At 70.4% G+C, this 54,307-nt stretch carries 59 protein-coding genes (2 of these 59 only partly in view); 30 read left to right on the forward strand and 29 right to left on the reverse strand.

Annotation, left to right across the window (positions count from 1 at the left end; genetic code table 11):
* Positions 1–623 carry the final stretch of a helix-turn-helix domain-containing protein gene (locus ACWEFB_RS10185; RefSeq protein ID WP_452284148.1) on the forward strand. The gene continues 991 nt to the left of window position 1, outside the view, so 623 of the gene's 1,614 nt are visible here — the last part of the coding sequence; the start codon falls outside the window, past its left edge; the stop codon is at positions 621–623.
* Between the two features lie 315 nt (positions 624–938).
* Entirely contained in the window at positions 939–1,961 is a 1,023-nt protein-coding gene (locus ACWEFB_RS10190; protein WP_452284150.1) for a DUF4331 family protein, read from the forward strand.
* Positions 1,962–1,981: 20 nt separating this feature from the next.
* Here ACWEFB_RS10190 and ACWEFB_RS10195 read toward each other — a convergent pair whose 3' ends face one another.
* Entirely contained in the window at positions 1,982–3,016 is a 1,035-nt protein-coding gene (locus ACWEFB_RS10195; protein ID WP_452284152.1) for a LacI family DNA-binding transcriptional regulator, read from the reverse strand.
* 132 nt (positions 3,017–3,148) lie between these two features.
* Between ACWEFB_RS10195 and ACWEFB_RS10200 the strand changes: the two genes are divergently transcribed.
* Genes ACWEFB_RS10200 through ACWEFB_RS10220 form a run of 5 tightly spaced genes read left to right on the forward strand, consistent with a single transcriptional unit; the run spans position 3,149 to position 8,481 of the window.
* Entirely contained in the window at positions 3,149–4,477 is a 1,329-nt protein-coding gene (locus tag ACWEFB_RS10200; RefSeq protein WP_452284154.1) for a sugar ABC transporter substrate-binding protein, read from the forward strand.
* Between the two features lie 29 nt (positions 4,478–4,506).
* Complete coding sequence (locus ACWEFB_RS10205; protein ID WP_452284156.1) at positions 4,507–5,493, forward strand: carbohydrate ABC transporter permease; 987 nt, start codon at positions 4,507–4,509, stop codon at positions 5,491–5,493.
* Positions 5,490–6,371, forward strand: a complete 882-nt coding sequence (locus tag ACWEFB_RS10210; protein WP_326557820.1) for a carbohydrate ABC transporter permease — start codon at positions 5,490–5,492, stop codon at positions 6,369–6,371. The genes ACWEFB_RS10205 and ACWEFB_RS10210 overlap by 4 nt, the downstream gene beginning before the upstream one ends.
* A 50-nt stretch (positions 6,372–6,421) precedes the next feature.
* Positions 6,422–7,618 carry a Gfo/Idh/MocA family protein gene (locus tag ACWEFB_RS10215; RefSeq protein WP_452284159.1) on the forward strand — a complete coding sequence of 399 codons (1,197 nt, stop codon included), beginning with the start codon at positions 6,422–6,424 and terminating at the stop codon, positions 7,616–7,618.
* Positions 7,615–8,481, forward strand: coding sequence for a sugar phosphate isomerase/epimerase family protein (locus tag ACWEFB_RS10220; protein WP_452284161.1), 867 nt, complete (start codon positions 7,615–7,617; stop codon positions 8,479–8,481). The genes ACWEFB_RS10215 and ACWEFB_RS10220 overlap by 4 nt, the downstream gene beginning before the upstream one ends.
* Before the next feature lie 15 nt (positions 8,482–8,496).
* On the opposite strand, the gene ACWEFB_RS10225 is transcribed toward ACWEFB_RS10220, so the two are convergent.
* Positions 8,497–10,086: a glycosyltransferase 87 family protein gene (locus tag ACWEFB_RS10225; RefSeq protein ID WP_452284163.1), complete on the reverse strand. Its 1,590-nt coding sequence runs from the start codon at positions 10,084–10,086 to the stop codon at positions 8,497–8,499.
* A gap of 132 nt (positions 10,087–10,218) precedes the next feature.
* Here ACWEFB_RS10225 and ACWEFB_RS10230 point away from each other — a divergent pair, with 132 nt between their 5' ends.
* Together ACWEFB_RS10230 and ACWEFB_RS10235 are read left to right on the forward strand one after the other, a co-directional pair.
* Positions 10,219–11,085, forward strand: a complete 867-nt coding sequence (locus ACWEFB_RS10230) for a maleylpyruvate isomerase family mycothiol-dependent enzyme (protein WP_452284165.1) — start codon at positions 10,219–10,221, stop codon at positions 11,083–11,085.
* Between the two features lie 103 nt (positions 11,086–11,188).
* On the forward strand, positions 11,189–12,166 hold the full coding sequence (locus tag ACWEFB_RS10235; protein ID WP_452284167.1) for a DNA topoisomerase IB: 978 nt from the start codon (positions 11,189–11,191) through the stop codon (positions 12,164–12,166).
* A gap of 49 nt (positions 12,167–12,215) precedes the next feature.
* On the opposite strand, the gene ACWEFB_RS10240 is transcribed toward ACWEFB_RS10235, so the two are convergent.
* The gene (locus ACWEFB_RS10240; protein WP_452284169.1) at positions 12,216–12,842 is read right to left on the reverse strand and encodes a hypothetical protein; all 627 of its coding nucleotides are present in this window, start codon (positions 12,840–12,842) and stop codon (positions 12,216–12,218) included.
* A 172-nt stretch (positions 12,843–13,014) separates the two neighbouring features.
* Positions 13,015–13,764, reverse strand: coding sequence for a VOC family protein (locus ACWEFB_RS10245; protein WP_452284171.1), 750 nt, complete (start codon positions 13,762–13,764; stop codon positions 13,015–13,017).
* A 277-nt stretch (positions 13,765–14,041) separates the two neighbouring features.
* Between ACWEFB_RS10245 and ACWEFB_RS10250 the strand changes: the two genes are divergently transcribed.
* The gene (locus ACWEFB_RS10250; protein WP_452284173.1) at positions 14,042–14,212 is read left to right on the forward strand and encodes a hypothetical protein; all 171 of its coding nucleotides are present in this window, start codon (positions 14,042–14,044) and stop codon (positions 14,210–14,212) included.
* Positions 14,213–14,242: 30 nt separating this feature from the next.
* Here ACWEFB_RS10250 and ACWEFB_RS10255 read toward each other — a convergent pair whose 3' ends face one another.
* Positions 14,243–14,758, reverse strand: a complete 516-nt coding sequence (locus ACWEFB_RS10255) for an HAD domain-containing protein (RefSeq protein ID WP_452284175.1) — start codon at positions 14,756–14,758, stop codon at positions 14,243–14,245.
* A gap of 88 nt (positions 14,759–14,846) precedes the next feature.
* Between ACWEFB_RS10255 and ACWEFB_RS10260 the strand changes: the two genes are divergently transcribed.
* Positions 14,847–15,686 (forward strand): aldo/keto reductase, encoded by an 840-nt coding sequence (locus ACWEFB_RS10260; RefSeq protein ID WP_452284177.1) that lies wholly within the window; start codon positions 14,847–14,849, stop codon positions 15,684–15,686.
* Between the two features lie 26 nt (positions 15,687–15,712).
* Here ACWEFB_RS10260 and ACWEFB_RS10265 read toward each other — a convergent pair whose 3' ends face one another.
* Positions 15,713–16,318 (reverse strand): hypothetical protein, encoded by a 606-nt coding sequence (locus ACWEFB_RS10265; protein ID WP_452284179.1) that lies wholly within the window; start codon positions 16,316–16,318, stop codon positions 15,713–15,715.
* A gap of 5 nt (positions 16,319–16,323) precedes the next feature.
* A complete protein-coding gene (locus ACWEFB_RS10270; RefSeq protein ID WP_452284181.1) occupies positions 16,324–17,046 on the reverse strand; it encodes a VOC family protein in 723 nt (240 codons plus the stop codon).
* Positions 17,047–17,309: 263 nt separating this feature from the next.
* On the opposite strand from ACWEFB_RS10270, the gene ACWEFB_RS10275 reads away from it, so the two are divergent.
* The gene (locus tag ACWEFB_RS10275; RefSeq protein WP_452284183.1) at positions 17,310–17,831 is read left to right on the forward strand and encodes a nucleoside deaminase; all 522 of its coding nucleotides are present in this window, start codon (positions 17,310–17,312) and stop codon (positions 17,829–17,831) included.
* Between the two features lie 82 nt (positions 17,832–17,913).
* Positions 17,914–18,789: an alpha/beta fold hydrolase gene (locus ACWEFB_RS10280; protein WP_452284185.1), complete on the forward strand. Its 876-nt coding sequence runs from the start codon at positions 17,914–17,916 to the stop codon at positions 18,787–18,789.
* Between the two features lie 26 nt (positions 18,790–18,815).
* On the opposite strand, the gene ACWEFB_RS10285 is transcribed toward ACWEFB_RS10280, so the two are convergent.
* Together ACWEFB_RS10285 and ACWEFB_RS10290 are read right to left on the reverse strand one after the other, a co-directional pair.
* A complete protein-coding gene (locus tag ACWEFB_RS10285) occupies positions 18,816–19,799 on the reverse strand; it encodes a hypothetical protein (RefSeq protein WP_452284187.1) in 984 nt (327 codons plus the stop codon).
* Between the two features lie 57 nt (positions 19,800–19,856).
* Complete coding sequence (locus tag ACWEFB_RS10290) at positions 19,857–20,408, reverse strand: YciI family protein (protein WP_452284189.1); 552 nt, start codon at positions 20,406–20,408, stop codon at positions 19,857–19,859.
* Positions 20,409–20,497: 89 nt separating this feature from the next.
* Between ACWEFB_RS10290 and ACWEFB_RS10295 the strand changes: the two genes are divergently transcribed.
* Positions 20,498–21,052 carry a hypothetical protein gene (locus ACWEFB_RS10295; protein ID WP_452284191.1) on the forward strand — a complete coding sequence of 185 codons (555 nt, stop codon included), beginning with the start codon at positions 20,498–20,500 and terminating at the stop codon, positions 21,050–21,052.
* A 36-nt stretch (positions 21,053–21,088) separates the two neighbouring features.
* Here ACWEFB_RS10295 and ACWEFB_RS10300 read toward each other — a convergent pair whose 3' ends face one another.
* Complete coding sequence (locus ACWEFB_RS10300) at positions 21,089–21,364, reverse strand: hypothetical protein (protein WP_452284193.1); 276 nt, start codon at positions 21,362–21,364, stop codon at positions 21,089–21,091.
* A complete protein-coding gene (locus tag ACWEFB_RS10305) occupies positions 21,357–21,662 on the reverse strand; it encodes a hypothetical protein (protein WP_452284194.1) in 306 nt (101 codons plus the stop codon). Before ACWEFB_RS10305 ends, ACWEFB_RS10300 begins: the two co-directional genes overlap by 8 nt.
* Positions 21,663–21,956: 294 nt before the next feature.
* On the opposite strand from ACWEFB_RS10305, the gene ACWEFB_RS10310 reads away from it, so the two are divergent.
* Together ACWEFB_RS10310 and ACWEFB_RS10315 are read left to right on the forward strand one after the other, a co-directional pair.
* Positions 21,957–22,757: a helix-turn-helix domain-containing protein gene (locus tag ACWEFB_RS10310; RefSeq protein WP_452284196.1), complete on the forward strand. Its 801-nt coding sequence runs from the start codon at positions 21,957–21,959 to the stop codon at positions 22,755–22,757.
* Positions 22,748–22,936 (forward strand): DUF397 domain-containing protein, encoded by a 189-nt coding sequence (locus ACWEFB_RS10315; RefSeq protein ID WP_452284198.1) that lies wholly within the window; start codon positions 22,748–22,750, stop codon positions 22,934–22,936. The genes ACWEFB_RS10310 and ACWEFB_RS10315 overlap by 10 nt, the downstream gene beginning before the upstream one ends.
* 177 nt (positions 22,937–23,113) lie before the next feature.
* Here the strand turns inward: ACWEFB_RS10315 and ACWEFB_RS10320 are convergent, their stop codons facing one another.
* The gene (locus ACWEFB_RS10320; RefSeq protein WP_452284200.1) at positions 23,114–23,452 is read right to left on the reverse strand and encodes a hypothetical protein; all 339 of its coding nucleotides are present in this window, start codon (positions 23,450–23,452) and stop codon (positions 23,114–23,116) included.
* A 169-nt stretch (positions 23,453–23,621) separates the two neighbouring features.
* On the opposite strand from ACWEFB_RS10320, the gene ACWEFB_RS10325 reads away from it, so the two are divergent.
* Positions 23,622–23,843, forward strand: coding sequence for a DUF2188 domain-containing protein (locus ACWEFB_RS10325; RefSeq protein WP_452284202.1), 222 nt, complete (start codon positions 23,622–23,624; stop codon positions 23,841–23,843).
* Positions 23,844–23,925: 82 nt separating this feature from the next.
* On the opposite strand, the gene ACWEFB_RS10330 is transcribed toward ACWEFB_RS10325, so the two are convergent.
* From ACWEFB_RS10330 to ACWEFB_RS10345, 4 genes are all read right to left on the reverse strand, one after another.
* Positions 23,926–24,198, reverse strand: coding sequence for a DUF4235 domain-containing protein (locus ACWEFB_RS10330; protein ID WP_452284204.1), 273 nt, complete (start codon positions 24,196–24,198; stop codon positions 23,926–23,928).
* A gap of 25 nt (positions 24,199–24,223) precedes the next feature.
* Positions 24,224–25,186 (reverse strand): TIGR03557 family F420-dependent LLM class oxidoreductase, encoded by a 963-nt coding sequence (locus ACWEFB_RS10335; protein ID WP_452284206.1) that lies wholly within the window; start codon positions 25,184–25,186, stop codon positions 24,224–24,226.
* Positions 25,187–25,222: 36 nt separating this feature from the next.
* Positions 25,223–25,723, reverse strand: coding sequence for a hemerythrin domain-containing protein (locus ACWEFB_RS10340; RefSeq protein ID WP_452284208.1), 501 nt, complete (start codon positions 25,721–25,723; stop codon positions 25,223–25,225).
* Positions 25,724–25,860: 137 nt separating this feature from the next.
* A complete protein-coding gene (locus ACWEFB_RS10345; RefSeq protein WP_452284210.1) occupies positions 25,861–26,838 on the reverse strand; it encodes a TIGR03557 family F420-dependent LLM class oxidoreductase in 978 nt (325 codons plus the stop codon).
* 177 nt (positions 26,839–27,015) lie between these two features.
* Between ACWEFB_RS10345 and ACWEFB_RS10350 the strand changes: the two genes are divergently transcribed.
* A complete protein-coding gene (locus ACWEFB_RS10350; protein ID WP_452284212.1) occupies positions 27,016–27,861 on the forward strand; it encodes a hypothetical protein in 846 nt (281 codons plus the stop codon).
* Between the two features lie 87 nt (positions 27,862–27,948).
* Here ACWEFB_RS10350 and ACWEFB_RS10355 read toward each other — a convergent pair whose 3' ends face one another.
* Complete coding sequence (locus ACWEFB_RS10355) at positions 27,949–28,347, reverse strand: NUDIX hydrolase (RefSeq protein ID WP_452284214.1); 399 nt, start codon at positions 28,345–28,347, stop codon at positions 27,949–27,951.
* On the reverse strand, positions 28,334–28,969 hold the full coding sequence (locus tag ACWEFB_RS10360) for a TetR/AcrR family transcriptional regulator C-terminal domain-containing protein (RefSeq protein ID WP_452284216.1): 636 nt from the start codon (positions 28,967–28,969) through the stop codon (positions 28,334–28,336). Before ACWEFB_RS10360 ends, ACWEFB_RS10355 begins: the two co-directional genes overlap by 14 nt.
* Before the next feature lie 71 nt (positions 28,970–29,040).
* Between ACWEFB_RS10360 and ACWEFB_RS10365 the strand changes: the two genes are divergently transcribed.
* Positions 29,041–30,273, forward strand: a complete 1,233-nt coding sequence (locus tag ACWEFB_RS10365; protein WP_452284218.1) for a beta-ketoacyl-[acyl-carrier-protein] synthase family protein — start codon at positions 29,041–29,043, stop codon at positions 30,271–30,273.
* A 104-nt stretch (positions 30,274–30,377) separates the two neighbouring features.
* Entirely contained in the window at positions 30,378–30,764 is a 387-nt protein-coding gene (locus tag ACWEFB_RS10370) for a hypothetical protein (protein WP_452284220.1), read from the forward strand.
* 124 nt (positions 30,765–30,888) lie between these two features.
* On the opposite strand, the gene ACWEFB_RS10375 is transcribed toward ACWEFB_RS10370, so the two are convergent.
* A complete protein-coding gene (locus ACWEFB_RS10375; protein WP_452284222.1) occupies positions 30,889–31,263 on the reverse strand; it encodes a hypothetical protein in 375 nt (124 codons plus the stop codon).
* 269 nt (positions 31,264–31,532) lie between these two features.
* Here ACWEFB_RS10375 and ACWEFB_RS10380 point away from each other — a divergent pair, with 269 nt between their 5' ends.
* Positions 31,533–32,858, forward strand: coding sequence for a hypothetical protein (locus ACWEFB_RS10380; RefSeq protein ID WP_452284224.1), 1,326 nt, complete (start codon positions 31,533–31,535; stop codon positions 32,856–32,858).
* A 63-nt stretch (positions 32,859–32,921) separates the two neighbouring features.
* On the opposite strand, the gene ACWEFB_RS10385 is transcribed toward ACWEFB_RS10380, so the two are convergent.
* Together ACWEFB_RS10385 and ACWEFB_RS10390 are read right to left on the reverse strand one after the other, a co-directional pair.
* Positions 32,922–34,157, reverse strand: a complete 1,236-nt coding sequence (locus tag ACWEFB_RS10385) for a Dyp-type peroxidase (RefSeq protein ID WP_452284226.1) — start codon at positions 34,155–34,157, stop codon at positions 32,922–32,924.
* Positions 34,154–34,768, reverse strand: a complete 615-nt coding sequence (locus tag ACWEFB_RS10390) for a copper chaperone PCu(A)C (RefSeq protein WP_452284228.1) — start codon at positions 34,766–34,768, stop codon at positions 34,154–34,156. The genes ACWEFB_RS10385 and ACWEFB_RS10390 overlap by 4 nt, the downstream gene beginning before the upstream one ends.
* Positions 34,769–35,041: 273 nt before the next feature.
* Here ACWEFB_RS10390 and ACWEFB_RS10395 point away from each other — a divergent pair, with 273 nt between their 5' ends.
* The 3 genes from ACWEFB_RS10395 (at position 35,042) to aroQ (ending at position 38,264) form a co-directional block, all read left to right on the forward strand.
* Positions 35,042–35,737: a TetR/AcrR family transcriptional regulator gene (locus ACWEFB_RS10395; RefSeq protein WP_452284230.1), complete on the forward strand. Its 696-nt coding sequence runs from the start codon at positions 35,042–35,044 to the stop codon at positions 35,735–35,737.
* 117 nt (positions 35,738–35,854) lie between these two features.
* Positions 35,855–37,360 (forward strand): MFS transporter, encoded by a 1,506-nt coding sequence (locus ACWEFB_RS10400; RefSeq protein ID WP_452284232.1) that lies wholly within the window; start codon positions 35,855–35,857, stop codon positions 37,358–37,360.
* Positions 37,361–37,646: 286 nt separating this feature from the next.
* Positions 37,647–38,264: a gamma subclass chorismate mutase AroQ gene (gene aroQ, locus ACWEFB_RS10405; RefSeq protein ID WP_452284234.1), complete on the forward strand. Its 618-nt coding sequence runs from the start codon at positions 37,647–37,649 to the stop codon at positions 38,262–38,264.
* A gap of 12 nt (positions 38,265–38,276) precedes the next feature.
* On the opposite strand, the gene ACWEFB_RS10410 is transcribed toward aroQ, so the two are convergent.
* From ACWEFB_RS10410 to ACWEFB_RS10425, 4 genes are read right to left on the reverse strand one after another with little or no spacing between them, the layout of a single operon-like run.
* Positions 38,277–39,131, reverse strand: a complete 855-nt coding sequence (locus tag ACWEFB_RS10410; protein WP_452284236.1) for an ABC transporter permease — start codon at positions 39,129–39,131, stop codon at positions 38,277–38,279.
* Positions 39,131–40,036 carry an ABC transporter permease gene (locus ACWEFB_RS10415; RefSeq protein ID WP_452284238.1) on the reverse strand — a complete coding sequence of 302 codons (906 nt, stop codon included), beginning with the start codon at positions 40,034–40,036 and terminating at the stop codon, positions 39,131–39,133. Before ACWEFB_RS10415 ends, ACWEFB_RS10410 begins: the two co-directional genes overlap by 1 nt.
* Complete coding sequence (locus ACWEFB_RS10420) at positions 40,036–41,109, reverse strand: ABC transporter ATP-binding protein (protein ID WP_452284240.1); 1,074 nt, start codon at positions 41,107–41,109, stop codon at positions 40,036–40,038. The genes ACWEFB_RS10415 and ACWEFB_RS10420 overlap by 1 nt, the downstream gene beginning before the upstream one ends.
* Complete coding sequence (locus ACWEFB_RS10425) at positions 41,106–42,314, reverse strand: ABC transporter substrate-binding protein (protein WP_452284242.1); 1,209 nt, start codon at positions 42,312–42,314, stop codon at positions 41,106–41,108. Before ACWEFB_RS10425 ends, ACWEFB_RS10420 begins: the two co-directional genes overlap by 4 nt.
* Before the next feature lie 254 nt (positions 42,315–42,568).
* On the opposite strand from ACWEFB_RS10425, the gene ACWEFB_RS10430 reads away from it, so the two are divergent.
* Both ACWEFB_RS10430 and ACWEFB_RS10435 read left to right on the forward strand, forming a co-directional pair.
* The gene (locus ACWEFB_RS10430) at positions 42,569–42,934 is read left to right on the forward strand and encodes an ArsR/SmtB family transcription factor (RefSeq protein WP_326557871.1); all 366 of its coding nucleotides are present in this window, start codon (positions 42,569–42,571) and stop codon (positions 42,932–42,934) included.
* Complete coding sequence (locus ACWEFB_RS10435) at positions 42,931–44,640, forward strand: SulP family inorganic anion transporter (RefSeq protein ID WP_452284245.1); 1,710 nt, start codon at positions 42,931–42,933, stop codon at positions 44,638–44,640. The genes ACWEFB_RS10430 and ACWEFB_RS10435 overlap by 4 nt, the downstream gene beginning before the upstream one ends.
* A 42-nt stretch (positions 44,641–44,682) precedes the next feature.
* On the opposite strand, the gene ACWEFB_RS10440 is transcribed toward ACWEFB_RS10435, so the two are convergent.
* On the reverse strand, positions 44,683–45,051 hold the full coding sequence (locus ACWEFB_RS10440) for a winged helix-turn-helix transcriptional regulator (RefSeq protein ID WP_452284247.1): 369 nt from the start codon (positions 45,049–45,051) through the stop codon (positions 44,683–44,685).
* Positions 45,052–45,143: 92 nt separating this feature from the next.
* On the opposite strand from ACWEFB_RS10440, the gene ACWEFB_RS10445 reads away from it, so the two are divergent.
* Positions 45,144–45,827 carry an NAD(P)-dependent oxidoreductase gene (locus ACWEFB_RS10445; RefSeq protein ID WP_452284249.1) on the forward strand — a complete coding sequence of 228 codons (684 nt, stop codon included), beginning with the start codon at positions 45,144–45,146 and terminating at the stop codon, positions 45,825–45,827.
* On the opposite strand, the gene ACWEFB_RS10450 is transcribed toward ACWEFB_RS10445, so the two are convergent.
* A complete protein-coding gene (locus ACWEFB_RS10450) occupies positions 45,820–47,217 on the reverse strand; it encodes a serine hydrolase domain-containing protein (RefSeq protein ID WP_452284251.1) in 1,398 nt (465 codons plus the stop codon). The genes ACWEFB_RS10445 and ACWEFB_RS10450 overlap by 8 nt on opposite strands.
* A 152-nt stretch (positions 47,218–47,369) precedes the next feature.
* Positions 47,370–49,622 carry an NAD-dependent DNA ligase LigA gene (ligA, locus tag ACWEFB_RS10455; protein WP_452284253.1) on the reverse strand — a complete coding sequence of 751 codons (2,253 nt, stop codon included), beginning with the start codon at positions 49,620–49,622 and terminating at the stop codon, positions 47,370–47,372.
* Positions 49,623–49,970: 348 nt separating this feature from the next.
* Here ligA and ACWEFB_RS10460 point away from each other — a divergent pair, with 348 nt between their 5' ends.
* The 3 genes from ACWEFB_RS10460 (at position 49,971) to ACWEFB_RS10470 (ending at position 54,173) form a co-directional block, all read left to right on the forward strand.
* Positions 49,971–51,293: a LysM peptidoglycan-binding domain-containing protein gene (locus ACWEFB_RS10460; RefSeq protein ID WP_452284255.1), complete on the forward strand. Its 1,323-nt coding sequence runs from the start codon at positions 49,971–49,973 to the stop codon at positions 51,291–51,293.
* An 89-nt stretch (positions 51,294–51,382) separates the two neighbouring features.
* Positions 51,383–52,936, forward strand: coding sequence for a S8 family serine peptidase (locus ACWEFB_RS10465; protein ID WP_452284257.1), 1,554 nt, complete (start codon positions 51,383–51,385; stop codon positions 52,934–52,936).
* 25 nt (positions 52,937–52,961) lie between these two features.
* The gene (locus tag ACWEFB_RS10470; protein ID WP_452284259.1) at positions 52,962–54,173 is read left to right on the forward strand and encodes a S8 family serine peptidase; all 1,212 of its coding nucleotides are present in this window, start codon (positions 52,962–52,964) and stop codon (positions 54,171–54,173) included.
* Here ACWEFB_RS10470 and eccCa read toward each other — a convergent pair.
* Positions 54,130–54,307, reverse strand: the end of a protein-coding gene (eccCa, locus tag ACWEFB_RS10475) for a type VII secretion protein EccCa (RefSeq protein ID WP_452284604.1). 3,788 nt of this gene lie beyond the right edge of the window; the window shows 178 of its 3,966 coding nt (coding positions 3,789–3,966); its start codon lies off the right edge, out of view; it ends in the stop codon at positions 54,130–54,132. The genes ACWEFB_RS10470 and eccCa overlap by 44 nt on opposite strands.

Consider the following 54,307-nt stretch of genomic DNA (forward strand, 5'->3'; position numbering starts at 1 on the left):
CGGACAGATCCGGGGACACCGACATGATGGCCTGGGTGCGCGGTCGGGCCGCGTCACGTGGGGTCTACGAGGACTGGACCGTCGATCATGCGCTGAACGTGGCCACCACCGCGTTGGCCGTCACCGCCCGGCCCACGCTCGGTGCGCTGGAGGCACACGCGGCGCAGGTCGGGGCGTACGCCCTGACCGGAGATGCGCGGCTTGGCCGGGCGGCGGTTGAGGCCATGGCTGATGTGGCCGAGCAACTACCCGCGCCGTCGGCCGGGCCGGGGCCGGTGGAGCGGACCGTGTTCCTGTCCGCGTTCCTGGAGGCCCGTGTCGGCACCCCGGACTCGGCTGAGGCTGCGTACGAGCGGGCGGAGTCGGCTCTTGCGGGGCTTCCCACCTGGCTGCTCGAAAGCCGGGTGTACCGAGCGCGGGCGATGGTCGCTGACGGCGATATAGCCGGCGGGTTGGCGTACGCATTGCAGGCGGTCGATGGATTGCGGCACGATGTGAGGGTGATCTCGGTTGCCGTCCGAGACGTGTGCCAAGCGGTACCGGCCTCGTATCGGGGTGATTATCTGCACGAGCTGCACCGGCATGCCAGCCCCATCCCCGGCCCCTGGGAGCGACTCCGATGATCAAGCCACGTAGGTTCATCGCCCATACGCGTGCCGTGTGTCGCGCCTCCGCCGGCATCCTGGCCAGGGCGGGCCACCGGGGCACGATCCGCAACCACGGCAGTTGATGCAGACTTCGCAGGTCGGCCGATCGTGCGGTCGGCATGTCGTCTGCGACTCGCCGTGATCCGCCGAGTGACGTCGGGTTCATGGGTGCCCCATCAACTCGCCTTTGATGTAGGCGATAGTTGACGAAATACCCGAATCATCCGTTTGGTCATAGTCGTTGGGATAGCTTCGGCATTGTCTTATCTCGGCAGCACTTCGGGAGCCACGATGTCGCATCACCTTGACACCCCGCACGCCGCCCAGACGGGCCAGCTCTACCTTGACGACCTGTTCGTTTTTCCCGGCGAACGCGGCACCGTGCTGGTGCTGGACGCGAACAGCTCGGTCACGAACGTGGACCTCCAGCCGGGCTTCCACCACGAGGGCCGGTACGAGTTCAAGATTCACGTCAACGGCTCGGTGATGGAGGAGTTGACCTACCGGGTCGCCTTCGGCGAGTTCGACGGTCAGGGGCAGGACCTCACCGTGTCCGTCCTCACGGGTGCGGATTCTCGTGAGGACGGGGCGACGGGTGCGGTGCTTGCTCAGGGCCGTACCGGTGAAGAGGTGACCGGGCAGGGCCTGCGGGCGTGGGCCGGGAGGATCACCGACCCCTTCTACGTCGACCTGGACCTGCTCGCCACCGTCAACGGCGCGGTGGCGAAGGGTGCGAAGCTGGACCGGTCGGCCTGGAAACCGGAGCAGGCGAAGAACACCTTCGCCGGCACCACCGTCGACTCGATCGTGCTGGAGTTGGTCGACGACGAGTTCTTCTCCGACGGCGCGACCATCGGTGTGTGGGCCGCGTCCAAGCTCGCCACCGACGCCGGCGGCTGGCGTCAGATCAACCGCGCGGGCCACCCGATGATGTGGCCGATCTTCTGGCCCACCGACACCGACTTCTCCAACCCGGCCAACACCCGTCACCCGTGCGAAGACCTGGCGCAGGACGGAGCTGCGATCGCCGGCGCGGTCGCCGGTGCCGTCGCCGCGACCGGTACCTCCCAGGACCCGGAGGCGTACGGCTGGAGCGTGGCGCGCCGGGTCTATCCGGATGTGCTGTCCTACGAGGTGGGCACCCCGGCGAACTTCGGCTTTGCGAAGATCAACGGTCGGACGCTGGCCGACAACGCCCCCGAGGTGATGATGTCGCTGGTGGTCAACACGGCAATCAACTCCGGCCTCACCCCGGACACCACCAAGGACGCCCGCACCGACGCCTTCCCGTACGTGGTCCCTGTCGCGCGGTGAGGGAGGGGGCGCCGGACCCGTCAGACACCGACCGGACGGTCCGGTGCCGGTCCGGTCGACTCGCGTACGGTCAGGGTTGCCGGCAGGATGACGGTCCGCCGGTCCGGTTCGGCGGTGGGTTCGTCCAGTCGGGCCAGCAGCATCGCGACCGCCACCTCACCTGCCTGCTCGATCGGCCCGGTCAGGGTGGTCAGCGGCGGGTGGCAGAAGTCGGCGCCGAAGATGTCGTCGCAGCCGACCACGCTGAGGTCGTCGGGGACCCGTACACCCCGTTCCCGGAGCCGGGGCAGCATGCCGATGGCGAACAGGTCGTTGAAGCAGACGCAGGCGGTCGCCCCGGCGGCGAGCACCGCGTCGGCGGCGGCCGATCCGGAGCTGCGCCCGCGCGGGAACGGCCCCACCTGGCGGAACCGTTGCCCGTACCGTTCACCGGCCGCGCACATCGACCGCCACCGGGCCCGGTTCGACCAGGCGGTGTCCGGGCCGGCGACGTAGACGATGTCGCGGTGTCCCAGGTTGACCAGGTGTTCGACGGCCAGGCCGATCCCGGTCGGGGTGTCGATGACCACGCTCTGCACGCCCCGGACGTTGCGGTTGACCGTTACCAGCGGGATCTCCCCGGCCAGCGTGGTCAGGGCGCCCTCGGGGAGCCGGGAGGCGGCGAGGATGGCGCCGTCGAGGGAGCGGCGCATCTTGTGCAGCATCTCCGCCTCGTGCTCGCCGGAGTCCTCGGTGTCGATCAGCAGTTGGGCGTAGCCGGCGGCCTTCAACCGCTGCTGGGTGCCCCGGATCAGTCCGAAGTAGAACGGGTTCGTCACGTCTGAGATCAGCACCGCGATGGTCCCGGTCCGTCCGGAGATCAGGGCCCGCGCCTGCGAATTGGGTACGTAGTTCAGCTCGCGGGCGGCAGCCTGGATCCGGTCCCGGGTGGCGGCGTTGACCCGGCCGGGTTTGTTCAGTGCCCGGGACACGGTCGACGGTACGACGCCGGTGACCCTGGCGATGTCGGTGATGGTGACCGGGCGGGTGCGGCGACCGCCCTCGCTGCTTCCCATCTCGCCAGGCAACCACGGTTGGCAAAACGATGGCAAACGATTGCCGTCGATCACGGTCGATTGTTACGGTCCCGTGAATTCCCGCCACCGAGGTGCGCCGGTGCGCTGCCTCCCGCCGAGGAGCTGAGGTAGATGAAAGCGCGACGAACTCTGGCCGGGCTGACCGGTCTGATCGTGGTCGGGCTCGGCCTGACCGCCTGCGGCGCCGACGAGAGCGGTTCGGGCGGGGCCGGATCCAGCCTGGACGTCCTGGTCCAGGCGAACTCGATCTACCCCGAGCAGCAGCGGAAGTGGTTCTCCGACGTCTCCGCGAAGTTCGCGGCGGAGACCGGGGTGACCGTACGGTTCGAGACGTTCGCCTCCCCGAACGACGAGCTGACGAAGATTCAGACCTCGGTCCTGTCCGGCCAGGGACCGGACATCTACTCCCTCGGCACCACCTTCACCCCGACCGCGTACGCGACCGGCGCGTTCGTGGAGTTCACCGACGACGACTGGGCGAAGATCGGTGGACGGGACAAGTTCCTCCCCGCCACCCTCGGCATCTCCGGACCCGAGCCGGGCAAGGAGGTCGGCGTACCGTTCGCCAGCCGGCCGTTTGTCATGGCGTACAACAAGGAGTTGCTGGCCGCAGCCGGCATCGACAAGCCCGCCGAGAGCTGGGACGGGCTGCGCGAGCAGGCCAAACGGCTCACCACCAGTGGCCGGTACGGTCTCGCGGTCGCGTACGCCGACTCGTTCGACCCGTGGAAGTTCATCTGGGCGATGGACGTGCAGGCGGGCAACCCCCTGGTCACCGGTGGCACGCTCCGGCTGGACGACCCGACCACGCTCGCCGCGTACCGCAGCTATCTCGGTTGGCTGGCGACTGACAAGGTGGTCGACCCGGCCTCGGTCGGCTGGAAGAACGCGCAGGCCATCGCCGCTTTCGCGGGCGGTAAGGCGGCTTTCCTGCCGATGGTGTCCGCCACCTCGAAGGTGACCCTGGACGCCTCCTCGGTCGCCGGGAAGTACGCGTACGCGATCATGCCGACCGTGCCGCCCGGCGCGTCGGCGGTGGCGGCGTCGGGGCGACCGGCGACGAGCATCCTCTCCGGGGACAACCTGGTGGTGGCGAAGTACAGCAAGAACAAGGACAACGCCCTCAAGCTGATCAAGCTCCTGACCGACCCGGAGATGCAGGGCACCTACTACAGGACGTTCGGTGAGCTGCCGACCAACACCGAGGCGGCGGGCGCCCTCAGCGGTGACCCGGCGCTCGCCGCGCTGGTCGAGTCGTCGTCCAAGGCGGTCGGTACGCCGTTCAGCGGCGCCTGGAGCCAGATCCAGCTCGCACTGGTCAACGTGGTGGTCCAGTCGATCCCCACCCTGTCCGCCGGCCGGATCGACGAGGCCAAGCTGCGGTCGCTGCTCGCCGAGGCGCAGAAGACCGGGCAGGCAGCGCTGGACAAGGCCAAGTGACGCCGGCACCGCTGACCGGCGAAGGTCCGGTGACCACGGCGGCCCCGCCCGGCGCGGAGCAGCCGAGGTCCGCGCCCGGCCCGGTCCGCGCGCCGGCCCCGGTCCACCGCCCGCCGACCCGGGCCCGGCGTACGCGGCAACGCCACCGTCCGCTGTGGATGCTGATCCCCGGTGGGCTGCTGACCCTCGTGGTGATCGTCGTCCCGCTGCTCACCGCCGGTTACATCTCCCTGCTCGACCTCGACCAGTACTCGATCCGGCAGTGGGTGGGTGCGCCGTTCGTCGCGTTCGACAACTACGTCGAGGCGGTCTCCGCCTCCCACCTGCCGCACGCCATCGGCGTCAGCCTCGGTTACGCGCTGCTCGCCACGGTCCTCACCCTGCCGCTGGGTGTCGCCGCCGCACTCGCCACCCACGACCGGTTCCGGGGTCGGGCACTGGTCCGGTCGATCTTCCTGATCCCGTACGTCCTGCCGGCGTTCGTGGTCGGCACGGTGTGGCGGATCATCCTGCAACCCGACGGGGTGGCCAACGCCGCGCTCGGGCAGCTCGGGTTCGCGCCCGGACTCTGGCTCAACGGTCCACGCAGCTTCTGGGCCCTGGTCATCGTGCAGGTCTGGACCGCGTGGCCGCTGGTCTACCTGCTGGCGGTCTCCGGGCTGCACACCGTCGACCCGGTCGTGCACGAGGCCGCCGCGCTCGACGGGGCCGGCTGGTGGGCCAAGCTCCGCTACGTCATCGGGCCCTACCTGCGCGGGCCGGTCTCGTTGGCGCTGGTCATCTCGTTCCTGCACCACGTCAACAACTTCACCCTCCCGTTCGTCCTGTTCGGGGTGCCGGCGCCGCGTGACGTCGAGGTGCTGCCGGTGCTGACGTACGTGGAGAGCTTCCAGAACTTCCGGTTCGGGCTCAGCGCGGCGATGGCGGTCCTGTCTCTGGTGCTGGTCGCCATCCCGATCGCGGTCTACCTGCGAGCCGTCCGACTCGACACCGGAGACGAGGGGCGTACGCCATGACCACCCGTACCCGGGCCACCCGGTCGGCGGAGATCACCCGGCTGCTGCCCGGCCCGCTGCGGGCCCTCGTCCTCGCGGTCCTGTTGCTGCTGGTCGGGGCGCCGCTGCTCTACATGTTCCTCGCCTCGATCAATTCGGACCTCTCCGTCGCCGCCGGTGAGTTCCTGCCGCGCAGCCCGGACTTCGGCAACTACCGGCGGATCTGGTCCACCACCGACCTCGGCCCCGGACTGGTCAACAGCGTGCTGGTGGCCGGCGCCGTCGCGGTGGTCTGCGCCCTGGTCTCGATCGTCAGCGCGTACGTCCTCGTCCGGGTCGCGTTCCGGGGCCGGATCGCCATCCTGCGGGGTCTGCTCGCGTTGCAGACCATCCCCGGCACGCTCATGCTCCTGCCGGTCTTCGTGCTGTTCGCCAGCGCCGCGACGGTCCTCGGGGTCCCGGTGATCGGCACCCGGTGGGCGCTGTGGCTCACGTACCTGACCTTCGGGCTGCCGTTCTCGACCTGGGTCATGGTCACCTACCTGCGCGGCCTGCCCCGCGAGCTGGACGAGGCGGCACGGGTCGACGGGGCCTCGTCGTGGCGGGTGCTGACCCGGATCATCGTGCCGCTGAGCTGGCCCGGACTCGCCGTCTCCGGCATCTTCGCCTTCCTGCTCGGCTGGAACGACGTCCTGTTCGCCTCCGTACTGACCAATCCCGACACCCGTACGGCGGCGGTGTCGCTCCAGATCTTCGGCGCCACCCAGGAGGGCGGTGCGATCCCGGTCTACGGCCAGCTCATGGCGGCGGCGCTGATCTGCGCCGTACCGGTGGTCGTGCTCTACCTCTTCTTCCAGCGCTACCTGATCAGCGGCCTCACCACCGGCGGGGTGAAATGACCCCGGCCCCGCTCGCCGCGAGCCCACCGGACGATCGGAGAACGGACCGTATGAACGGCGGCGCCACCGAACCACCCGCCCCGATCGACGTCGCGATCGTCGGTGCCGGCATCATCGGCGCGAACCACGCGGCGGCCGTCGACCGGCACCCCCGCCTGCGGGTCGCCGCCCTGGTCGACCCGGACGAGGCGGCCAGCCGCGAACTGGCCCGGAGCATTGCCGAGCGCACCGGAACCGGGCCGCCCGGCCGCTACCCGAACCTCGCCGACGCGCTCGCCGACCGCCCGATCGGCCTGGTCGCGATCTGTACGCCGAGCGGCCTGCACGCCCCGATCGCCGAGCAGGCGGTGGCCGGGGGCGCCCACGTGGTGATCGAGAAACCGTTGGACGTGACCCTGCGCCGGGCCAGGAGGCTGGCCGACGCCGCCACCGACGCGCGGGCCCGGGGACTCGTCGTCTCCGTGGTGAGCCAGCACCGCTTCGACCCGGCCAGCGTGGCGGTCGCCGACGCCGTCGCCGCCGGGCAGCTCGGGCCGATCACCTCCGCGGTGGCGTCCGTACCGTGGTGGCGCGACCAGGGCTACTACGACTCGGCCGACTGGCGCGGCACCTGGGCGTACGACGGCGGTGGTGCGCTGATGAACCAGGGCGTGCACACCGTGGACCTGCTCCTCTGGCTGCTCGGGCGACCGGTCGAGGTCTCCGCCCAGACGGCGAGGCTGGCCCACCACGGGATCGAGGTCGAGGACGTGGCGGTCGCCACCATCCGGTTCGCGTCCGGGGCGCTGGCCGTGCTGCACGCGACCACGGCGGCCTACCCCGGTCTGGGGACGCGGCTCCAGGTGCACGGCACCCTCGGCTCCGCGGTCATCCACGACGACCAGCTCGAATATTTCCACGTCGCGGGCGACACCGAAGACCGTCCGCCCCGACGGCCACCCAACCAGGCAGCCGAACGGGTCCCGGTCGGTGACCTGCGCGGCGCACCCAAATCGGAGGACGGTTTCGTGCTCGGTCACCTGCGCCAGTACCAGGATGTCGTCGACGCGATCGACCGGCGGCGACCACCCGGTGTCACGGTCGAGGACGGGCTGCTGTCGCTCGCCGTGGTCGAGGCGGTCTACCGGTCCGCCGCACTGGCCCGCCCGGTCGCGGTCGCCGACGTACTCGCCGGGGCCTTCGACGACCTGCCGTACGTCACCGGCGGCACGGTGCCGGTCCAGGCAGGGGAGGCGGGGCCCCGATGAGGTTCTCCGTCTTCACCGCGTCGACCCCGGAGTGGACACCGACCCAGGCGGCGAACGCCCTGGCGGCACAGGGCTGGGACGGCATCGAGTGGCGGGTCACCGACCAGGAGCCGTCGGCCGAGCCGGGCTTCTGGGCCGGCAACCGGGCCACCTGGCCGCTACAGGGGCTGGAGGACCACCTGGCCGAGATAGCCAGGATCACCCGGTCGGCCGGGCTCGACTACTCCGGCCTCGGTGGGTACGTGCGCTGCGGCGAGCGGGCGGACGTGGAGCGGATGCTGGCCGCCACCGCCGCTCTCGGCGCCGGCCGGGTACGGGTGACGATGCCGGCGCTGGGCACCGGCCGGTATCCGGAGCTGTTCGACGCCACCCGCCGTGACCTGGACTGGGCCGCCGGCCGGGCCGCCGCGTACGGGGTCAGCGTGCTGGTCGAGCTGCACCACCGGACCATCGTGGCGTCGTCGTCGGCCGCGATTCGGCTGGTCGAGGGGCTGGACCCGGCCCGGGTCGGGGTGATCCACGATGTCGGCAACCTGGTCATCGAGGGGCACGAGGACTACCTGGCGGCGTTCGAGATGCTGGGTCCGTACCTCGCCCACGTGCACGTCAAGAACGTCGCCTGGCGGTCGGTGGGCCAGCGGCCGGACGGGGCGACCGTGTGGGCGGAGGACTGGGCGCCGCTGCGGGACGGGCAGGCGGACCTGGACGCGTACTTCGAGGCACTGGCGGCGATCGGGTACGACGGGTGGGTGACGGTCGAGGACTTCTCCACCGCCCAGCCGCTCGCCGAACGTACCCGTGACAACCTGGCGTACCTGCGGGAGGTTGCCGAACGGGCACGCTCCGGCCACTCCTCGGCCTGAGATCCGGTACCGCCGCTACGGGTTGAGTTCGTCGGTGAAGCTCGCCAGCTCCCGCCCGTCGGCCCCGTACGCGACCAACCGCCCGTGGGCCATGTTCGCGCTGCGGAACGAGAACTCCCGCTGCCCCGGATGGAGGTCGAGCAGCGGGATCACCCGGGGCGCACCGCCGGGCGCGGACCGGTATTCGAGCCGGGTGACGGATCCGTCAACGACGCCGTTCACCCGTACCTTCGTCTTCTCCCGGACGACGCCGAAGCGGACCGCGGCCCCGGCCGACGGGGCAGCGCATCCCGCGACGTCCCGGCAGTAGTAGAAGTAGCGCGGGTTGTCCGCGTCCGTCACGGTGTACGCCTTGAACGTCGGGTCGGCCCCCGCTGGCAGCGGCAGTACGGCGAAACACGCCAGCGTGGCCGTGACCGCGGTGACCGCCCGCAGCCAGCCGCGACGCTGACCGGCAGGCCGACGGGCGGTGCCGACCGCGACCACGGCGATCCCGCCGAAGCCGGCCAGGCAGACGGTGACCGCACCGAGGGCGCGGGCGTTCTCCAGCAGGAACTGGAGGCCGGGGAAGGTCGACACGTCGTCCAGCAGCGCACCGAGACTGAACACCGTCACCACCAGCAGGGCTGCCCCGGCGACCCGGCGCAGCACGCCCCGGGCGGCGACCAGGAGCATCGCCGCGAGCACCGTCCAGACCTGGTGGTGGGTCCACGACACCGGGGAGGCGACCACCGTGGCGCAGCCGACCAGGACCGCGGCGCGTACCGGCTGGTCGTCCAACTGGAGACTCCGGGCCCGCAGCAGGGCGGTGCCGCAGACCAGGGCAACCAGCGCGGCCCAGAGCAGCGGCAGCGTCTCTGGGGACACCCCGACCCGCATCAGCATGCCGTGCACGGACTGGTTGCCCAGTGAGGCGAGGTTGCCGATCCGGGACGTCTCCAACATCATCCCGGTCCAGTACGTCCAACTGTCGGTGGGCAGCACGACCGCCGCGAGGACGGCGCAGCCCACGAACGCACCGAGCGCGCGGGCGGCGTCCCGGTGCCGGCGCGAGACCAGGAAGAAGATCACGAACAGCAGCGGGGTCAGTTTGATCGCGGCGGCGACGCCGACCAGCACGCCCCGGTAACGCGCCGGGGTGAGCCCCACCGCGTCGACCAGGGCGAGCAGCACGATGAACATGCTGACCTGGCCGAACCGCAGGTTGCTCTGCGCCGGTGCGGAGACCAGCACCGCGCAGGCGATGGCGGCGACGACGAGCTGACGGTGCCGGGGCGCGACGGGGAACGCGCCACGCACCGTCGCGGCGATGGCGGCCACCGCCGCGATCGTCCCGACCAACCAGATCACCTGTACGGCGGACTCCGGCAACGCCACCATCGGGCGCAGCAGCAGCATCGCGAACGGCGGGTACGTGAACGGCCCACCGTTGGCCGCGGCGTACTCGTACAGCGGGCGGGCGGCTTCGACGGTCTGCGCCGCTCCGTAGTAGATGTGCAGGTCGGACAGACGGTCCCAGTCCGGCCGGCGGAGCACCAGCACCGACGACACGACGGCGATCACGCCGAAGAGCGACCACATCGAAGCAGCCCTACGCCATGGCATCGGACCAACGTACCCAACATGCGCGTCGGAGGGCACACAGCGTGTGGGATCGATGCTAGGTTGACGTCCCGGTCCCGGCAGCGGTGAGTGGCGGGGCGATGACCAACCGTTGGAGAGATCGTGTCCGGAACGGTGACGCAAGACCAGTGGCAGGCCGCCCGGGGCGCGTTGCGTGATGCCGGAGACCGGTTCGTCGACCTGATCTCCGGGGCGCGGGGCGAGACACCGGTGACCCCGCACTGGACGGTCGCGCAGATGACGGCCCACGTCGCGGCGACCGCCCGGCTCTACGCCTCGATGGTCGAGACCGATCCCGTCCCGCTGCCGGTCCCCGGACTCCACGAGCGGCTACAGAGCACCACCGTGGACACCGTCGCAGACCTCAACGAGGTGTTCCTCGCGCACTACCCCGAGCGCGACCTGACCGTGCTCGGCGAGCAGCTACGGGCCGACATCGACCACATCCTGCGGGTGACCGCCGACCGGGACCACGCGGCCGGGATCGACTGGCTCGGCGGATCGTACCCACCCCTGGCCGGGATCCTCGCCCACCTGGTCAACGAGCTGATGATCCACGGCTGGGACATCGCCCGCCTCCTGCGGGTGCCGTGGGAGATCCCGCCCGCGTACGCCGGTCTGTACCTCGACCTGTTCGTCATGGGCATGCTCGGCGACGGTTATGACCACGGACGGCTGCTGGACAACGACGAGCCGCCACGGGAGCGTCGGATCGCGGTCGAGTTCCGCTCCCGGTACACCTCACCGGTCACGGTCGTGCTGCACAAGGGTTTGGTGACCTCCGAACCGCCCGGATCCGCTCCGGACATACGGCTGTCGTTCAACCCGGTCACCCTCAACCTGCTGATGTTCGGCCGGGTCGGAACGGCGCGGGCACTGCTCAGCAGGGGAGTGGCCGTCACCGGTCCCCGCCCCTGGCTGCTGCCGACCTTCCTGCGTACGCTGCGTGCACCCGGCCCCCTGCGCGCACCCGCCGCCTGAACGACGCCGGCCACGTCACCACGCCCACGGTTTACCGCATTTCCGGTACGGGTACCGCACCCGGAAGATCGACCGGTGAACCGTCGGCGAGGAGTGGGGAGCAGTGCGGCTGCGGCGTACGGATCTGACGAAACCCGGCTACGGCCGGCGCGTACGGGGCCGTGGGGTCAGCTTCCTCGACCGCGACGGACGCCCGCTGCGCGACCCGGACGAGGTGCAACGCCTCCGTGAGCTGGTGATCCCACCGGCCTGGCGGGACGTCTGGATCTGCCCCGATCCCCACGGCCACATCCAGGCCACCGGAACCGACGCGGCCGGACGGAAGCAGTACCTCTACCACCCGCGCTGGCGGGCGAACCGGGACCGGGACAAGTTCGCGCACGTCCTGACGGTCGCCCGGCGGCTACCGGCGTTGCGCCGGAGAATCAACCGTGATCTTGCCGGCCGGGGGCTGAACCGTGCCCGAGTGCTCGCCGCCGTCGTCAAACTGCTCGACCTGGGCATGTTCCGCATCGGTGGCGACCAGTACGCCACCGGCGACGACCCGACGTACGGCGTGTCGACCCTGCGCCCGGAACACGTACGCCCCGGGCGCGGCTGCGTGGTCCTGGAGTTCGCCGCGAAGGGTGGGATCGAACAGGCACGGCAGGTCACCGACCCGGAGGTCTGCCGGGTCCTGCGGGACCTGCGCCGCAGGCGCCGCGACTCCGACCGGTTGTTCGGATACTGGGCGGGGCGGCGCTGGCACGACGTGCACGCCGACGACGTCAACAACTACCTGCGCGAGTTGAGCGGGATGCCGATGTCGGCGAAGGACTTCCGTACCTGGAAGGCGACGGTGCGTACGTCCCGGGTGCTGGCCGAGGCGGCGCCGCAGCGGTCGAAGACCGGCCGTCGCAGGGTCGTCGCCGAGGCGATGCGGGACGTGTCCGACCTGCTCGGCAACACCCCCGCCGTCGCGCGGACGTCGTACGTGGACCCGACCCTGCTCGACCGGTACGACAACGGCCAGACACCCGACATCCAACCCGGTACGTCCGACGAGGCGGCCGAACGCGCCGTGCTCAGATTCCTTGGCTAGTGCCGTGACCGGATAGGTTCGCCGGGTTGCCGGTGAAGCCGATCTCCTCCTAGGACCGCGGTGTGCTGACCCAGCGCCACGTGGTGAGACGAGGGTGCCCCGGCAGTTCGGTGCGGCCGGTGGCCCACAGCAGGGTGAGCCAGGGATCCGTACCGCTCGGAGCCTCTGGAAACAGACGGGCGAGCACCCGCGAGCAGAGAGCGGAGGGCGGGGTCCAGGCAAGCCCGAAGCCTTCCGCCAGATCGTGCATGTGTACCAGCGTCTCTACCACCCCCATCGCCGCAAAGCCTTCGGGGTCCGACACCCCGGCGCCGTGGTGGGCGCGGACCCGGGGCGGCGTCGTGCGCACCATGGCGACCAGCAGCGCACCACACGCCTCCAGCACCTGCACCAGGCCGGCCGGACCCGCGTCACGGTCCGCGAAGAGGAAGTTCGCGGGCCCGTCCGGCCTCTTCCGGCTCAACACGAAAGGGACATGGGTGTCCAGCGGCGGGCTCTGCGGCCCCAACTGCACGGCGTAGTAGAACAGGTCATCGGCGAGATGCTCGGCGGTCTCCCAGCAGTCCCACTCCAGCGAACCGGCCCTACCGGCCCACCCCTGTGGGGGTGCCTCCCGAAGGACGCCCACGGCGAGCCGCACGGCAAGGTCGACGTCGTCCGCGGTGACGGGAGACAAGACTGATCCGGTTTCGGCTGATCGAGACATGGCAGCACCGTATCGCGAGGGAAGAGGGCAACCTGATTCAGTCCGCGAGAACCGGAGCCGGATGTTCGCCACTTCGGCGCCACCTCGGCTTCCGGTCCCCACGGATGTTCGTCAGAACGAGCGGCTACGTCACCCTGCGTACCTACACCTCCACTGCACCCCGAACTCCTCGCAGCGCCGCTGCGAGGTCGGCAGCGATCTCGAAGGTCGGTGCCGCCCTCCCGGTCTCGTCTGCGTCCAGCGCGATGTGCTCGACGCGGGCCAGCATCTCCGTTGCGGTTTCCCGGTCATGGAGCGCCATCGCCAGTTCTGCGCGGTACACCAGTACCTCTACGTGTGTGACGGGGTCATCGTCGGCCTGCGGGCGAGCCAACGCGCTGTCGAGGATGCGGACTGCCTGGCCGGCGTCACCTTTGGAGTCGGCCAGCACGACGGCGTTCGCCAGCGCTTTGGCGAGTCGTCCGGCGGGTGCGGGTGCGGGGGCTGGCGTGGGCATCGTGGCGGGGTTCTGGAAGACGCGGATCCAGTTGCCGCCCGGGTCGATGACGCTGAATCCGCCCAGCCCGTCGGCGTTCTTTCGAGCCCTGGGCCGGGTCATCCGCGGCATTCCGGACACCAGGACTTTGCCGTACGCGGCCCGCATGCCGGTAGCGAAAGCCCGGTGCAGTTCCGCGATGTCCGGGGTGATCACGAGACAGGAGCCGTAGGAATGCTCTGGGTCGAACCCGGCGATCTCGAAGAATTGCAGGTGCAGGTCTTCACGTTGCAGTGCCACGCAGGGGTTGGGTTTGCGCTGCTTATACGTGGTGCTGAAGCCGAGAACCCGGTAGAAGGTTTCGATGTCGTCAATCGACGCGCAGGGCAGCAGGGGAACGGTCACCTCGTTGGTCATGGCTCTTTCCTAGGCGTCACGGAGGGTCCGTCGCACATGGAAATAGCCGATCATCGCCCGAGCCCATCCGATCGGCCGATGCGACCGCAGTCGGCGTGCGACCGACGAGCCTCCAAAGTGACGAGATCTCGCTGGCGCCCGAACTCACTGACATCTGGCGCTCGCGAGCATCGGCGGAGCGGCAGGCGCCTGGTACAGCTCACGGCGGCGCGTACCCGGCGCCGACGATGATCCGTGTATCGACCTGCGGCGCGAGTTCCAGGAGGCAGGGCTGCGCGTGTTTCTCGCCAACGACGACCTGCGCGTCCGCTGCCGCATCATCTCGCTGCTGAACCTCCGCGTCGACGAGAACTCGCCGGAGCTGCACCCGCTGATCGCCGAGGTGATCCGGATCGCCCACGCCCACCCCGACGACGCCATCGTCAGTCGCATCCGCGCAGGAACCTGATGGTTCGCGGCGGACACTCTATGCGGCTGATCAAGTCGTGTCGTCACCCCGGACGAGCCATCGACGGATCGTCGACAGGTCCGCCTCGGTCAGGCCGGTGTACGGGTCGACACGGTGCAGCAGCGCCCTTGCCAGGTGATGCGCCTTGACCCATCGCCGGTCGGCGTCGGTTGTCTCGTCGTCGAGCCAGACGAACGGACGTCCGGCTGCCCACCGGGTCAGGAACACGGTTTTCCAGTGCAGGCCGCGCTCCGGATCCTCGTCGCCGTCCGGCCATTCCACGACCGGGAGGTCCGGAAGCCCGAGCCGTGGCGAGATGACCTCGTTCGCCTCCGTCATCCACGTCGTTGCCCAGACCAACTGGCATCCCAGGGACATCAGTCTGCGCCCGTCATCCGGGTCGAGCCGATCGAGCAGGGGGCTGCCCGTACCGTCCGATGGTCGAGCCGGGGAAGGTCCTCGATCAGCCGGCCGGGCCTTGAACGGGATCAGCGGTCCGTCCACGTCGAGGAAGAGTAGGGGGCGGGTGGTGAGGCCGAGCGTCACGCCCGAACCGTAACGTGAGGACGGTCCGGGCTGCACCGGGTACGCGGCCGGACGCCGGGCGGCCCCTACCAGACAGCGGGGAGAGCGCATGACATCGACCGTGTTTCGTTTCGACCAGGGCCTGGCGGTACGGCGGCTGGGGTTCGGTGCCATGCACCTGCCCACCGAGCGGGGTCCTGCCCACGAAGCCGCGCTGACGGTGGTCCGGCGAGCCGTCGAACTCGGCGTCACGCTGATCGACACCGCCTACCTGTACGGCGGGGGAGCCAACGAGGAACTCCTCGCCGAGGCCCTCCACCCCTATCCGGAAGGGCTGCTCATCACCACGAAGGTCGGTGTCGCACGCTCTGGGGCTGGGGGCGAATGGAAGCTGGACGGGCGCCCGGCGGTCCTGCGTACGCAGGTCGAGCAGGGATTGCGCCGGCTGCGGCTGGAGCGGATCGAGCTGCTCCAGCTACATCGGATCGATCCGGAGACACCGCTCGCTGACCAGCTCGGCACACTGGGCGATCTGAGGGCCGAGGGAAAGATCGGCCGGATCGGACTTTCCGAGGTCACCGTCGCCGAACTCGACCAGGCACGGCGGGTCGTCGACGTGGCGAGTGTGCAGAACAGGTACAACGTGCTCGATCGCGAGCACGAGCCCGCACTCGAAGCCTGCGAGCGGGCGGGGATCGCGTTCCTGCCCTGGCGGCCGGTCGCGGCAGGTTCGTCGGGAGCGAAGGCGGAGATCGCGGCGGTGGCGGCCGAGGTCGGTGCCACACCCACACAGGTTGCGCTCGCGTGGCTGCTGGGCCGGTCGCCGGTGATGCTTCCGATTCCGGGCACCGCTCGGCTGGACCACCTGGAGGAAAATCTCGCCGCGGAAGGGCTCCACCTGAGCCGAGCCCATCGCGCCCGCCTGGACCGGCTGCACGAGCCGGCGTGAGACTTCAAGCCAGTCCGTCATCCGCGTCATCGGGTGGCCGGCTCGTACCGGAGATTCTCACCAGCCGGCAGCAGATATCCCTCCCAGCGCGGTTCCGGTGCGACGCCGTTGAGCTGTTCGGAGGTGATGTTGCCGTCCACTTCGAAACCGATGAGGCCGAGCCGGAACGGGACCTCGTGGAAGATTCTCGTGCCGACGGCGGCCAGCCAGTCGTCCAGGGGGCGCCGCCAGACCAGGGAATCCTCCCCGCTCCGGGAGTCGAAAGGGAAACCGCCGATGCGCGGGTCGACGCGTCCCAGAGCTCCCAGGGGCAGGTAGAACTCAAACCGTTCAGGATGCTCGTCGTCACCCAGGATCAGGCAGCCGCACACCACTCGGTGACCATTCGGAAGGAGCACCGTCCCCCGCAGGTGGCCGAAGGTCGTCAGGGACGAGACGGTGCAGGGAACTTCCGCCTGCTCACCAGGTTCATGGTCTCGGGAACCGTAGCAGCCGTCGATGGAAGCCGCTCGCCACAAAGCCTTCAGCGCCCTTTGTAAGCCTTGATGATCCAGGTCGCCCAACTCGATGGACAGCTCGTAGAACCCTCCCGACCAGTTTTCGTCGTCGGTGAACGAGGCTGGATCAGGCATGGTCCCTACCGGGGGCTCAGGACGCAGAACTCGTTACCGTCGGGGTCGGCCAACAGCACCCGGCCGGCGTCGTCCTGGCCGGTGTCGATTCGGGTGGCCCCGAGGGCGAGGAGACGGTCGACCTCCGCTTGCTGGTCACCGTCGGCGGGTGGAGCGAGGTCGAAATGCAGCCGGTTCTTCCCGGTTTTCGGCATCAGCGGCGGGCCGCCCCAGGTGATCTTCGGACCGCCGTACGGGGAGCGGATCGCGGTCTCCTGGTCCTGGTCCCAGACCAACGGCCAGCCCAGCGCCTCGCTCCAGAAGTAGCCGACCCGCTGCGAACCGTCGGACGAGAGCGCGCCGATGAATCCGCACTCGGCTAGGAAGTTGTTGCCCGGCTCGATGACGCAGAACTCATTGCCCTCGGGGTCGGCGAGCACCACGTGATCCTCATCCGGGAGTTGGCCGACGTCGATGTGCCGCGCGCCGAGCTTGAGTGCCGTCGCCACCGTCTGCTGCTGCTGATCGAGGGACGCGCTCGTCAGATCGAAGTGGATCCTGTTCGGGCCGGTCTTCTGCTCCTGGCTCGGGAGAAATCGGAGCCGGAACCCGGTGTCGTCGCTCGGCAGGACGGCGATGCCGTCGTGGGGATCGTCGGCCAACTCCCAGCCCAGGACACCGGCCCAGAATTGCCCGACACGGAGTGGGTCGTTGGCGTCAAAACAAAGCGCAAAAAGTTGGGTGGTCATCCGGCTTCGCATCTCCGATCTGGTGACTCATGGTCGGAGACACGGCACCTCCGCCCTGTCCCGCGAGGAAATCAACGCTAGGACGGTCGGCACCCGCGCCGCAACGCGAATACCAGCAGGGCATGGGCTGACGGCACCTCGCCGCGTCAGCGCCCGAAGTCCCGATAGGTTCGAGACCTGCTGATCGATTTCCGAAGACCACCGTCCGTACGGCTGGAGATCCACACCGCCGCGCCGGTGTTCGGCGAGCAAAGGGAGTTGGCATGACACCGGACGAACTTGTCACTCTGGCGCTTGAGGTCTCCGAGGAGGGCATGCGGGCGGGTGAGCTGCCTGTCGGTGCGGTCGTGGTGATGGGCGACGAGATCATCGGGCGTGCATACACCCAGGAGCGGACGCAGGGCAGACGACTGGTCCACGCCGATCTGCTGGCCCTGGAACAGGCCGACCGGAGCCTCGGCTGGAAGCAGCGAAGGCATCCCCTGACGTTGGCGATCACGTTGGAGCCGTGTCTCATGTGCCTCGGAGCCGCGATGGCGCTCGGCGTGTCCCAGGTCTACTACGGTCTGGAGGCACCTGACGACGGCGCCGCCGGCGTACCCGCCGTATGGCAGCCGCCTCGGCAAACCATGTGGTTTTCGCAGGTACCTGCCGTGGCGGGCGGATACCGTCGATTCGAGTGCCGGGACCAGTTCCGCCGCTACGCTCTGACCGCGTCGAACACCAATCTGCGCCGGTACGCCGAAAGCATGAGTATCGAGCCGGACGAATCGATCGGGGTGTGACCACGGCGGGGAATCTGACGGCGGCGACGACTCGCGCAGATGGCGCGCCGAATTGTCTCCCGCCGGCCGTAGTCTCACCGGCATGACAACTCCGCAGACACATACCCTCGCCATTGCGGGCGTCGACCTGGTCTACGACGTGCGCGGTCCGCTGCCCCCGTCCGGCGGGCGCCCCGCCCTGCTCATGATCGGCCAGCCGATGACGGCGGAGGGTTTCGAGGCGCTCGCCGTGTACTTCGGGGACCGTACGGTGGTCACCTATGACCCGCGTGGTCTGGGTCGGAGCATCCGCAAGGACGGGCGGTCCGACCACACACCGCAGCAGCAGGCGGCCGACCTGCACCTGCTGATCGAGGCGCTCGGTGCCGGGCCGGTCGAGGTGTTCGCCAGCAGCGGCGGTGCGGTGACCGCCCTGGAACTGGTCGCGGCGTACCCCGGCGACGTTGTCACGCTGGTGGCGCACGAGCCGCCGATCAACGCGGTGCTCCCCGACGCCACGGCCGCCGAGCGTGCCCGCGCGGGCTTCCACGAGGCGTACCAGGCGAAGGGCAACGGGGCGGGCATGGCGGCGTTCATCCTGATGACCTCGTGGCAGGGCGAGTTTACCGACGCGTATTTCGCCCAGCCCACGCCCGACCCGGCGATGTTCGGCATGTCGACCGAGGACGACGGCAACCGCGACGATCCGCTGCTGTCGAAGAACTCGTGGGCGATCACCGACTACCGCCCGGACGCGAGCGTGCTCACCGCCGCACCGACCCGGATCGTGATCGCGGTCGGCGAGGAGTCGGCGGGGACCTACACCGCGCGTACGGCCGCAGGCACGGCGGGGTTGCTCGGCCAGGAGGCGACGGTGTTCCCGAGCCACCACGGCGGCTTCCTCGGTGGCCAGTTCGGTTACGCGGGCAAGCCCGAGGAGTTCGCGGCGAGGCTGCGCGAGGTGCTGGACGCGGGCTGAGCGTCAGGTCGGAACCGGATCGACATCTAGGACCGTGCGGGTCGCCAGGACGGTCCCGCGATTCCGGGCGGCGTGCGCCACGTCGGCCTGGTGGCTTGCCAGGTCGCGGGCCACTGCCTGGGCGGGAGTGCCAGGGTGGCGCACACCTCCCGGGCCAGGCCCTCGGGGGTCCGGCCCTGCCACGGGCAGTCGACAAAGACCTGGTAGTCGTCGTCGATCTGAAGCGCGACCCGGAACAACTCGGGGTCGCGGTAGTCGTTCGCGACCCAGCTCGACCTGAGGCCGTGGGTGCGCAGCCGATCGTGGTCCATGTTCGTCAGGACAAGCCGTCCGGCCGTCCGTTCCGGTGTCTCCCACGAATGGTCTGCGGCCACCCGTGCGACCTCGGCGTCGTACCGGGTTGCGGTGAAGGAGACGCCGCGGAGCATGGGCGCCTCGATCGACCAGTCCCAGTGGACCAGGTCGCCGTCCCGGACGATGGTCACGTCCGTGGACCCACACCCGTACACGCCGCAGGTGCAGCGGGCGATCGGGACGGTGCGCGGTTGCGACGTGGCCACGAGACGATTGGTGGGGACAAGGATTTCGTACGGGTCCATCCCGAGCCCGGCTCCGGCGGAGGTCATCTCCACGTCGTTGACGTACACCCGCACCTGGAATCCACCGCCGGTGGCGGCGGTCGCCGACGACACCTCCAGACGCAGGGAGTCCACTCCCGGTCGGCGGGCGATGCCTCCACCTGCAGCGACGGTGAAGCCAATGGGAACGGTGCCCGGATAGGGGATTCCGAGTTCCTCGAGCGATGTGACGACGAGTTCGCGAACATCCCAGGACGAGTCCCGTACGGAGGCACCTGCGAGTTCGCACAGTGCGGGCGAGTCCAGCCCGTCGACGAGCGCCTGGCAGGCGGCATGGATCATGTCTTCGAAGCCGTACCCGGTGTCCGCGTTCCACCGCGCCACAGCGTCGTACAGGCGCTTTTCGGCGATTTCGCCACCCGTTTCGGTCACGGTCACCATCGTCCACGACCGTTCCGGGGACCGCATCGGCATTAGTGTCGGGGAGGTTCAGCGCGTACCCGGCCTGCCGCCGAACCGCCAGTGATGAACTTCCGTAGGGCCTTCGCCACCTGTCGGCAACGAGGTCGCCGCAGCTTCACGGTCCGGTGCCTCCAGGAGAGCCACCCGGCCAAGGTGCGTTTCGCCGTCCAGGGCGAGTAGGTCGCCGTACACGATCGTGTGTTTCGGGGTGATCGGTCCGGGACCCGGGTCGCCCCAGGCAATGACGAGGAACCGGCCGTAGCCGTCGACCGCCTCGTTGAAGTCCCACATCGTACGGCCGAGGACGTTGACGAAGCCGCACAGCAGGATCGAGTCGAACACCCCGGCGCGGTGGTACGGCTCCTCGTAGGCGAACGCGTGGACAGCCAGCGCGTCGGGCAGGTCGACGATGTGCAGGCTGCCCGTCGACTCCGCCTCCTGGCCATCACCGGTCAGGGTCGGCCCACGGGCGATGAGTCTGTCGGCGTACGAATCCATGAAGGCCCAGTGCTCGGCGTTCAGGCTTCTCTTGAGCCCGAAGGATCCGGGACGGTCACGGCCGTAGACGAAATACTGCACGCCGCCCAGCCTAGAGATCGCCGACAGCGGCCTGAACCAGCCCTCGCTCGGGACAGACGAGCAGACAGAGCCGGTGCGAGGATCAGTGCGTGGAGATTCGGTTCGACTTCGGTGACGAGCATGGCCGGGTGTTGGTGGATGTCGTACCGAACACCGACCCGGTGGCCGTCGGTAAGACCGAGCGGGAACTCGGGATGCCGGTGTGTACGGCGTCCGTGAAGTTCAGTGCGCGCGGTTACCGGTCGCTGCTCGGCTGGGTGCAACTGGTACGTGAGCCAGGCCCGTCGGACCCGTTCGGGATCGACCCGTTCGACCTGTTCGAGGACTCCACCGCGCCGTTCGCCTGGTACGGCTTCCAACCGGACCTGTTCGACGCCCCTTCCCGCCGGCGCACCGGTCCGGTGCGGTGGGAAGCGCACAGTTTCCTGACCATCGGCCCCTGGGACGTCGACCCGACGCTCGTGGTTCCCCTGGTCGGGTTCGCCTGGGGTTACGGCTATGACGAGGATCCGGAGGACCAACCGCACCTGTCCCCGGTGCGCCTGCTCGGCCCGGCTGACTGGGACGGCCATCGTCCCTACCTGGCCGGGCGGTACCCGACCTGGAAGTTCGACGTCGGGAGCCCGCTCGCCGACCAACGGTGACGAGCGTTCCCCACAGGCGGATTGCGACCGGGTCGGTCATCGGGTCCGGCGTACCCGTACCCAGCCGAGGAAACGGTGGTGGATGGCGTCCGGCTCGATGGCCAGCTCCACTGCCGGATTGACGGCGGTGAGGTCGGCGAGGGCGTGCACGAACTGTGCACCGAGGTAGAGGTACAGCTCGACCTGTCGGTCTCGGAAACCGTGTGTCAGGTCGAGTTTGGCGTCCGCGCAGGGCCACGGTTGCGCGTCGGTCCGGCAGATCCAGAATGGTCGCAGGGGAGTGTGCGTCGCCAACTCCGGCGGATCAGGCATGACCGTCCCGCCCGATCGGGCCGGGTACGGCCGGCAGCCAGTCGGGGACATGTCCCGGCAGCGCGCGGCGGCGTACGACAAAGGGCATCTCGGGTTTTTCCGGTTCGCCCGGTGGCATCTCGACGCCGCGCAGGGACAACCATTCCCCGCCCCACACCGAGGCGTCCTTCGGCAGGTACGTCACCCGTAGGTGCAGGTCACCGTCGCCGGGCCGGAGATGTGGGTGGGTGCCACGATGGTACTCGTCGTGCTCGGCGTTCACGATGTCGCCGATTTCCACGAGCGGTCTCCCGCTCATTTCGTGGAAGTTCCGCGCAGCGGGTTTTTGGTCGTCGTGTTCGGACATCGGCGCGTCTCCTTTCCTCGGTGGAAGGGGCCGCCCCGCTCGCACGGGCGGGTGGGGAAGGAACGGGGCGGCCCCGCGGTTCCGCCCGGGCGTTTGCCGACAGCTCCGAGCGGTTCCACTAGTGACACCTTGGTACCGCACCCCCTAGTGTCGATAGGCATTCACGGCCCGTAGAGCCGACGTGACGGGAGCGGGTCCCGCATGAGTGGCCGTGAATAGTTGATCTGTTGAATTGGGGGATGTCGAATGGCGGACGTACCGGGTCCACTGGCTGAATTCATCGTTGGGGAGATCCGCCGGGCGAGGACCGCGTCCGGCCAGACACAGGAGGCGTTCGGCCGGGCCGCTGGTTTCAGCGCGTCGCACGTCAGCTCGGTCGAGAACGGCACCCGAGCGCTGACCATGGACTTCGTCCGTGGCGCCGATCGGGCGTTGCACACCGGCGGCCTGTACGAGCGGCTCGTGGTCAAGTTCGGCGCCCCGTCGTGGTTCCAGCCATGGCTCGAAGCCGAGCAGTCGGCCGACCAACTCCGCACTTTCCAGCCGAACCTGATCCCCGGTCTGCTCCAGACGGAGGACTACGCCCGCGCGGTGGTGCGCCTCGACACCGGCTTGAGCGAGGCAGAGGTGGAGCAGGCCGTGGCGACCAGGATGGAACGGCAGGCGATCCTGGACCGGGACGACCCACCGCACGTCGTCGCCGTGCTCGACGAGGCCGCGCTGCACCGCTTCGCGGAGGGCTGCGACAAGATCCTCGCGGCCCAGCTCGTGCACCTGCTGCGGATGGCCGAACGCCCGCGCGTCAGCGTGCACGTCATCCCCGCCGGAGTCGGCCTGCACCTCGGGCTGAGCGGCCCGTTCGTCCTGGCCCGGCTGCCCGAGGGCGGGTGGGTCGGGCACATGGAGAACCAGCTCGGCGGTGTGGTGGTGCATCGGACCGAGCAGGTGGCTAGTCTGCTGGCAAGGTGGGAGAGTGTCCGGAACGAGGCTCTGCCGACGCGTCAATCCCTCGATCTGATCAAGGAAGTGGTGAAGCCATGGATCTGACCGACGCCAGGTGGCGTAAGTCCTCTCGCAGCGGCTCCAGCGGCGGCGACTGCGTGGAGGTCGCGGACAACCTTCCCGGCCGCGTGCTGGTTCGCGACACCAAGGACCGCGATGGTGGCACCCTGACCTTCGCCCCGGACGCGTGGCGCGCGTTTGTCGGCCTGGCAAAGCAGCACTGACACCCACGGAACGTCGACCGTCGCCCCTGTCGCCCCAACCGGCACAGGGGCACGGTCATCTCCGGCTCGCCCGTCCCAACAGGGGTCGCTCGTGATCTGGGAGACTTTGGCTCGCTCCAGCCGGCCGAACTCTCCCTGATCATCACTCGGGGCGGGGCTTCACCGAACGCAGGCCTCTCACTCGGTCGGCAGCTCGCCGATCAGCACCCGCCCCAACGGCCACCGAAGCCAGTGTGCCGGGTCCGACGGGTGGTGCAGGGTGATCTGGTCGCCCTCCACGCCGATCGAGTACCCGGCGTACGCGTCCGGGTCGTCCTGCCCGGCGGAACCCGCCCGTCCACCGCCACGGTCAAGAGTTCCCTGGTCCGGCCCCTGCTGGTCGGGCGATGGTGGGACGGGGTGGCGCGAGTAGGCCGGTGGAACGAAAGTCGCGGTGGTGAGCTGCCCGAATGCCGTCCATGCCGTCAACGTTGCCAGCAGGGGCACCACGGTAAGGGCGAGTAGGTGAGCCTTCACCTGGTCACCTCCGGTGCCAGGAGCCCCCGGGGGTGGGGACACCGTTCGTATCTACAACGAGCGAGCGCCCGATCGGTGGCCCGAGGGCTGCGAATCACCCGTTTGGGTCTCGTCGTCCGGGGTACGAAACAAGGGATCGATGATCTCGAAACCCTGACGAGGAGGAACGATGAGCCGCAGCGAGTACCACGTCGTACCCGACGGCAACCGCTGGAAGGTCGAGCAGGGGTCGAACGGGTTCGGCACCTTCGCCACCAAGCAGGAGGCCGTCGACAAGGGCCGCGAGACCGCGCGGGCAAACCAGCCCAGCCAGCTCGTGCTGCACACCACCGACGGGAAGATCGAAACCGAGTACACCTACCAGGACGATCCGTACCCGCCGAAGGGCTGACGCCGCGCCCGGCGAGCAAGCTTGAGGAGGGGCCCGACTCGTACGCGAGTCGGGCCCCTCCCGGTTGGTGGCGGTTCTGGGCTCAGCTGGGCCAGCTACCGGTGACCCGGCGTACGCCGACCGCACCGCCCCGGTCGACGGCCGCCTTGACCACCGCGAAGATCGCGCCCTGGATCGCGGCGGCGGCGAGGATCTCGCCCCAGCCACGGTCCTCGTCGGTGGCGTTGGGTGCGTCGCCGTCACCGGCCGCCGTCTTCCAGACCTGCTTGAACACCATGCCGGCGAGTGCACCGGCCGCGACACCGAGCAGGATTCCCACCGGTTTGTACGCCATCTTGTTGACCGTCTTGCCCATCGTGCCCATCCTCCCTCGTGGTCGATCAGCGTCGTTGGTCGCGCAGCGCCGGCAGTACGTGGTCGGCGTACAGGTCGAAAAGCCCCTGGTAGTGCGGACCGGTGTTGCCGACGTAGACCTCGTCGAAGCCGGCCTTGGCGTACTTGTCGATCATCTCCAGGTGGGCGTCCGGATCGCTGCCGCAGACGAACGCCTTGCGCACCATGTCCTCGGTGACCAGTTCGGATGCCTGCTCGAAGTGCCGGGGCGACGGCAGCACCTGGGACAGCTCGCCCGGCACCCCGGCGTTCGGCCAACGCTCGTACGCGATCCGCGCCCCCTCGTCCTCGGTCGCCGCGTACGCCGCCTTGAAGCCGGCCTGGCACGGCTTGTCGCCGCCGCCACCGTCCCTGAAACGCTTGACCAGGTCGGCGTCGGGCGAGGTGCTCATGTAACCGTCACCGATCCGGGCCGCGAGATCCACCGACTTCGGCCCGAACCCGGAGACGTAGATGGCCGGCGGCTGCTCCGGCAGGGTGTAGATCCGAGCATGTTCCACCGTGTAGTGCTTGCCGTGGTGGTCGGTGAACTCGCCCTTCCACAGCTCGCGGATGACCTCCACCGACTCTTCCAGCATCTCCAGCCGTACGTCCGCGCTGGGCCACGCGTCACCGAAGATGTGCTCGTTGAGCGCCTCGCCGCTGCCGATGCCGAGCACGAACCGGCCCTCGTGCAGAACCGCGCTCGTCGCCGCGGCCTGGGCGATGACCGCCGGGTGGATCCGTACGGTCGGGCAGGTGACGGCGGTGGTCACCGGTAGCCGGCAGACCTGGCTCAGCGCGCCGATCGTCGACCAGACGAACGGGCTCTGCCCCTGGGCGTCGACCCACGGGTGGTAGTGGTCGGAGATCCAGAGTGCCTCGAAGCCGGCCCGCTCGGCGCCCCGCGCCTGCTCCAGCAACTCGGCCGGGGTGTAGTCCTCGCTGGAAAGGAAGTACCCGATGCGCATTGTCCACTCCTTCGCGCCGCGAAAACCGTACGGGGATCAGGCGGTGACCGCGTCCACGGCCTTTTTCATCGCCTTCGGCTCGGTGGGCTTGCGGGGCGCCGTCTTCTTCAGCTCGATCATGCGTTCGCCGATCTCCTGGAGCTTCTTTCGGCCGAGCCCCTCACGCACCTTCGGGAACCACTCCTCTTCCTCCTCCTCGATGTGGTGCGTGACATTCTCGATCAGCACCGTCGTCTTGGCGTCGAAGCGCTCGTCCTCGGGCTTCATCGCGGCAAGTTCGAGGCAGAGTACGTCCGCCACGTGGTGTTCCTCGTAAGACTCCAGCACGTCGTCCTCGAGATCCGGCAGCAGCTTGCGGGTCTCCGGGTACATGCACTCGTTCTCGATGTAGGTGTGCACGGTCAGCAGTTCGAGAATGCGGTCGACGATGTCGCCCTTCTTCTTGGTGGCATTCTCGCCGGCCTGCTGGAATTCCTTGAACAATGCCTTGATCTCTTTGTGATCCTGCTTGAGCAGAACAATCGCGTCGTTCGACATCCGAGCCTCCTGGTTGGGTCGATGACCCTGCTACCCTCGGCCCTCCGAACGGAAACCTCGGCCGACGCCGCTGACCTGGAACAAAAAGCGCCGGCGTCGCCCCGAAAGGGGAGACGCCGGTCGTGCGATGCCCTGTGTCAGGCGGGGGAGCCGGACGGCTTGAGTGACCGGATCCGGTCGGCCAGGTCGCGTTCGAAGAAGTCGAGGAAACCGTCCGGGTCCGGGCCGGCGTTGAGTAGCACCAACCGGTCATAACCGGCGTCGAGATAGCCCTGCACCGCCCGTACGTGTGCCTCCGGGTCCGGACCGACGGTGAACTGCCGGCGGATGTCGTCCTCCTTGACCCACTTGCTGGCGGCGTCGAAGTTGACCGGGTTGGGCAGCTCGCTCATCACCTTCCAACCGGTGACCGCCCACCGGCTGCTGGTCAGTGCCGCCTGCACCGCCTGCTGCTCGTCGGTCGCCCAGGCGAGGTTGACCTCGGCGTAGCGGGGGCCGTCGCCACCGGCCCGCCGGTAGTGCTCGACGATCTCGGCCTGCGGTTCGACCGCGAACAGGGCGGTGCCGAGTTCCCCGGCGATCTTCGCCGAGGCCGGTCCGCTGGCGGCGACCGCGATCAGCGGCAGGGTCTCCGGCAGGTCGAAGACCCGCGCGTCCTCCAACTGGAGGTGCTTGCCCTCGTACGAGTGGTACCCGCCCGACCAGAGCAGATTGATGATCTCCAGTGCCTCGCGCAGCCGTTCGTGTCGACCACGCACGCTCGGAAAGCCCAGGCCCACCACGTGCTCGTTCAGCCGCTCGCCGGCACCGACACCGAGGGTGAAACGGTTGCCGGAGACGATCGCCAGCGTTGCCGCCGCCTGGGCGATGATCGCCGGGTGGTAACGCATCGTCGGGCAGGTGACGCCGGTGACCAGGCCGACGGTCCGGGTGCGGGCGGCGACCGCGCCGAGCACGGTCCAGGTGAACGACGAGTGCCCCTGGACGTCCAGCCACGGGTGGTAGTGGTCGCTCATTTCCACGAAGTCGAAGCCGACCTCCTCGGCCCGGATCGCCTGCCGGATGATCTCCTCCGGCCCGAACGCCTCCGAGGAGAGCTTGTACCCGATCTGCATGCCGCGGTCCCCTTCTCGCCGTCAACCACCGGATGACCGACTACCCCGACCGGTACGCGACAAACGTGCAGGTCACCTCGCTGCGGTCGAATCGGGGAGCGTTCGATCGACGAAGTGGGATAAGGTATCGAGCCTTGCCTGAGCAAGACCTCACTTACCCCCGGGGGATTTTTTCTCGTGTCTCGTTGGAAAAGCTCCACAGTCCTGACCGTTTCCGCGGTCGCGATGCTCGGTCTCACCGCCTGCGGCCCGCAGGATGCCGCGACGGAGACCAAGAAGGAACCGACGGTCCTGGAACTGCTCGCCAGTGACGCCAAGGGCTCGATCCAGAAGACGGCGACCACCATCGGCAGCGCCACCTCCATCACGTTCACGATGGACGGTAAGGGCGAGGGCGAGCCGGTCAAGGGGAGCGGTTTCGCGATCCTCGGCACCGATCGCAAGGCGGAGATGACGCTGGAGGACCCGAAGGAGGGTCCGACCACCGTCCGCATCATCGGCTCCGCCATGTACGTCGGAATCTCCGCCGCCGAGCAGGCGGAGTTCGACGGCAAGAAGTGGCTGAAGATGGATGCCGGCATGGCCGGCGAGGAGGGTACCGAGGCGATGTCCAGCATGCTGGACAACATCGACCCGGGCCAGTCCCTGAAGCCGGTCCTGGCCGCCGAGACGGTGACCGTGGTGGGGGAGGAGACGGTGAACGGGGCAAAGACCGTCCACTACACCACGACCGTCCCGAGCACGGCCTACGTCGCCGCGACGACCGACGCCAAGGCCCGCGAGGCGCTCGAGAAGGAACTCACCAAGCTGGGCGTCAAGGAGGTCAAGGTCGACCTCTGGGTGGACGAGCAGTACCAGCTCCGTCGCTTCCGGGCCTACCTCAACGACGCGAACGACATCACGGCCGACTACACCGAGTACAACAAGGCCCTGACCGTCGACCTGCCGCCGGCTGCGGAGACCGCCGACTTCGCCGAGATGATGAAGGGCCTCGCGGACGCCCTGAAGGATCTCGAAGGCTGACCGACCAGCACCTCGAACGCGTGACGGCTCCGGGTCCGCCCGGAGCCGTCACGCTTTCCGTCCCGAACCGCTGTCCCGCAGCGTCGCTCAGGCGAGCTGACCGCTCTCGTGCAGCCGGTCGAAGATGATCTGGTCCACCGGGGAGACCCGGTCCCGGTCGGCGTACCCGAGCCAGGCCACCTCGGCGATTTCGTTACTGGCCGTGAGCACGCCCCGGTAGTCGGCGGCGTAGCAGGTCATCCGGACGGTGATGCCCTCGGCGTGCCCGTGTGCCTGCGCCTCGAAGGTGCCGACCGGGGTGACGGTCTCCGGCGTGATCGCCACCCGGAGTTCCTCGTCGATCTCCCGGACCAGGGTGGCCAGGTCGGTCTCACCGGGCTCGCGCTTCCCGCCGGGCAGGTAGTAGACGTCCTTGCCGTGGCTGCGGGTGCTGAGGATGGCGCTGTTCTCGATCCGGATCCACGCGATCTTGTCAATGACGGTCACGCTCGGCATCGTAGGCGCCGGCCTTTCCGCGTACGGTGAGCACCCCGGCGAGGTCGATCTCGTCGGATCGGCCGCCGAACCCGGACTCCGAGATCAGGCGCGCGCCGAGGACGGCGCTCCAGAACGTACGGGCCTCGACGTCGGCGGGCCGGTCGATCTCCCACCCCCGGCGCTCCAGGATCGTGGTGAGGTACCGCTGCGCCTTCTGGAACAGCAGGGTGAGGCTCTGCTCGGCCAGTGGCCGCAGCTCCGGGCGCTGACGGGTGATCGACATCGCCCGGACGGCGGTCGGCACCGCCGGCAGCGCCAGTGCCGTACGCGCCATCGCCGTCCGGAACGCCTCCGGCGTACGCTGCCGGCGCCCGACCGGCTCCAACCGTGCGGCGTCGCGCAGCAGCAACCGGAACGCCGCGTGCACGAACAGCGCGTCCTTGGAACCGAAGTAGTAGGTGATCTGGTTCGCGTGCGCGCCGGCCGCGGCGGCGATCTCGGCGACGCTGACGCCGTCGAAGCTCCGCGCCGCGAACAGCGCCGCCGCCTGTTCGAGGATCAACGCACGGGTACGCCGACCGCGGTCCCTGGGTGGGGCGTCGCGGCCGGAGCGCGGCTCGGAGGTGGACATGTCAAAGTTGTATGCGATACAACTAGGAGATGGCAAGCCCCGTATCCACGCACCCCCGCCAGGAGGCCAGCATGAACGCCCACGACGTTGTCGTCACCGGGCTCGGCGCGACCACGCCGCTCGGCGGGGACGTCGACTCGCTGTGGCAGGGCATGCTCGTCGGGCGCTCCGGCGTACGCCGAATCGACGACCTGATGGCGTCGTTCGCGTACGCCGACGACCTGCCCACGAAGATCGCGGCGCCGATGGCCGTCTCCCCGGCCGACGTCCTGCCCCGGGTGCAGGCCCGCCGGATGGACCGCTGCCAGCAGGCCGCGCTCGTCGCCGCCCGGCAGGCCTGGGACGACGCCGGAGCGCCCGAGGTCGACCCGGTCCGCCTCGCGGTGGTGATCGGCACCGGGGTCGGCGGCCTCACCACCCTGCTCGGCCAGGACGACCTGCTCGAGGAGAAAGGGCCGAGCCGGATCTCCCCGCTCACCGTGCCCATGCTGATGCCGAACGGCCCCGCCGCCTGGGTCAGCCTGGAGTACGGCGCCCGCGCCGGCGTGTACGCCCCGGTCTCCGCCTGCGCCTCCGGAGCAGAGGCCCTCGCCCTCGCCGCCCGACTCATCCGCGCAGGCGAAGCCGACGTGGTCATCGCCGGTGGAGCCGAGGCCGCCATCGCCCCGCTGACTATTGCCGGTTTCGCCCAGGCCCGTACGTTGTCCAAGCGCAACGACGACCCGGAGCGCGCCTCCCGGCCGTTCGACGTCGACCGGGAAGGCTTCGTGCTCGGCGAGGGCGCCGGGGTGATGATCCTGGAGCGGGCGGACTTCGCGGCCGGGCGGGGTGCCCGCGTACTCGGGCGGCTGGCCGGCTACGGCATCACCTCCGACGCCCACCACATCACCGGCCCGGACCCGACCGGCGCCGGACAGATCCGGGCGATCCGTACGGCTGTGGCCAGCGCGGGCCTCCAGCCAGCCGACGTCAAGCACGTCAACTGCCACGCCACGTCCACGGTCGTCGGCGACATCGGCGAGGCCGCCGCCATCGAGCAGGCCCTCGGGGACGACGTCGTGCTCACCGCGCCCAAGTCCAGCCTCGGCCACCTGGTCGGCGCCGCCGGTGCGGTCGAGGGCATCATCACCCTGCTGTCCGTGGTCAACAACGTCATCCCGCCCACCCTCAACCTCGAACAGAAGGCCCCCGAGGTCCACCTGGACGTGGTCACCGACAAGCCCCGCGAGCAGCAGCTCGACGCCGCCCTCTGCAACTCCTTCGGCTTCGGCGGCCAGAACGTCTCCCTCCTCTTCACCGCCTGACCGGGCGGCCCCGCCCCTGGTCTCGGGCGGCACCGGTCACCCGTGCGGTGGATACCGGTGCCCTGAGCTGCCAAAACACGGTCGCGGGCGACAGGCTTCCGGTCATGGAGACCGACCGTGTGACCCTGCCGGACCTCACCCTGTACCGGCTACAGCGCAGTGAGCGCGACGCGGAGTTCGAGGGTGTGGCCGTACCCGGCCTGGTGGCGCGGTTCTACCACCGCGACGAGGACGGCCGCACCGCCACCGTCGGCCGTTACTGGTACGCCGGCCGGGAACTGCTGATGGCCTGGGGGTACGCCGACGAGGAGCACTGCCGGGCCTCGGCGGTCCGGGGCGCCGACGGTCGATGGCACCCGCCGACCGAGGGCTGCCCGACGGTGCGGGTGGTTCGGGAGCGGCCGGAGGCGCCGGTGGCCGGGTTCGAGGTCCGGACCCCGGCCGGAAACTGGATCGCGGGAGGGACGACGGCACCGGTTCCGGCCGGATGATCCGGCCTCCGGGTTTCCCCGGCCCGGTCCCGTCGTCCCTTCGTCCCGTCGTCCCTACGTGCTGGACCACCCGGACATCGTCAAGATCTACGACTTCGATGCCGAGCTTCCGTCGCCGGCCAGGTCAGCCGGCTGCCCCGGCGACCGGTGCCGGCCCGGGCACCGATGCGGTGCGGCGGACCGCCCAGAGCGAGCCGGCGGTCAGGGCCAGGGCGGTGGCGAACGCCGCCAGGTGGATCACCGGGTTGTCGATCGGTACGAACCCGATGATCGCCACCGGCACCTGGACGACCGCGACCAGGGCCACCAGCAGGCCACGCCGGGCACGGCCCCAGGCGTACGCGGTCCACACCGGAGCGGTGACCGCGATCAGGGTCAGCGCGTCCAGCACCGAGTGCAGGTACGTGTTGTGTACCGCGTTGTGCGCGAACGCCTGAGCTGGTGATGCCACCAACAGCCCCGCGATCACCAGTCCGGCCACGATCCCAATTCGACGCATGACAACCTCCCAGTGCAACCGCGAAGTCACGGATAGTCATCACGGTAGGCAGGGGATCGGTGCGCAGATAGGCGCATCGCGTCATCTGCCGCTCCGGACACCCGTGCGGGGGAGCTGGGGCCATCGATGGAACTCTTTGGCATCGTCCGGCGACTACTTCTCCGGGAGGCCCGTCAACCGCCCACTGTCCCCTTCGGAAAAGCAGCCGATGGACCGCAGGGTGAGACGCACGGGTCGGACCCCGTGAGCCGCCGACCCGTCACCCGGTGATGCCCGGACCGCCGGTGCTGGCGCACGGGGTGGGTGGCCGCCAGGACCTGCCCATCTCGCTCACCGAGCTGGTCGTCGGCGCCGTACTCGCACTGGTCGTCACGTTCCTCGCCCTGGGCACCCACTGGCGCCGCCCCCTGCTCGACACCGCCGACACGGCCGGTCGGCCGGTGCCCGTACCACTGGCCCGTATGGTCGACTCCGCCGGTTGGGCGTGGGGCGTGCGCCTGCTCGGCCTCGCCCTCGCCGGCTGGTTCGGCGTCGGTCTGCTCGCCGGCCCGGACACCCCGCAGAACCCGACCGCAGGCGCGGTCCACGTGCTCTTCTGGGTGGGGCTGGTGCCGCTGTCGCTGCTGCTCGGGCCGGTGTGGCGCGCTCTGAACCCGGTACGCACCCTGCACCTGCTCGCCGCGCTCGCCCTGCGCCACGATCCGGCGACCGGGCTCCGGCCGCTGCCGCCCCGGCTCGGATACCGACCGGCCGCCGTCGGCCTACTGGCGTTCGTCTGGCTGGAACTGGTCGCGCCCGGTCGTACCACCCTGCCCGTCATCGGCGGATGGCTGGCCGCGTACCTGGTCGCGATGCTCGCCGGTGCCGTGCTGTACGGAGCCGGGTGGTTCGACCGGGGCGACGCGTTCGAGGTGCTCAGCGCGTTGGTCGGCCGGCTCGCGATCATCGGTCGCCGGGGCGACGGGGCACTGGTGTGGCGCAACCCGCTCGACGGAATCGCCTCGCTCGCCCCGGCCCCCGGCCTGATCGCCACGGTGGTGGTGCTGCTCGGCTCCACCATGTACGACAGTGTCTCCAACGCCCCGTTCTGGCTGCGCTTCCAACAGGGCAACGGCCTGCCCGCGCCGGTAACCGGCACCGTGGGCCTGGTCGGTGTCATCGGCGCGGTCGCCCTCGCGTACGCCGCCGCGACCCGCGCCGCCGCCCGACGCGCGCACACCGACCGGGCGGGTACACCCGGGGAACTGGTGCACTCCGTCGTCCCGATCGCCGTCGCCTACCTCGTCGCCCACTACCACTCGCTGCTGATCCTGGAGGGTCAGCGGACCATCGCCCTGCTCTCCGACCCGCTCGACACCGGCGCGAACCTGCTCGGCACCGCCAACTGGCCGGTCCGTACGGACCTCGTCACCCCCTCCGGGGTCGCGAACCTCCAGATCACCGTGATCGTGCTCGGCCACCTCCTCGGCACCCTGCTCGCCCACGACCGGGCCCTCGGACTGTTCCCACCGGCCGAGGCGACCCGAGCGCAGGTCCCACTGCTGGTGCTGATGGTCGCCTACACGGTGACCGGCCTGCTGCTGCTCTTCGCCTGAGGAACCGGGCGGGCCGCTCGGGGCAGGCCGGTCAGCGCCGGCCGGTCCCCGCCGGTCGCGCGGTCAGCCGAGCAACTGTTCGCCGACCCAGCCGTCCGGGGAACAGCCGGGCGGGATGGCGAAGACCGCCGAGCCGATCGGCGTCGTCCACTCGTTGAGCAGGTCCAGTTCGGCGAGGCGGCGCTGGATCGGCAGGAACTGCCGCTCGATGTCCGCCTGGTACGACGCGAAGATCAACCCGGTGTCCGGATGCCCGTCCGGGTTCGGCACACCGTCGTAGTTGTACGGCCGGCGCAGGATGCGCAGCCGGTCCTCGGTCACATGGGCGCGGCTGATGTGGGAGAAGTCGGGAATCGCGGGCAGCCCGGTGGCGTCGGTGGCGGCGAAGTCGGGCAGGTCGTGTTCGGCGGTCCCGCTCAGCGGCGCACCGGTGTCCAGGCGCCGACCGACGGCGAGTTCCTTGTCGGCCCGCCCGAGCAGGTCCCACGTCTCCAACTCCGCTCGGATCCGCCGCAGGACCAGGGTGGTGCCGTCGCGCAGCCAGGCCGGCCCCTCGGGCACCCAGACGGCCCGGTCCAGGGCGCCGGTGGCCATCTTCGGGTTGGCGGTGCCGTCGAGTTGGCCGAGGATGTTGCGCTGGGTCTGCGGCTCGGCCTGGACACCCGCGCCGCGACGGAAACCCTGCTGGACCCAGCGCACCGCCCCGAACGGGCGGGCATCCTTGATCAGCATCCGCTGGGCGTGGGCGACGGTGAGCGGGTCGTCGGCGCAGATCTGGAGCAGCAGGTCACCACCGGACCAGGCCGGCAGCAGGCGGTCGATGGGGAACGGCGGCAGGTCGGCGACGGACGGTGGCCGCCGGTCGTCGAGCCGGGCGGCGGCGTACAGGCCGGGTCCGAATCCGAACGTGATGGTGAGCCGGGCGGGAAGCACGGCCAGTTCCCGTTCGGTGTCGCCCAGGGCCGGCTCACCCCGGGTCAGCCGGGCGGCGTCGTCGGAGAGCAGCCGCATCAGCCGGACCAGGGCCGCCCGGTCGGTGCCCGGCGTCAGGGTGAGGCCGACAAACGCGGCGTGCGACTGCGGGTCGGTGGCGATGCCGGCCTGCCGGGCGCCGTGGAAGGGCTCCACCGCCGTACCGATCTCGACGGCCGGAACGGGCGACGCGGCCGGCGGCGCACCGTCGGCGGCGTGGACGGCGGCGACCGTACCCGCTCCGGCGAGGATTCCTCCCACCGCGACGGACCCGCCGGTGAGCAGACGCCGCCTGCTCACCGGACGGTACGTGGACCGGTCCGTCATGCCGGTGGGCTCATGCTCATGCCCGCGCCGGGAGTGGCGGTGGGGCCCATGTTCATGCCGGTGCCCGGGTCGTAGCTCTCCCCGGCCCCGGCGAACGGCTTCACGATCGCGGTGAACTCGGCGGTGCCGCCGCCCGCGAACGTCAACGTGAAGGTGACCTCGTCGCCGGGCCTGACCGGCTTCGTCAGGTTCATCAACATCAGGTGGTCGCCGCTTGGCTCCAGCACGTGGGTGCCGTGAGCCGCGACGACAAAGCCGCCGGCCTTGGGCTGCATGAGCATCTTGCCGTCTTTCATGGTCATCTCGTGCAGTTCCATCGGCGACACCGACGAAACGGCGCTCACCACGGTGACGTCGGTGTCGCCGTCGTTGACCAGGGTGCCGAACGCCGCGGTCATTCCCGAGTCGGCCGCCTTGACCCACGGGTCACGGAGGTTGAACGCACCGGTGGTCGTCGAAGCGCTCGGGGTGGCCTGGCCGGTGCCGGACGGTTCGCTGCCGCCGCCGCACCCCGCCACCGCGCCGATCAGGGCCAGCGACGCCAGGGCGGCGCGGGCGACGGTCAGGAGTGCGGGACGCCGTCGGGGGACTGGCGACGCGGCTGTGCGCATGGATTTCCTCGGCCTTCGGATTCATCTGCTGGACGTTCACCGTTCGACCTGTTGGTCGCTGCCGTCGCTCGTGGAGTTCCCGGCATCGTGCCCGGCTCGTCGCTCTCCCGGCGTCGTACCGGCCCGCCGGGGAAGCGGTGGCCGGACCAGCAGGTCTGATCGATGTCGGGACGCAGGTCACAGCGGGTGGAGAAATAACCGGGGATGGTCTCCCCGTTTGACTCTTCGGGTGAAGCGGGGAAGATCTCCCCGGTTTCAGTGAGGAGCGTCGACGTGGCTGGTACTGCCGTACAACAGCGGTTGCCCCGGCAGCGAGCCGACGCGTCCCGGAACTTCGACCGGATCGTCGCCGCGGCTGGCGAGCTTTTTGTCGAGCGGGGCGCCGATGTGCCGCTGGACGAGATCGCGCAGCGGGCGGGGGTGGGTAACGCCACCCTCTATCGGCATTTCGCCAACCGGCGGGAACTGATCCGGGTAGTGGTTCTGACCCTGATGTCCGGTCTGACCGACCAGGCGGAACGGGCACTGATGGAGGAGCCAGACCCGTTCGAGGCGCTCCGGCGGTTCGTACACATATCGGCGGAGCTGCTGATCGGCGGGCTGTGTCCGGTTTTCTCCGACTGGCTGGACCCCGCCGATCCCGAGCTGAACGTACAGCGGGAGCGCCTGGAGGACGTGTTGGAGGCCATCCTGGGCCGGGCACGTGAGTCCGGCCAGTTGCGTCCCGACGTGGCCATCGGCGACGTGATCGTCCCGATCGTCCAGCTCACCCGACCGATGCCCGGTACGGGTCGGGCGACCCTCGATCGGTTCGCCCACCGCCACCTGGAGATCCTGCTCGACGGGCTGCGCGCACCGCAGCGTTCCGTACTGCCGGGGTGCACGGTCACCCTGGCCGACCTACGACAGGCAGCGTGCGGTCCGGCTCAGCGTGGAGCCGACCCTTCCGCCGAGCGGGGAGCGCGCTGACCGACCGGCGCTGACCCACGGCGCCGACAAACCAAACACCATCACCGCCACATCCGGGTGGCCTGCGTCCACAGGCTGCCGTTTCCATCCATATTTGCGAAAATTGCGGGGACCTTCATGTCCACAGAAGTACAAGCCAATCCGAGGCGCTGGACAGCGCTGATATTCATCTCGTTGGCTCAGCTGATGGTCGTGCTGGACGCGACCGTGGTGAACATCGCCTTGCCGGCGGCCCAGCACGACCTGGGCATCTCCGACGGCAACCGGCAGTGGGTCATCACCGCCTACACGCTCGCCTTCGGTGGTCTGCTGCTGTTCGGCGGCCGGCTCGCCGACATCGCCGGCCGGAAGCGGATCTTCACCATTGGTCTGATCGGGTTCGCCGCCGCCTCCGCCATCGGTGGTATCGCGGCCAACACCGGCATGCTGCTGGGTGCTCGTGCCCTACAGGGTGTCTTCGGCGCGATGCTCGCCCCGGCCGCGTTGTCGCTGCTGGCGGTCACCTTCACCGAGGCCAAGGAACGCGCCAAGGCGTTCGGTGTGTTCGGTGCGATCGCGGGTGGTGGTGGCGCTCTCGGCCTGATCCTCGGCGGTGTGCTCACCGAGTACCTGAACTGGCGCTGGGCGTTGTTCGTCAACATCCCGATCGCGCTGATCGCCGCCGCGGGTGCGTACCTGGTGATCCAAGACGTACCGGGTGCCCGTAACCGCAACCGGCTGGACATCCCCGGCGTGGTGCTCTCCACCGCCGGCCTGGTCTCGCTGGTCTACGGCTTCACCCGGGCCGAGTCCGACGGCTGGACCGCTGCCTGGACCCTGGGTTCGTTCGTCGCGGCCGCCGTGTTGCTGGCGGCGTTCGTGCTGGTCGAGTCGCGGGTCGCGCACCCGCTGCTGCCGCTGCGGGTACTCACCGAGCGCAACCGGGCCGGCGTCTACTCCGCGCTGGGCATCGCGGTGATCGGCATGTTCGGCCTGTTCCTCTTCCTCACCTACTACCTCCAGGTGGTCAAGGGATGGTCGCCGGTCGTCACCGGCGTGGCGTTCCTGCCGATGATCGTCGGCATGATCACCGGTTCGACCCAGATCGGCGCCCGGCTGATGAACCGGGTCGCGCCCCGGCTGCTGATGGGTCCGGGCTTCCTGGTCGCCGCGATCGGCCTGCTGATCCTGACCCAGATGAAGGTGGACAGCTCGTACGGCGGCCTGATCCTGCCGGGTCTGGTCCTGCTCGGCCTGGGCATGGGTACGGCGTTCATGCCGGCCATGAGCCTGGCCACCTACGGTGTCGAGCCGCGTGACGCGGGTGTCGCCTCCGCGATGATCAACACGTCGCAGCAGGTCGGCGGCTCGATCGGCACCGCGCTGCTGAACACTGTCGCGGCCAGTGCCACCGCGGCGTGGTTGCTCGACCGGGGCGGCAACCCGGCGCTGATCAACGAGGCGGCCGTGCACGGGTACGCCACCGCGATCTGGTGGGCGGTCGGCCTGATGGCCCTCGCCGCGGTGATCGTGTTCACCTTCGTCAACACCGGACGTCAGGACGGCGGAGCCGTGACCAGCGGATCCGGCGCCAGCGACGACGAGAACGCGGGGGACGTCCCCGTACCGGTGATGATGCACTGACCGGCGACCGATGGACGGTGTCTGCGTCCTGAAGGTGCCCGGACACAACAGGCTGGCGGCCCTGCCGAGAGGCAGGGCCGCCAGCCTGCGTCATAGCTGGGGGCGGGAGGCTTTGAACCCGCCCCGCCGCCGCTTCGTGTTTGTCCCGGGACCCCTCGGGTGTCCCCGGAATGCGAAGAGGTGTTGGTCTCGCCGGAGGAGGCTGGGCCCACCGAACCTGAATGCGTACACAGGAATACAGCGAACAATCGTCGAGGTACGTCCGCTCCGCTCGTGGAAGAGTCCCATGCTCGCTCATCTCGCTCTCGTCCGATTCCCGGCGATTCCCGTTCTCGTCCTCGGCGGATCGACCGTTGTCGCCGCCGTACCGAAGATCCTCACCCGTCGTCGGGGCTCCGACCGCAGGTCAAGGGCGGGGGACACGCGGGTGGGGCTGGCCGATCTTGCCGCGCGGCGGCTACTCCTCGCGGACCGGGTCGCCGCGGCGAAGTTCGCCACCGGTCAACCGATCGACGATCCGGTACGGGAGCAGAGAGTTCTCGACGAGGTGGCCGACGTCGCCGAGGCGATCGGACTGGATCCCGCTGTCGGTGTTCGTTTCTTCCGGGACCAGATAGAGGCCGGCAAAATGGTGCAACGCGCGCTGCACACCCAATGGCGGGCATATCCGGAATACGGTCCACGAGAACGGCCGGATCTGGCGAAAGACGTACGCCCGCAACTGGACCGGATGACCGTGCACATGTTGCGCGAACTGCTCCTGGCCATCAGGGGCACCGGCCGACCCGCCGACGCCGGTTTTCCGGCGGCCGACCGGCAACTGGACGGGCTGCATCGTGACGCCCTGCTCCTGGCCCTGCGCTCACTGCCGGCGTACGGGCCGCAGGGATCGCCGCCGTCGTGAGTGCGACACCGGTCAGTTGATGTCCTCGCGTACCCGGGCGACGAGTTGGGTGGGGTTGACGAAACGCAGCGCCACCACCAGCAGGACCAGCATCATCGAGGTGTAGATGACCGCCATCGCGTCGACCGACTGCTGGGCCCGGATGCCGGCCGCCGACATCGAGTAGTACAGGGCCACCACCAGCGTCTGCGAGTCCGGCCCGGCGGTGAGGAAGGTCAGTTCGAACATCCCGACCGTCCGGACCAGGACCAGGATCGAGGCGGCCAGGATGCCGGGCGTCAGCAGGGGAGCGAGGATCCGGACAAAAACCTGACCGGTACGGGCACCGCACATCCGCGCCGCCCGTTCGATCGCCGGGTCGATCTGCTCGATGAACGGGGTCATGGTCAGGATGACGAACGGCACCGACGGCACCAGGTTCGCCAGGACCACGCCGGAGAGGTGACCGGCGAAGCCGTACTTGTAGAGGACCGTCGCCAGCGGGATGCCGTAGGTGATCGGCGGCATCAGGATCGGCAGCAGGAACAGCAGGTAGAGCAGTCGCCGACCGGGAAACGAGCGGCGGGCCAGCACATACGCGGCGGGCACCCCGATCAGCACCGAGATGCCGACCACCAGCAGGGACACCTCCAGGGTCACCACCAGTACGGGCAGCAGCCCGAACTCCCGCCAGGCGGTGCCGTACCAGGTGGTGGTGAAGCCCTGCGGCAGCCAGGTGTCGAACCAGCGGGTGCCGAACGAGTTGACCAGCACCGAGCCGATCACCCCGGCCAGGTTGACGAAGAAGAAGACCACCGCGCCCCAGACCAGCCAGGCCCCGGGGCTGGCGACGAAGCGTCGGCGGGTGCTGCCTCCGGTTGTCGCCATCAGCCCTTCCCTCCGGCGGTCGAGCCGGTGTAGAGCAGCGACCGCCAGCCGAGCACCGCCGCGATGACCAGCAGTTCGACCACGCCCATCAACACAGCGATGGTCGCCGCCATCGGGTAGTCGTACCGCAGGTACGCGGCCTCGTACGCGGCGATCGAGATGACCCGGGTCTCGCCGGCCGGATCGCCGACCAGGACCGCCGACGGGAAGACGCTGAACGCCAGCACGAAGGTCAGGCAGAACGTGGTCGCCAACCCCGGTGCCAGCAGCGGCAGGGTGATCCGGCGGAACCGCTGTACCCAGCCGGCGCCGAGGGTCGCGGCGGCCCGCTCCAGCGCCGGGTCGATCCCCGACAGGTACGACAGCACCAGCAGGAACGCGAACGGGAAGCCGGTGATGACGATGGAGAAGAAGACGCCCCAGTAGTTGTAGGTGAGGCGTACCGGGTCGTCGGTCAGGCCGGTGGCGAGCAGGACCCGGTTGAACCAGCCGGTCGGGCCGAGGAAGTTGAGCAGGCCCTGCGCGGTCAGCACCGTCCCGAGCGTGATCGGCACGACCAGGACCGTGGTCAGCAGCCGCTTGCCCCGGAACCGCCCCCGCATCCGGTACGCGATCGGCACCGACGCGGCCACGTTGAGCAGCGCCGCCGGCAGCGACAGCCGCAGCGTGATCCAGATCGTGTCCCGCTGGTACGGGTCGGCGAAGAACTCCCGGTACGCCCCGAACACCCCACCCCGCGCCGGTTGGAAGGACAGCCCGACGCCGTAGAGGAACGGGTAGACGAACAGCACCAGGACGAACAGGGCCGCCGGAGCGAGCAGCAGCAGTTGCCGGTCGACGCCCCGCTCGGCCAGCCGGTGGCGCAGCGCCACGCGTACCGTCGGGTTCGGATCTTCCGGGGTCATCACGGGGCCTGCGGTTCGTCGGCCGGAAAGACCAGCAGGCGGGCCGGAGCGACGACCAGTTCCACCTGCTCGCCGAGGACCGGCCGGTGCGACGTACGCAGGTTGAGGGTGAGCCCCGCCTCGGTACGCGCCTGCACCGCCACCTCGCGCCCCTGGTACTCGACCACCTGCACGGTGGCGAGCAGCCCGGTCCCCGGCACGTCGGCGATCCGCAGGTCCTCGGGCCGGATGGCGGCGATCACCGCCGCGCCGGCCTCGACCGGGCCGACCGGGGTCCCCACCAGGCGCAGACCCTCGCCCTCCACCACGAACTGGGTGCTCCCGTGCTTGCGGGTGGCCCGCATCGGCAGCAGGTTGCGGTAGCCCATGAAGTCGGCGACGTGCCGGTTCGCCGGCCGGGTGTGCAGCTCCTCCGGCGGCCCGATCTGCTGCACCCGTCCCGCCCGCAGCACCACCAGCCGGTCCGCCAGGGAGAGCGCCTCCTCCTGGTCGTGGGTGACGTACACGGTGGTCAGGCCGAGCGACTGGTGCAGCCGCCGGATCTCGGTCCGCATCTCCAGGCGCAGTTTGGCGTCCAGGTTCGACAGTGGCTCGTCCATCAGCACCAGCGCGGGTTCCAGCACCACGGCACGGGCGATCGCCACCCGCTGCTGCTGCCCGCCGGAGAGCTGTCCGGGCAGCTTGCCGGCGTGTTCCTCGAGCTGGACCAGCCGGATCGCCTCCTCGGTACGGCGGCGTACCTCGGCCCTCGGCAGGCGGCGCATCTGCAGCCCGAACGCCACGTTCCGGCGGACCGACAGGTGCGGGAACAGGGCGTAGTTCTGGAACACCATGCCGAAGCCGCGCCGCTCCGGCGGCAACGTGTCCAGCCGGGTCTCGTCGGACCAGATGCTGCCCCGGGTCAGCGGCAGCAGCCCGGCCAGGCAGTTCAGCGCGGTCGACTTGCCGCACCCGGAGGGGCCGAGCAGGGCGATGAACTCGCCGCGTTCGACGGTCAGGTCCAACCCGGTCAGGGCCTCGTGGCGGCCGAAGCTGCGCGAGACGCCGTCGAGCCGGATCCGGGTGAAGCTCACCTCCCCACCTTCGCGCCGCCGATCTCGCGGTCCCATCTGCTGAACGCCTCGACCAGGGCCTTGGCACCGAGCGGGACCTCCACCGGGTGGGCGGCGATGAGCTGTTCGTACTCCGGGCGGCCGTACTGCTCGATGGCCTTGCGGCTGGCCTCCGGCGCCATCGACAGGGTCACGTCCTTCACCGCCGGGCCGGGGTAGAAGTAGCCGTTGTCGTACGCCTTGGCCTGCTGGTTCGGGGTCAGCATCCAGTCGAGCAGGTTGAGCACCGCGGCCTGCTTGTCGGTCGACACCCCCTTGGGTACGACCGCGTAGTGGGCGTCGGCGACCCAGTGGAAGCCGTCCAGGGTGCCGATCCTCGCCTCGGCCGGCACGGTGCCGAGCACCCTCGGGTTGATGTCCCAGCCGGTGGTGCTGATGATGATCTTCGCTGATCCGTTGGCCAGGTTCTTCATCGTCTCGCTGGTCCCGGACGGGTAGAGGGTCACGTGCCGGTTCAGCTCGGCCAGGTAGGCCCAGGTCCTGTCCCACCCCCGGACCGGGTCCTTCGGGTCGCTGTCGCCCAGCAGGTACGGCAGCCCCATCAGGAAGGTACGGCCGGGCCCCGAGTTCGACGGGCGGGCGTACTGCACCGCGCCGGGGTTCGCCTTCGCGTACGCCAGCAGGTCGGCCGCGGTCTTCGGGGGGTTCGGCACCTTCGCGGGCAGGTACTCGATCAGCGGCCCGGACGGGTAGTACGTGACGGTGACTCCGGAGTCGCCGGCAAGCTGCTGCATCGCCGCCGCACCGGGCAGGTAGTTCGCCATCCCGGGCAGCCGGTCCGCGTACGCCGGGAGCAGCGGGGTCCACAGTTGCTGCTCGATGCCGGCGGCCAGGCCGTCCACGCCGGTCAGCACCAGGTCGATGTCGACCCGGTTGGCGTTCTGCTGGGCCCTGATCTTGCCGACCAGCTCCGGTGAGGGCGACTTCGAGTACGTCACCTTCGACACCACGTCCGGGTTCTTCGCCACGAACTCGTCGATCATCGACTGGGTGAGCTGGAGGTTCCCGGCCACGTCCAGCACGTTCAGGACAACCGGGGACGCGGGCCTGGCGGGCACCGTACCGCCGGCGGACTCCGGCGCAGCCGCCTCCGGTGCCCCGCAGGCGGTGAGCAGGGACGCGGTCAGCAGGCAGGCGGCGGCGAGACGGCTTCGGGTGAGGCGCATGGGCGTCCTTCCGGGCGAAACCTATCGGAAGTGTTCCGGAAGGGAAATCTAAACACATCGAAGTCTGAGGTCAAGGTCTTCGCGTGGGCGACGGGAGCTGTGGCCGGGAGTCCGGCGGGCGCATGGGGTTCCACCGAAAGTTTCGGACTGCCGGGTGACCGGAGAGTGTGACGGCTCACCGTTGGCCGAAGATGCTGGACTGATGACATGAAGAGGTCTTCAATTGCCTGGGTGATCGAGCCGACGGAGGAGACGTGACCGTTCCGCTGTACCAGCGCAAGGCGGAGTTCTTCCGTACGCTCGGACACCCGGTGCGCATCCGGGTGCTGGAACTCCTCGGCGACGGCCCGATGGCCGTACGGGACCTGCTGGCCGACGTGGACATCGAGGCGTCCAGCCTCTCCCAACAACTGTCGGTGCTGCGGCGGGCGGGGATCGTGACCTCTCGACGCGAGGGGTCGGCGGTCATCTACGCCCTCGCCGGACCGGACGTCGCGGAGCTGATGCGGGCGGCCCGCCGCTTCCTCACCGAGATGATCACCAACCAGGCCGAACTGCTGGACTCGTTGCGCGAACCGGAAAGCAGCAGCGACGACGACCCGGTCACGGCGCGGCGGTGAGCGTCGCCACGGTCGCCCGATCGACCTGGCGCAGGGTACGGGACCTCCTGCCCACCGGGGCGGACCTCACACTGATGCGCCGGCAACCCCGACGTGACCTCGTCGCCGGACTCACCGTCGCGGTGGTCGCCCTGCCCCTGGCCCTCGGATTCGGCGTCTCCTCCGGAGTCGGTGCCGCCGCCGGCCTGGCCACCGCGATCGTGGCCGGAATCCTCGCCGCGCTGTTCGGCGGATCCAACCTCCAGGTCTCCGGACCCACCGGAGCGATGACCGTCGTGCTGGTGCCGATCGTGGCCCAACACGGGCCCGGAGGCGTGCTCACCGTCGGGCTGCTCGCCGGCCTCATCCTGGTGGCGCTGGCCCTGCTCCGCGCCGGCCGGTACGTGCGCCACGTACCGGCGCCGGTGGTGGAGGGCTTCACCGTCGGCATCGCCGCGGTCATCTTCCTCCAGCAGGTGCCGGCCGCCCTGGGGGTGTCGACACCGGCGGGGGAGAGCGTCGTCGCGGTCGCCGGGCGGGCCGTCCGCGACTTCGCCGGCCGACCCCACTGGCCCGCGCTGATCCTGGCGACCGGGGTGGCGGTGGTCATGCTCGCCGGTGCCCACTGGCGGCCGACGTGGCCGTTCTCGCTGCTCGCGGTCGGGGCCGCCACACTGGTCGCGCAACTGGCGCACCTCGGGGTCGGCCGCGTCGGCGCCCTGCCGGCCACGCTGCCCACACCCTCGCTGGGCTTTCTCGACCCGGCAGCCGTCCCGTCACTGCTCACCGCCGCCCTGGCGGTCGCGGCGCTGGCCGCGCTGGAGAGCCTGATGTCTGCCACGGTCGCCGACGGCATGACCGTCAACCAGCGCCACGACCCGGACCGGGAACTCTTCGGCCAGGGGGTGGCGAACCTGGTCACGCCCCTGTTCGGTGGCGTACCGGCGACGGCGGCGATGGCGCGTACGGCGGTCAACGTCCGCTCCGGGGCACAGTCGCGGCTCGCCGCCCTGTCCCACGCCATCGTGCTGGCACTGATCCTGCTGGCGGCCGCCCCGCTGGTGGCCCACATCCCGCTGGCCGCGCTGGCCGGGGTCCTGCTGGCCACCGCGATCCGGATGGTCGAGGTCAGCGCACTGGCCGCACTCGCCCGATCCACCCGGGCCGACGCGCTCGTCCTGGTGCTGACCGCGACCGCCACCCTCGCACTGGACCTGATCGCCGCCGTCGGGATCGGGCTCGTCGTCGCCGGTGCCCTGGCGTTGCGCCAGATCGCGCGGGCGGCCCGGCTGGAGGAGGTCCCGCTCGACATCGCCGACCACCACGTGGAGGAGCAGGAGCTGCTGCGCGAGCACATCGTCGCGTACCGGATCGACGGACCGCTGTTCTTCGTCGCCGCCCACCGGTTCCTGCTCGAACTGACCGAGGTGGCCGACGTACGGGTGATCATCCTGCGGATGTCGCGGGTGTCGACGATCGACGGCACCGGTGCGCTCGTGCTCCGGGACGCGATCGAACGGCTCGAACACCGGGGGATCGTCGTCCACCTCTCCGGCGTGGCCGCCGGACACGAGCAGGCACTCAGCGCGGTCGGCGTACTCGACCGGCTCCGCGCCGAGGGCAGGGTCTTCCCAGGTACGCCGGAGGCGATCGCCGCCGCTCGGGTGCACCTGCACCACACCGGCGTCCTGCTGCCGACCGGGCAGGCCGGACCGGGAACGGGCTGACCGACCGCCGGATCAGCGCTCGGCCTCGTGGGCCGCTCCGAGTCAGCGCTCGGCCTCGTGGGCCGCGCGTGCTTCGAGCAACTCGGGCAGGTGTTGCCGGCTCCAGGTGCGGGCGGCGTCGATGAGCGTCAGGAGGCTACGCCCGAGCGGGGTCAACTCGTACTCCACCCGGGGCGGATTCTCGTCGTACGCGGTGCGGGTCACCAGGCCGTCGCGTTCCATCGCCCGCAGGGTCTGGGTGAGCACCTTCGGGGTGACCGCGCGCAGGGGAACCCGGATCTCGCTGAACCGCCGCCGACCGTGCTCCAGACAGAGCACCACCATTCCGGTCCACTTGTCGCCGATCTGGAAGGGCAGCGCACCGCTCGGACACATCGGGTCGAACATGTCCGCGTCCAACGGCTGGGCCATCTCCGGACCCTATCCCGGTACCTTTGAAGTAACCAGTATCCCGTGGATACCGTCTCCGGTGTGGAACCGACAACCGGAGGCGGGACGCAATCATGAGCGACATTGCCATTTTCGGAGCCGGCGGCCGAGCCGGCCGAGCGGTGACCAGCGAGGCGCGCGACCGTGGGCACCGGGTGACCGCGGTGGTACGGGATCCGGAGCGGTACCGACACCTGTCGGCCGACGGGGTCCGGGTGCTGCGCGGCGACGTCACCGACGTACGCGCGGTTGCCCTGATCGCACGTGACCACGACGCCGTGGTCCACGCGGTCTCGCCGGCCTCCGGACCGGAGGCGTTGGCCCGACTCGATCACTTCGACGGCCAGTTTTTCGTCCGGGCGGCCGACGCCCTGCGGCAGGGGATGGCCGAAGCCGGCGTGTCCCGACTCGTGGTCATCGGTCTCTTCGCCAACCTCCACGGGGTCGACGGGCGTCCGGTGATGGACGACCCCGCGCTGTTCCCCGCCACCCTCCGACCGTTCGCCCGGGCCCACACGGATGGGCTGGACCGGCTGCGTACGACCGGAGGAGCGCTCGACTGGGTGATGCTCACCCCGCCCGCGATGCTGTCCGCGGACAGCCCCCGGACCGGCCGTTACCGGGTGGGTGGTGACGCCGTGCCGCCGTTGGAGTCCGTACGGCTCTCCTACGCCGACCTCGCGGTGGCGGTGCTCGACGAGATCGAGACTCCCCGCCACCACCGCACCCGCGTCTCCGTCTACAACACCGCTAGTTGACCGACTTGGCGAGGGTGTCGGCCACGGCGGCGCGGGTGGGGTCGGGGTTGGCCCAGGACCAGTTGGGGTGGGCGCGGTTGGTGAGCAGGGCGAGGACGAGCTTGCGGTTCGGGTCGACCACCAGGGACGGTCCGGCGAATCCGGTGTGGCCGAAGGTACGGGCGCTGGAAAGTCGACCCATGAACCAGGGCTGGTTCAGTACGACACCGAGGCCGTGTGCGGAGGTGCGGTTCGGGCGTTCGGGGTCGATGGCGGGTTTGCCGCCGTTGGCGTTCTCCAGCATCCGGCGCACCGTGGCCTCGGCGAGGATGCGTTTGCCCTGGTAGGCGCCGCCACCGAGGAGCAGTTGTCCGATCACGGCGAGGTCGGCGGCGGTGGCGAAGATGCCAGCGTGGCCGGCGATTCCACCGAGGTGGTTGGCGACGTCGTCGTGGACGGTGCCGCGCAGCAGGCCACGGGAGGAGCGGGCGTCGGTGGCGACGAGGCGGTTCTTCTTCGCGTCGGCGGACAGCCAGGTGTTGGGGGTGAAGCCGGTGTCCCTGAGACCGAGTGGGCCGGTGAGATTGGTCTTGAGTGCCTGGTCCAGGCGCTGCCCGGTGACCTTCTCCACGATCTTCCCGGCGAGCATGAGGCCGACGCTGGAGTAGCGGAAGGTGTCGCCGGGGGTGGCGCCGGCGACGAGTGGGGTGGTCATGACCGCGTTCCACCGGGCGGTGTTGTCGGGCAGGCCGGTGACCTTCGCGCCGACGGGTAGGCCGCCGGTGTGGGTGAGGAGCATGGCGACGGTGACCGCGTTCTTGCCGGTGCCGGTGAACTCGGGGAGGTATTCGGCGACCGGGGCGTCGAGGTTGACCCTGCCCTTGTCGACCTGTTGGAGGAGCAGAATCGCGGTGTAGACCTTGGTGACCGAGGCGAGGTCGAAGATCGAGTCGGGGCGCATCGGCACCCGTTGGGCGGCGGGGAGGAGTTTCGGGCCGGCGCTGTAGCGCAGTGCCTCGCCGACGGCGGCGTGGACGGTGGTCTTGCCGTTGACCAGGACGAGGGCGACCGCGCCGGGGAAGCCTGCGTGTTGCACCGTCTGTGGGGTCGCGGGCAGGTAGCGCTGGAGGACCTTGGTCACCTCGGCCGCGTACGGGGCCTGGTTCGCCGTACCGGCGGTGGCGCCCGGGGTGGCGGTGGCGCCGGGTGAACCGCTCGGTGCCGAGCCCAGCTTCGCCGTGTTGCCGGCCGCGTCGGTGGCGCTGACGGCACCGGCCGGATCGGTCGATTCGGTCCAGGCCGGGGCGTTACCGGTGCCGTCGGGTTTACCGCAGCCGACGATCGCACCGGCGGCGGCGAGCCCGGCTCCGAGCAGCGTACGACGCGCGAGCGTACGACGAGCGACATGCATGAACGTGATAGTGGCACCACCCATCCGACTCCCGCGATCCGGGTCGCCCCCGTTGTTCGGGCGATTGCCACTCTTGCGGAGAAAGAGTCGCTACCGGCGGCGGGATTCGCACTCTTTCTCGGCAAGAGTGCGAATCCCGAAAGCGGAGGTGGTCAGGAGAGGAGGCGGATGGCGTCCTCGGACCGGCCCTCGGTGTGGGCGGCGAGCGCCTGTGCGAAAAGGTCGGCGGGCAGGATCCGTACGCCGAGTTCCTCGGCCTTGGTTGCCTTGGACCCGGCACCCTCGCCGACCACCACCAGGTCGGTACGTTTGGAAACCGACCCCGACGACTTGCCGCCGAGCCGCTCGACCGCCTCGTTGCCCTCGTTGCGGGACAGACCGGGCACCGAGCCGGTGACGACCACCGTCATCGGGGAGCCGTCGGCCCGTTGCAGCGGCAGAACCGGCCCCGCCGACTCCGGGCCGGACCCGTCGGTGGACTCCGCCGGTGCGACCCGGCCGGGACTGCCGGGCTCGGTCATGTTGACACCCCGCGCGACGAGCTTGTCGATCACCGGGGCGAGGTCGGCCAGCTCGGCGGCGATGGTGACCGCCCGCTCCGGGCCGACGCCCTCGACCTCCTGGAGTTGCTCGACACCGGCCCGGCGCAACGCGTCCATCTCGCCGAAGTGCCGGGCCAACCTCCGGGACATCGACCGGCCGGTCATCCGGACGCCGAGGCCGGTCAGCACCCGCGACAGCGGTTGGGCCTTGGACCGTTCGAGGTTCGCCACGAGTTTCGTCGCCGAGGTCTCGCCCATCCGATCCAGTTTCGCCAGGGTCGGGACGTCGAGGTCGTAGAGGTCGGCCGGGTCGGTCACGAGACCGGCCGCCACCACCGCGTTGATGATCTTGTCGCCCACGCCCTCGATGTCCATCGAGTCACGAGCGGCGAAGTAGGCCAGGGACTCGGCCGCCCCGCAGGCCCGGCCCAGGGTGCACCGCCACCGCTTCTGCGACCGGTCGATCTCCCCGCCGCAGCGCGGGCAGTGCGTCGGCGGCTCGAACGGCACCGAGTCCGCCGGCCGCTCGTCGAGCTTGGCCCCGGTCACCTCCGGAATCACCTCACCGGCCCGGCGCACGAACACGGTGTCGCCCGCGCGCACGTTGCGCCGGACCAGATCCTCGAAGTTGTGCAACGTCGCCGAGGTGACCACCACCCCGCCGACCTGGACCGGCGCCAGCACCGCGACCGGGGTGATCAGACCGGTACGGCCGACCTGTACCTCGATCCGCAGCAGGGTGGTGGTCCGGGTGTCGGCCGGGAACTTGTAGGCGATCCCCCAGCGGGGCGCCCGGCTGGAGAACCCGGCCAGGTCACGATCGGCGGCCGCATCCGCCTTGATCACCGCGCCGTCGACCGCGAACCCGAGCTGCCCGCGCCGCTCGTTGAGCACCTCGACCGCGGCCAGCGCCTCGTCGATCGTCTCGCACACCGGCATTCCGGCCGGCGAACCGGCGGTGGTGGCGACGCCGAGGGCTCCCACGTACGCCATCTCGGTGGAGTGGCGCCGGTCCCCTCCCGCCACGTCACCCACCAGGCCGTACGCGTAGAAGGACAACGGAACCTCGTACGCCCGGTCCTGTGCGCGCAGGCTGCCGGCTGCCGCGCTGCGTGGATTGGCGAACGCCGGCTCACCGTGCCCGGTGCGCAGCTCGTTGGCGCGCTCGAAGTCGGCGTCGGTCATGAAGACCTCACCGCGAATCTCCAGGGTGACCGGCTCGGCCAGCCGCTGCGGCAGACCCACCACCAGGCGGGCCTGGGTGGTGACGTCCTCACCGGCGCGCCCGTCACCCCGGGTGACCAGGAGGTTGAGCTGACCGTGCAGGTAGCGGGCCGAGACCGCGAGGCCGTCGATCTTCGGCTCGACCGTGAGACCGGAGGCCGGGCGGCCGAGCAGCTTCTCCAACCTGGTGCCCCAGGTGCGCAACTCGTCGGCCCCGAAGACGTTGTCCAGACTCAGCATCGGCACGGTGTGCTCGACATCGCCGTTGATCCCGACCCCGGCGGCGACCAACCCGGTCGGTGTGTCGTCGAGCCGCCACTGCGGCGTGGCCGCCTCGGTGGCGCTCACCCGGGCCATCAGGGCGTCGTAGCTGGCGTCGTCCATCGCCAGGTCGGTGCCGTTGTAGTAGGTCACCGCGGCGGCCCGGATCGCCTCGATCGCCGCGTGGTAGTCGGCCACCGTGTCGAAGGGCGCGGCGTGGCCGGCGTCGACGATCGGGTCGACGGCGTCGATCAGCTCAGCGGCATCGGTCGGTCCGACGGTGTCGATCGGTGCGACGGTGTCGGTCAGCGTGGCGGTGTCGATCGGCGTGGCGGTGTCGATCGGCTCGGCCATCTGGTCGCCACCGGAACTCTCCATCGACGTGGACCTCTTCCCCCGTGTCGGTCGGTCCCGCGGCTCGGCACCGGCTCGCCCCACCCACGGACAACGCCCGACCTGGGCGTCCCGGTGGATGCTGGGCCAGCCTAAGGCCCGGGTACGACACGTACGAGCGCCCGCTGTCGGCCCAGCTCGGTCGGGTATGCCGGCCCGTACCGGCGCCGGTGGGTCGGGGCGGCCCGGTCCGGCGTACCGGTCGGGGCCTACCCGGTGCGTCGGGTGAACCGACGCGGCGCACGTACGTAGTAGGGGGAACCGTCCCGGGTCGGGTGTCGGCAGCGGGGCCGCCGGACGGGGTCGGGGCGGGTCGGTGAGGAGAGGACCACGATGGGCGGTGGCGCCGGACGGCGGTGCGGACGGTCGGCATCGGCCCGTAGGGCGGGGGCGGTCGTCGGCCTGGTGCTGGTGGCACCGCTGGGGATTCCGGGACTCACCGGAAGCCCGAAGGCGTACGCGGCAACCGTCGCCGCCGAGTCGATCCCGACGGTCGAGCCGAGTCCAGCGGCCGGGTCGAGTCCAGCGGCGGAGCCCGCCGGCCGGTATTACGTGGTCGGGCCGGGGACGGCTGGGCAGAAGGAGTACCTGTACGGGATCGCGGTGCAGACACTCGGTGACGGCAACCGGTTCCGGGAGATCATCGAGCTGAACCGGGACCGGCCACAGCCGGACGGGGGCCGGCTGACCGATCCGCTCGACCTGCGGCCGGGGTGGATCCTGCTGTTGCCGCCGGACGCCAAGGGAGCCGGCGTGCAGGTGGGCACCCCTCCGGACGTACCGGCCCGGGCTTCGGCGAGCGCCGCCGAACCGGTCCGCGTACCGGCGCCGGATGCGGCCAGTGATCGGACCCGTACGAGTTTTGCCGGTTACCTGCTCCGGCTCGGTGCGTTCGGGCTGATGGTGCTGCTTCTCGCGGTCGCGGTGGCCGCCATCCGGCAGCGGCGCCGTTCCCCGGTCACGGTGGCGAGCACCGCGACCGCAGCGCCGGCACCGGAAGCAGAGGCGGATCGGGTGGGGGAGCCGGGGGAGTTGCGGGCGGAGCTGGGGCAGGGGCCGGACCGGGTCGAGGTCCGGTTGATCGGTGCCGGCCGGGTGGGCGACGTCGGGGCGTACGCCTGGCTGCCCGACGGTGACCGGTTGCCGGGCGCCACCATGCCGGTGGTGCTGGGGCGGCAGGCGCAGCGATGGCTCTGGGTGGACCTGGCCCGGACGCCGGATCTGCTGACCGTCACCGGGACACCGGAGGCATCCGGGCGGCAGGCGCTCGCCATCGTGGGGCAACTCCTCGATCGGGGGATCGGTGTCACCGTCGTCGGTCGGGTGCTCGGCGACGACGTACCGGCCGGCTGTCGACAGGTCGACGCCTTCCCGGCGGCGCCGTACGACGCCGACGGGCCGGGGATCGTGATCAGTGGCGGGTTGCGTGGCGCGGACCTGCTGGCGGCCCGGGGCATGCTGGCAGCCAGCGACGGGCTGTTGGTGCCCGTGCTGGTCGGAAAGGTGCTCCGGGCCCGCTGGTCACTGCTGGCCGTCGAACGCCCGACCGCCCCGCCGTCCACCGGGCCCGGGACGGCACCGGCGTCAACCGATGCGGTATCAGCGTCGACCTCCGGGACCGCCATCGTGGCGGCGGTCCCCGGCGAACGGGATTGAACCGGAGCGCCCGGACTGCCGTTGTGCGGGCGTGGGCGCCGGACGGCGCACGGTGCGCGCGGTCGCGCCCGAGGCGAAGGAGAGTGCCGGTGGCGGCGCAGCGGCGGTCTTCGGTCCGGCGGCGATGGTGGTCGCTCGTCATCGGGATCGCGGTGGTCCTGACGCTGCCGGGGCAGGCCCTGGCGGCACCCGCCGCTCCGGGGGAGAGCTATCTGAAGTACTACGTGGTGACCTCCGCGTACCAGGGCGAGTTCGAGACCCTCGAGCGGATCTCGTTCCGGTTCCTCGGCACCACCGAACGGGCCGACGACATCTTCGACCTCAACGCCGGACGCCGGCAGGCGGACGGCGGTGTGCTCACCGAACCCGGCCCGCTCCCGCCGGGTTGGTTGCTCGTCCTGCCCTGGGACGCGACCGGGGAGGGCGTCCGGTACGGCCTGCTCTCCGCGGCCCAGCTCGGCGCCGGACCCGGTGCCGGGCCGGGAACCGGAGCGCCGCCGAACCCCTCGGCCGGTTCCCCGGTCACGTCACCACCGGTGGGCGGCACCCCGGTCGGCGCCCCGGTCGTGGGCAACGTGACCGGGGCCGGGCAGTGTCCGGTGACCACCGCCCCGACCGGCGCGGCCCGTACCGACCGACGGCCGGATCCGGGGCCGGCGTGGGCCCGTACGGAGGGCGAGGGGGTCATGGTCGCCGTGGTGGACTCCGGGGTGGACGGTGGCCGGGCTGGCCTGACCGGACGGGTGGCGGTCGGCGTCGACATCACCGCCGGCAGCGCACGCGGTGACGTGGACTGTCTCGGCTCGGGGACCGCGATGGCCGGGATCATCGCCGGACGCGCCACCGACGCGGCGGGCGGGAGCGGGATGGCCCCGGCGGCCACCGTGCTGCCGGTCCGGGTGGTCACCACGACACCACAGGCGCGATCGACCGACGTCGAGACCGGAATCCAGGTGGCGGTCTCGGCCGGAGCCGGTGTGATCGCGCTCGGCGGCCATGTGGCCCTCGACGATCCGGTGGTGGCGGCGGCGGTCGAGTCCGCCCTGAGCCACGACGTCGTGGTGGTCGCCGGAGCGGCGGTCGGTGACGGGTCCACGGCCGAGTCACCGGGCCGACCGGAAACGGCTCTCCTGCGGGTCGGCGGATTGGGTGCCGAGGGACAACCGGCCACCGGCTACCGGCCGGGGGCGGTGCAGGTGGTCGCCCCCGACGTCGACCCGGTCACGGGTACGAGCGCCGGCAGCGGCACCCCGTACGCGGTCGCGTTCGTGGCCGGCACGGTGGCGCTGGTCCGGTCCGCCTTCCCGAACCTGAGCGCCGAGCAGGTCGCCCACCGGATCAGGACCACCGCCGAGGGGGTCGGGGCGAGCCTGCCCGATCCCGGCACCGGCTGGGGGCTGGTCGATCCGGGTGCCGCCGTGACGGCCGTACTGGCGGAGGAGGGGCGACCGGCCGCGGCGGCACCGGGCGACCGGGATCCGGGGCCGGTACGGGTGACCGTGGTGGTGGTACTGGTCCTGCTGCTGGCCGGTGCCGCCGTGGTGCTGACCCGGCGGGCCCGGCGTACCGCCACGACCTCCGGACACACCACGTCCGGCGATGACGTCGACGTTCCCTCCGGCGCCGCCGGATCCCAGCGGTAGGGCGAACAGACCCGAAGGAGCTGCCATGGCGGTGCGTGTCCGGAAGCGGGCGGTGGGGCGGCTGATCGGGTCGGCGACCTGCACGGTCCTGCTGGTCCTCGGCCTACCGGCGGGAGCCGGGTACGCCTCCGCCGACGAGCCGCCGACCCTGCCCACGGTGACCAACGAGTGCGTGGGGCCGTCCCCGGTCCCGTTCGCCGGGGTTCCGTGGCCGGTGGCCCGGCTGGCGCCGCAGGCGGTGTGGCCGCTGAGCCGGGGCGGGGGCGTGACGGTGGCGGTGGTCGACACCGGGGTCAGCGCCGCAGCGACCGGGCTGACCGGTGTGGTCCTACCCGGCCGGGACGTGGTGGCCGGGGGCCGGGCCGACCGGGACTGCCGGGGTCGGGGCACCGCGCTCGCCGGGATCGTCGCCGCCCGCCCGGTCACCGGGACCGGTGTGGTCGGGGTGGCGCCGGCGGTGTCCGTACTGCCCGTGCGGATCGTCGACGGCCAGGGCCGGTTGCAGCCGAGGTACCTGGCCGACGGCATCCGGGCGGCGGTGAGCCTGGGCGCCGACGTGATCCTGGTCGGCACCGGGGTCGAGGCTCCCGACGCCAACCTGCGGGCCGCGGTCGACGAGGCGGTCGCCCGCGACATCGTCCTGGTCGCGGCGATCAGCGACCAGCGCGGGGCGAGTCAGGCCGGTGCGCCGGTGGTCTGGTACCCGGCCGGATTCCCGCAGGTCGTCGCGGTCGGCGGGATCGACGCCGACGGTAGGCCGACCGCGCCGGTCGTCGAGGAGTCCGGAGTGGACCTGGTCGCGCCGGGGGTGGCGGCGGTCAGCGTCGGACCGAGCGGCGCCGGACACTACCGGGTCGGAGGCGCGGCGGTCGCGGCCGCGTACGTGGCGGGTACGGCGGCACTGGTCCGGTCGTACCGGCCCGCGCTGGGCGCCGCCGAGATCCGCACCCGGCTGGAGTTGACCGCCGAGCACCCGCCCGGCGCGGCGCGTACCCCGGCACTCGGGGCCGGCGTGCTCGACCCGTACGCGGCGGTTTCCGTGGTCGACCCCGGTCAGGCGGCGCGCCCGGTCGAGGCCCGGCCGGCACCGGCGGTCCTCCCGGTCGTGCCTCCGGCGGACCCGGCGGTCGGCCGAGCCGGTCTGGTCGGCGCGGCCGTCGGTGTCGGTACGGTGCTCGCCCTGGCCGCCGGGGTCACGATCCGGGCCGGGCGTCGGCGTCGCTGGCGGGTACGCTGACCGCCTGCCCGGCCGGCGGCTCCACCCAGGCGGTCTGGATCAGCCGGCTGCCCCGCCGGGTGCACAGCAGTGCCCGCCCCGGCGGCAGGATGCGCGGCTTGGTGTTGCCGAGCAGCGGCCCCTCGGAAGCCGGG

Source organism: Micromonospora sp. NPDC004704, from assembly GCF_053601675.1.

Bases quoted from the DNA above. Each gene is read 5' to 3' on its own strand.
- ACWEFB_RS10190 (WP_452284150.1), top strand. From the start codon at position 939: ATGTCGCATCACCTTGACACCCCGCACGCCGCCCAGACGGGCCAGCTC.
- ACWEFB_RS10195 (WP_452284152.1), bottom strand. From the start codon at position 3,016: ATGGGAAGCAGCGAGGGCGGTCGCCGCACCCGCCCGGTCACCATCACC.
- ACWEFB_RS10200 (WP_452284154.1), top strand. From the start codon at position 3,149: ATGAAAGCGCGACGAACTCTGGCCGGGCTGACCGGTCTGATCGTGGTC.
- ACWEFB_RS10210 (WP_326557820.1), top strand. From the start codon at position 5,490: ATGACCACCCGTACCCGGGCCACCCGGTCGGCGGAGATCACCCGGCTG.
- ACWEFB_RS10215 (WP_452284159.1), top strand. From the start codon at position 6,422: ATGAACGGCGGCGCCACCGAACCACCCGCCCCGATCGACGTCGCGATC.
- ACWEFB_RS10220 (WP_452284161.1), top strand. From the start codon at position 7,615: ATGAGGTTCTCCGTCTTCACCGCGTCGACCCCGGAGTGGACACCGACC.
- ACWEFB_RS10225 (WP_452284163.1), bottom strand. From the start codon at position 10,086: ATGCCATGGCGTAGGGCTGCTTCGATGTGGTCGCTCTTCGGCGTGATC.
- ACWEFB_RS10245 (WP_452284171.1), bottom strand. From the start codon at position 13,764: ATGACCAACGAGGTGACCGTTCCCCTGCTGCCCTGCGCGTCGATTGAC.
- ACWEFB_RS10260 (WP_452284177.1), top strand. From the start codon at position 14,847: ATGACATCGACCGTGTTTCGTTTCGACCAGGGCCTGGCGGTACGGCGG.
- ACWEFB_RS10265 (WP_452284179.1), bottom strand. From the start codon at position 16,318: ATGCCTGATCCAGCCTCGTTCACCGACGACGAAAACTGGTCGGGAGGG.
- ACWEFB_RS10270 (WP_452284181.1), bottom strand. From the start codon at position 17,046: ATGACCACCCAACTTTTTGCGCTTTGTTTTGACGCCAACGACCCACTC.
- ACWEFB_RS10275 (WP_452284183.1), top strand. From the start codon at position 17,310: ATGACACCGGACGAACTTGTCACTCTGGCGCTTGAGGTCTCCGAGGAG.
- ACWEFB_RS10280 (WP_452284185.1), top strand. From the start codon at position 17,914: ATGACAACTCCGCAGACACATACCCTCGCCATTGCGGGCGTCGACCTG.
- ACWEFB_RS10300 (WP_452284193.1), bottom strand. From the start codon at position 21,364: ATGCCTGATCCGCCGGAGTTGGCGACGCACACTCCCCTGCGACCATTC.
- ACWEFB_RS10305 (WP_452284194.1), bottom strand. From the start codon at position 21,662: ATGAGCGGGAGACCGCTCGTGGAAATCGGCGACATCGTGAACGCCGAG.
- ACWEFB_RS10310 (WP_452284196.1), top strand. From the start codon at position 21,957: ATGGCGGACGTACCGGGTCCACTGGCTGAATTCATCGTTGGGGAGATC.
- ACWEFB_RS10315 (WP_452284198.1), top strand. From the start codon at position 22,748: ATGGATCTGACCGACGCCAGGTGGCGTAAGTCCTCTCGCAGCGGCTCC.
- ACWEFB_RS10325 (WP_452284202.1), top strand. From the start codon at position 23,622: ATGAGCCGCAGCGAGTACCACGTCGTACCCGACGGCAACCGCTGGAAG.
- ACWEFB_RS10330 (WP_452284204.1), bottom strand. From the start codon at position 24,198: ATGGGCAAGACGGTCAACAAGATGGCGTACAAACCGGTGGGAATCCTG.
- ACWEFB_RS10335 (WP_452284206.1), bottom strand. From the start codon at position 25,186: ATGCGCATCGGGTACTTCCTTTCCAGCGAGGACTACACCCCGGCCGAG.
- ACWEFB_RS10340 (WP_452284208.1), bottom strand. From the start codon at position 25,723: ATGTCGAACGACGCGATTGTTCTGCTCAAGCAGGATCACAAAGAGATC.
- ACWEFB_RS10345 (WP_452284210.1), bottom strand. From the start codon at position 26,838: ATGCAGATCGGGTACAAGCTCTCCTCGGAGGCGTTCGGGCCGGAGGAG.
- ACWEFB_RS10360 (WP_452284216.1), bottom strand. From the start codon at position 28,969: ATGTCCACCTCCGAGCCGCGCTCCGGCCGCGACGCCCCACCCAGGGAC.
- ACWEFB_RS10365 (WP_452284218.1), top strand. From the start codon at position 29,041: ATGAACGCCCACGACGTTGTCGTCACCGGGCTCGGCGCGACCACGCCG.
- ACWEFB_RS10370 (WP_452284220.1), top strand. From the start codon at position 30,378: ATGGAGACCGACCGTGTGACCCTGCCGGACCTCACCCTGTACCGGCTA.
- ACWEFB_RS10375 (WP_452284222.1), bottom strand. From the start codon at position 31,263: ATGCGTCGAATTGGGATCGTGGCCGGACTGGTGATCGCGGGGCTGTTG.
- ACWEFB_RS10380 (WP_452284224.1), top strand. From the start codon at position 31,533: ATGCCCGGACCGCCGGTGCTGGCGCACGGGGTGGGTGGCCGCCAGGAC.
- ACWEFB_RS10385 (WP_452284226.1), bottom strand. From the start codon at position 34,157: ATGACGGACCGGTCCACGTACCGTCCGGTGAGCAGGCGGCGTCTGCTC.
- ACWEFB_RS10390 (WP_452284228.1), bottom strand. From the start codon at position 34,768: ATGCGCACAGCCGCGTCGCCAGTCCCCCGACGGCGTCCCGCACTCCTG.
- ACWEFB_RS10400 (WP_452284232.1), top strand. From the start codon at position 35,855: ATGTCCACAGAAGTACAAGCCAATCCGAGGCGCTGGACAGCGCTGATA.
- aroQ (WP_452284234.1), top strand. From the start codon at position 37,647: ATGCTCGCTCATCTCGCTCTCGTCCGATTCCCGGCGATTCCCGTTCTC.
- ACWEFB_RS10410 (WP_452284236.1), bottom strand. From the start codon at position 39,131: ATGGCGACAACCGGAGGCAGCACCCGCCGACGCTTCGTCGCCAGCCCC.
- ACWEFB_RS10415 (WP_452284238.1), bottom strand. From the start codon at position 40,036: ATGACCCCGGAAGATCCGAACCCGACGGTACGCGTGGCGCTGCGCCAC.
- ACWEFB_RS10425 (WP_452284242.1), bottom strand. From the start codon at position 42,314: ATGCGCCTCACCCGAAGCCGTCTCGCCGCCGCCTGCCTGCTGACCGCG.
- ACWEFB_RS10440 (WP_452284247.1), bottom strand. From the start codon at position 45,051: ATGGCCCAGCCGTTGGACGCGGACATGTTCGACCCGATGTGTCCGAGC.
- ACWEFB_RS10445 (WP_452284249.1), top strand. From the start codon at position 45,144: ATGAGCGACATTGCCATTTTCGGAGCCGGCGGCCGAGCCGGCCGAGCG.
- ACWEFB_RS10450 (WP_452284251.1), bottom strand. From the start codon at position 47,217: ATGCATGTCGCTCGTCGTACGCTCGCGCGTCGTACGCTGCTCGGAGCC.
- ligA (WP_452284253.1), bottom strand. From the start codon at position 49,622: ATGGAGAGTTCCGGTGGCGACCAGATGGCCGAGCCGATCGACACCGCC.
- ACWEFB_RS10460 (WP_452284255.1), top strand. From the start codon at position 49,971: ATGGGCGGTGGCGCCGGACGGCGGTGCGGACGGTCGGCATCGGCCCGT.
- ACWEFB_RS10470 (WP_452284259.1), top strand. From the start codon at position 52,962: ATGGCGGTGCGTGTCCGGAAGCGGGCGGTGGGGCGGCTGATCGGGTCG.